At 68.7% G+C, this 56,123-nt stretch carries 50 protein-coding genes and 1 other RNA gene (2 of these 51 only partly in view); 21 read left to right on the top strand and 30 right to left on the bottom strand.

What is annotated here, in order from left to right; translation table 11 throughout:
• Positions 1-607, top strand: the 3' end of a protein-coding gene (locus FSV73_RS02835; RefSeq protein ID WP_145003520.1) for a PQQ-dependent sugar dehydrogenase. The gene continues 689 nt to the left of window position 1, outside the view; 607 of the gene's 1,296 nt are visible here — the last part of the coding sequence; its start codon lies beyond the left edge, outside the window; the stop codon is at positions 605-607.
• A 186-nt stretch (positions 608-793) separates the two neighbouring features.
• Here the strand turns inward: FSV73_RS02835 and FSV73_RS02830 are convergent, their stop codons facing one another.
• The 5 genes from FSV73_RS02830 to FSV73_RS02810 all read right to left on the bottom strand — a co-directional run bounded on the left by FSV73_RS02830 (position 794) and on the right by FSV73_RS02810 (position 5,716).
• A complete protein-coding gene (locus tag FSV73_RS02830) occupies positions 794-1,102 on the bottom strand; it encodes a cytochrome o ubiquinol oxidase subunit IV (RefSeq protein ID WP_145003517.1) in 309 nt (102 codons plus the stop codon).
• A complete protein-coding gene (locus FSV73_RS02825) occupies positions 1,099-1,728 on the bottom strand; it encodes a cytochrome (ubi)quinol oxidase subunit III (RefSeq protein WP_145003514.1) in 630 nt (209 codons plus the stop codon). The genes FSV73_RS02830 and FSV73_RS02825 overlap by 4 nt, the downstream gene beginning before the upstream one ends.
• The gene (locus FSV73_RS02820; RefSeq protein ID WP_437179257.1) at positions 1,725-3,758 is read right to left on the bottom strand and encodes a cbb3-type cytochrome c oxidase subunit I; all 2,034 of its coding nucleotides are present in this window, start codon (positions 3,756-3,758) and stop codon (positions 1,725-1,727) included. Before FSV73_RS02820 ends, FSV73_RS02825 begins: the two co-directional genes overlap by 4 nt.
• A gap of 22 nt (positions 3,759-3,780) precedes the next feature.
• Positions 3,781-4,698 (bottom strand): ubiquinol oxidase subunit II, encoded by a 918-nt coding sequence (locus FSV73_RS02815; protein WP_145003508.1) that lies wholly within the window; start codon positions 4,696-4,698, stop codon positions 3,781-3,783.
• A gap of 118 nt (positions 4,699-4,816) precedes the next feature.
• The gene (locus FSV73_RS02810; protein WP_145003506.1) at positions 4,817-5,716 is read right to left on the bottom strand and encodes a LysR family transcriptional regulator; all 900 of its coding nucleotides are present in this window, start codon (positions 5,714-5,716) and stop codon (positions 4,817-4,819) included.
• A 146-nt stretch (positions 5,717-5,862) separates the two neighbouring features.
• Between FSV73_RS02810 and FSV73_RS02805 the strand changes: the two genes are divergently transcribed.
• The 4 genes from FSV73_RS02805 (at position 5,863) to FSV73_RS02790 (ending at position 11,067) form a co-directional block, all read left to right on the top strand.
• Positions 5,863-6,942: a 4-oxalomesaconate tautomerase gene (locus tag FSV73_RS02805; protein ID WP_145003504.1), complete on the top strand. Its 1,080-nt coding sequence runs from the start codon at positions 5,863-5,865 to the stop codon at positions 6,940-6,942.
• A gap of 57 nt (positions 6,943-6,999) precedes the next feature.
• Positions 7,000-8,313 (top strand): C4-dicarboxylate transporter DctA, encoded by a 1,314-nt coding sequence (gene dctA / locus FSV73_RS02800; protein WP_145003501.1) that lies wholly within the window; start codon positions 7,000-7,002, stop codon positions 8,311-8,313.
• A 114-nt stretch (positions 8,314-8,427) separates the two neighbouring features.
• Positions 8,428-9,741, top strand: a complete 1,314-nt coding sequence (locus tag FSV73_RS02795) for a CitMHS family transporter (protein ID WP_145003498.1) — start codon at positions 8,428-8,430, stop codon at positions 9,739-9,741.
• Positions 9,742-9,813: 72 nt separating this feature from the next.
• Positions 9,814-11,067 (top strand): OprD family porin, encoded by a 1,254-nt coding sequence (locus FSV73_RS02790; protein WP_145003495.1) that lies wholly within the window; start codon positions 9,814-9,816, stop codon positions 11,065-11,067.
• A 46-nt stretch (positions 11,068-11,113) separates the two neighbouring features.
• On the opposite strand, the gene FSV73_RS02785 is transcribed toward FSV73_RS02790, so the two are convergent.
• Positions 11,114-11,899: a substrate-binding domain-containing protein gene (locus tag FSV73_RS02785; RefSeq protein ID WP_145003492.1), complete on the bottom strand. Its 786-nt coding sequence runs from the start codon at positions 11,897-11,899 to the stop codon at positions 11,114-11,116.
• A gap of 151 nt (positions 11,900-12,050) precedes the next feature.
• Between FSV73_RS02785 and FSV73_RS02780 the strand changes: the two genes are divergently transcribed.
• From FSV73_RS02780 to FSV73_RS02770, 3 genes are all read left to right on the top strand, one after another.
• Complete coding sequence (locus FSV73_RS02780) at positions 12,051-12,728, top strand: response regulator transcription factor (protein ID WP_145003489.1); 678 nt, start codon at positions 12,051-12,053, stop codon at positions 12,726-12,728.
• Positions 12,706-14,085, top strand: coding sequence for a sensor histidine kinase (locus FSV73_RS02775; protein ID WP_145003486.1), 1,380 nt, complete (start codon positions 12,706-12,708; stop codon positions 14,083-14,085). Before FSV73_RS02780 ends, FSV73_RS02775 begins: the two co-directional genes overlap by 23 nt.
• Before the next feature lie 111 nt (positions 14,086-14,196).
• Positions 14,197-15,366, top strand: a complete 1,170-nt coding sequence (locus tag FSV73_RS02770) for a D-alanyl-D-alanine carboxypeptidase family protein (protein ID WP_145003483.1) — start codon at positions 14,197-14,199, stop codon at positions 15,364-15,366.
• A 24-nt stretch (positions 15,367-15,390) separates the two neighbouring features.
• Here the strand turns inward: FSV73_RS02770 and FSV73_RS02765 are convergent, their stop codons facing one another.
• Complete coding sequence (locus tag FSV73_RS02765; RefSeq protein WP_145003480.1) at positions 15,391-16,356, bottom strand: alpha/beta hydrolase; 966 nt, start codon at positions 16,354-16,356, stop codon at positions 15,391-15,393.
• Positions 16,357-16,663: 307 nt separating this feature from the next.
• Here FSV73_RS02765 and FSV73_RS02760 point away from each other — a divergent pair, with 307 nt between their 5' ends.
• Positions 16,664-17,656, top strand: a complete 993-nt coding sequence (locus FSV73_RS02760) for a helix-turn-helix transcriptional regulator (RefSeq protein WP_145003478.1) — start codon at positions 16,664-16,666, stop codon at positions 17,654-17,656.
• Positions 17,657-17,751: 95 nt separating this feature from the next.
• Positions 17,752-18,684, top strand: a complete 933-nt coding sequence (locus tag FSV73_RS02755) for a SphA family protein (protein ID WP_186309141.1) — start codon at positions 17,752-17,754, stop codon at positions 18,682-18,684.
• Positions 18,685-18,692: 8 nt separating this feature from the next.
• On the opposite strand, the gene FSV73_RS02750 is transcribed toward FSV73_RS02755, so the two are convergent.
• A complete protein-coding gene (locus tag FSV73_RS02750) occupies positions 18,693-21,614 on the bottom strand; it encodes a PAS domain-containing hybrid sensor histidine kinase/response regulator (RefSeq protein WP_145003475.1) in 2,922 nt (973 codons plus the stop codon).
• A gap of 387 nt (positions 21,615-22,001) precedes the next feature.
• On the opposite strand from FSV73_RS02750, the gene FSV73_RS02745 reads away from it, so the two are divergent.
• Positions 22,002-23,318: an APC family permease gene (locus FSV73_RS02745; protein WP_145003472.1), complete on the top strand. Its 1,317-nt coding sequence runs from the start codon at positions 22,002-22,004 to the stop codon at positions 23,316-23,318.
• Between the two features lie 33 nt (positions 23,319-23,351).
• Here the strand turns inward: FSV73_RS02745 and FSV73_RS02740 are convergent, their stop codons facing one another.
• A complete protein-coding gene (locus FSV73_RS02740; protein ID WP_186309140.1) occupies positions 23,352-26,462 on the bottom strand; it encodes a response regulator in 3,111 nt (1,036 codons plus the stop codon).
• 199 nt (positions 26,463-26,661) lie between these two features.
• On the opposite strand from FSV73_RS02740, the gene FSV73_RS02735 reads away from it, so the two are divergent.
• From FSV73_RS02735 to FSV73_RS02720, 4 genes are all read left to right on the top strand, one after another.
• Positions 26,662-28,266 (top strand): methyl-accepting chemotaxis protein, encoded by a 1,605-nt coding sequence (locus tag FSV73_RS02735; RefSeq protein WP_145003470.1) that lies wholly within the window; start codon positions 26,662-26,664, stop codon positions 28,264-28,266.
• A 386-nt stretch (positions 28,267-28,652) separates the two neighbouring features.
• The gene (locus FSV73_RS02730) at positions 28,653-30,125 is read left to right on the top strand and encodes an iron-containing redox enzyme family protein (RefSeq protein WP_145003467.1); all 1,473 of its coding nucleotides are present in this window, start codon (positions 28,653-28,655) and stop codon (positions 30,123-30,125) included.
• A 69-nt stretch (positions 30,126-30,194) separates the two neighbouring features.
• A complete protein-coding gene (locus FSV73_RS02725) occupies positions 30,195-31,157 on the top strand; it encodes a methyltransferase (protein ID WP_145004195.1) in 963 nt (320 codons plus the stop codon).
• Positions 31,158-31,216: 59 nt separating this feature from the next.
• On the top strand, positions 31,217-31,795 hold the full coding sequence (locus FSV73_RS02720; protein WP_145003464.1) for a glutathione S-transferase family protein: 579 nt from the start codon (positions 31,217-31,219) through the stop codon (positions 31,793-31,795).
• 37 nt (positions 31,796-31,832) lie between these two features.
• Here the strand turns inward: FSV73_RS02720 and FSV73_RS02715 are convergent, their stop codons facing one another.
• From FSV73_RS02715 to FSV73_RS02695, 5 genes are read right to left on the bottom strand one after another with little or no spacing between them, the layout of a single operon-like run.
• Positions 31,833-32,897 carry a 2,3-butanediol dehydrogenase gene (locus FSV73_RS02715; protein ID WP_145003460.1) on the bottom strand — a complete coding sequence of 355 codons (1,065 nt, stop codon included), beginning with the start codon at positions 32,895-32,897 and terminating at the stop codon, positions 31,833-31,835.
• A 12-nt stretch (positions 32,898-32,909) separates the two neighbouring features.
• Entirely contained in the window at positions 32,910-34,031 is a 1,122-nt protein-coding gene (locus FSV73_RS02710) for an acetoin dehydrogenase dihydrolipoyllysine-residue acetyltransferase subunit (RefSeq protein ID WP_145003457.1), read from the bottom strand.
• The gene (locus FSV73_RS02705; protein ID WP_145003455.1) at positions 34,028-35,047 is read right to left on the bottom strand and encodes an alpha-ketoacid dehydrogenase subunit beta; all 1,020 of its coding nucleotides are present in this window, start codon (positions 35,045-35,047) and stop codon (positions 34,028-34,030) included. The genes FSV73_RS02710 and FSV73_RS02705 overlap by 4 nt, the downstream gene beginning before the upstream one ends.
• 26 nt (positions 35,048-35,073) lie before the next feature.
• Positions 35,074-36,051 carry a thiamine pyrophosphate-dependent dehydrogenase E1 component subunit alpha gene (locus FSV73_RS02700; RefSeq protein ID WP_145003452.1) on the bottom strand — a complete coding sequence of 326 codons (978 nt, stop codon included), beginning with the start codon at positions 36,049-36,051 and terminating at the stop codon, positions 35,074-35,076.
• A gap of 1 nt (position 36,052) precedes the next feature.
• Positions 36,053-37,102, bottom strand: coding sequence for an ATP-NAD kinase family protein (locus tag FSV73_RS02695; protein ID WP_145003450.1), 1,050 nt, complete (start codon positions 37,100-37,102; stop codon positions 36,053-36,055).
• 365 nt (positions 37,103-37,467) lie between these two features.
• On the opposite strand from FSV73_RS02695, the gene FSV73_RS02690 reads away from it, so the two are divergent.
• The 3 genes from FSV73_RS02690 to FSV73_RS02685 all read left to right on the top strand — a co-directional run bounded on the left by FSV73_RS02690 (position 37,468) and on the right by FSV73_RS02685 (position 40,407).
• Positions 37,468-39,351 carry a sigma-54-dependent Fis family transcriptional regulator gene (locus FSV73_RS02690; RefSeq protein ID WP_145003447.1) on the top strand — a complete coding sequence of 628 codons (1,884 nt, stop codon included), beginning with the start codon at positions 37,468-37,470 and terminating at the stop codon, positions 39,349-39,351.
• Positions 39,352-39,521: 170 nt separating this feature from the next.
• Positions 39,522-39,887: an SDR family NAD(P)-dependent oxidoreductase gene (locus FSV73_RS25730; protein WP_260856012.1), complete on the top strand. Its 366-nt coding sequence runs from the start codon at positions 39,522-39,524 to the stop codon at positions 39,885-39,887.
• Positions 39,802-40,407 carry an SDR family NAD(P)-dependent oxidoreductase gene (locus FSV73_RS02685; RefSeq protein ID WP_313955118.1) on the top strand — a complete coding sequence of 202 codons (606 nt, stop codon included), beginning with the start codon at positions 39,802-39,804 and terminating at the stop codon, positions 40,405-40,407. Before FSV73_RS25730 ends, FSV73_RS02685 begins: the two co-directional genes overlap by 86 nt.
• Before the next feature lie 24 nt (positions 40,408-40,431).
• Here FSV73_RS02685 and FSV73_RS02680 read toward each other — a convergent pair whose 3' ends face one another.
• A complete protein-coding gene (locus FSV73_RS02680) occupies positions 40,432-40,899 on the bottom strand; it encodes a hypothetical protein (RefSeq protein WP_145003444.1) in 468 nt (155 codons plus the stop codon).
• 213 nt (positions 40,900-41,112) lie between these two features.
• Between FSV73_RS02680 and FSV73_RS02675 the strand changes: the two genes are divergently transcribed.
• Complete coding sequence (locus FSV73_RS02675) at positions 41,113-41,394, top strand: hypothetical protein (RefSeq protein WP_145003441.1); 282 nt, start codon at positions 41,113-41,115, stop codon at positions 41,392-41,394.
• Between the two features lie 9 nt (positions 41,395-41,403).
• Here the strand turns inward: FSV73_RS02675 and FSV73_RS02670 are convergent, their stop codons facing one another.
• From FSV73_RS02670 to FSV73_RS02660, 3 genes are read right to left on the bottom strand one after another with little or no spacing between them, the layout of a single operon-like run.
• Positions 41,404-41,718, bottom strand: a complete 315-nt coding sequence (locus tag FSV73_RS02670) for an AtuA-related protein (RefSeq protein WP_145003438.1) — start codon at positions 41,716-41,718, stop codon at positions 41,404-41,406.
• Positions 41,715-43,067, bottom strand: coding sequence for an acyclic terpene utilization AtuA family protein (locus FSV73_RS02665; RefSeq protein ID WP_145003435.1), 1,353 nt, complete (start codon positions 43,065-43,067; stop codon positions 41,715-41,717). Before FSV73_RS02665 ends, FSV73_RS02670 begins: the two co-directional genes overlap by 4 nt.
• Positions 43,068-44,363 carry a CitMHS family transporter gene (locus tag FSV73_RS02660; RefSeq protein ID WP_145003433.1) on the bottom strand — a complete coding sequence of 432 codons (1,296 nt, stop codon included), beginning with the start codon at positions 44,361-44,363 and terminating at the stop codon, positions 43,068-43,070. It lies immediately after the preceding gene.
• A 128-nt stretch (positions 44,364-44,491) separates the two neighbouring features.
• Here FSV73_RS02660 and FSV73_RS02655 point away from each other — a divergent pair, with 128 nt between their 5' ends.
• Together FSV73_RS02655 and FSV73_RS02650 are read left to right on the top strand one after the other, a co-directional pair.
• Positions 44,492-45,376 carry a LysR family transcriptional regulator gene (locus FSV73_RS02655; protein WP_145003430.1) on the top strand — a complete coding sequence of 295 codons (885 nt, stop codon included), beginning with the start codon at positions 44,492-44,494 and terminating at the stop codon, positions 45,374-45,376.
• A 74-nt stretch (positions 45,377-45,450) separates the two neighbouring features.
• Positions 45,451-46,359, top strand: coding sequence for a LysR family transcriptional regulator (locus FSV73_RS02650; protein WP_145003427.1), 909 nt, complete (start codon positions 45,451-45,453; stop codon positions 46,357-46,359).
• 3 nt (positions 46,360-46,362) lie between these two features.
• Here the strand turns inward: FSV73_RS02650 and FSV73_RS02645 are convergent.
• From FSV73_RS02645 to gudD, 12 genes are all read right to left on the bottom strand, one after another.
• A non-coding RNA gene (locus FSV73_RS02645) (sX9 sRNA) lies at positions 46,363-46,454 on the bottom strand.
• Positions 46,455-46,515: 61 nt separating this feature from the next.
• Entirely contained in the window at positions 46,516-47,280 is a 765-nt protein-coding gene (gene madM / locus FSV73_RS02640) for a malonate transporter subunit MadM (RefSeq protein WP_145003424.1), read from the bottom strand.
• A gap of 1 nt (position 47,281) precedes the next feature.
• Positions 47,282-47,716 (bottom strand): malonate transporter subunit MadL, encoded by a 435-nt coding sequence (gene madL / locus FSV73_RS02635; protein WP_145003420.1) that lies wholly within the window; start codon positions 47,714-47,716, stop codon positions 47,282-47,284.
• Between the two features lie 330 nt (positions 47,717-48,046).
• Positions 48,047-48,982, bottom strand: a complete 936-nt coding sequence (gene mdcH, locus FSV73_RS02630) for a malonate decarboxylase subunit epsilon (protein WP_145003417.1) — start codon at positions 48,980-48,982, stop codon at positions 48,047-48,049.
• Positions 48,979-49,668, bottom strand: a complete 690-nt coding sequence (locus tag FSV73_RS02625; RefSeq protein WP_260856018.1) for a malonate decarboxylase holo-ACP synthase — start codon at positions 49,666-49,668, stop codon at positions 48,979-48,981. Before FSV73_RS02625 ends, mdcH begins: the two co-directional genes overlap by 4 nt.
• Positions 49,669-49,682: 14 nt before the next feature.
• Complete coding sequence (gene mdcE, locus FSV73_RS02620; protein ID WP_145003414.1) at positions 49,683-50,498, bottom strand: biotin-independent malonate decarboxylase subunit gamma; 816 nt, start codon at positions 50,496-50,498, stop codon at positions 49,683-49,685.
• Positions 50,495-51,361 carry a biotin-independent malonate decarboxylase subunit beta gene (locus FSV73_RS02615; protein WP_145003412.1) on the bottom strand — a complete coding sequence of 289 codons (867 nt, stop codon included), beginning with the start codon at positions 51,359-51,361 and terminating at the stop codon, positions 50,495-50,497. Before FSV73_RS02615 ends, mdcE begins: the two co-directional genes overlap by 4 nt.
• Entirely contained in the window at positions 51,354-51,668 is a 315-nt protein-coding gene (locus FSV73_RS02610; protein ID WP_145003410.1) for a malonate decarboxylase subunit delta, read from the bottom strand. Before FSV73_RS02610 ends, FSV73_RS02615 begins: the two co-directional genes overlap by 8 nt.
• The gene (locus FSV73_RS02605; RefSeq protein WP_145003408.1) at positions 51,668-52,525 is read right to left on the bottom strand and encodes a triphosphoribosyl-dephospho-CoA synthase; all 858 of its coding nucleotides are present in this window, start codon (positions 52,523-52,525) and stop codon (positions 51,668-51,670) included. The genes FSV73_RS02610 and FSV73_RS02605 overlap by 1 nt, the downstream gene beginning before the upstream one ends.
• Entirely contained in the window at positions 52,525-54,201 is a 1,677-nt protein-coding gene (mdcA, locus tag FSV73_RS02600) for a malonate decarboxylase subunit alpha (RefSeq protein ID WP_145003406.1), read from the bottom strand. Before mdcA ends, FSV73_RS02605 begins: the two co-directional genes overlap by 1 nt.
• A gap of 129 nt (positions 54,202-54,330) precedes the next feature.
• Positions 54,331-55,041 carry a YfdX family protein gene (locus FSV73_RS02595; RefSeq protein ID WP_145003404.1) on the bottom strand — a complete coding sequence of 237 codons (711 nt, stop codon included), beginning with the start codon at positions 55,039-55,041 and terminating at the stop codon, positions 54,331-54,333.
• 205 nt (positions 55,042-55,246) lie between these two features.
• Positions 55,247-56,123: the 3' portion of a glucarate dehydratase gene (gene gudD, locus FSV73_RS02590; RefSeq protein ID WP_145003402.1), read on the bottom strand. It continues 482 nt past the right edge of the window; 877 of the gene's 1,359 nt are visible here — the last part of the coding sequence; its start codon lies beyond the right edge, outside the window; it ends in the stop codon at positions 55,247-55,249.

Genomic DNA, 56,123 nt, shown 5'->3' with positions numbered 1-56,123 from the left:
GGTGGACCGGGCGGTGATCTGGCAGATCGATGCCCAGAGCGGCGCCCACAAGAACTACGCCACCGGGGTGCGCAATCCCACCGCCCTGGCCATGCAGCCCGACAGCGGCCAGCTCTGGGCGGTGGCCAACGAGCGCGACGAGATCGGCCCCGACCTGGTGCCGGACTACTTGACCTCCATCCGCGAGGGTGGCTTCTATGGCTGGCCCTACAGCTACTGGGGGCAGAACGTCGACACCCGCGCCCAGCCGCAGGATCCGGCCAAGGTGGCGGCGGCCATCAAGCCGGACTACAGCCTGGGTTCCCACGTCGCCGCCCTGGGCCTGAGCTTCTCCACCGCCGCGGTGGGCGGGCAGTTCGGCGATGGCGTCTTCGTCGGCGAGCACGGCAGCTGGAACCGTGACAAGCCGGTGGGCTACCGGGTGGTCTTCGTGCCCTTCCAGCAGGGCCGTCCGGCCGGCGAGCCCATCGACTTCGCTACCGGGTTCTACGGCGACGACGGCAAGACCCGCGGCCGACCGGTCGGGGTGGCGGTGGATCAGCGCGGTGGCGTCCTCATCGCCGACGACCTGGCCAATACCGTCTGGCGGGTGACGCGCACCCAGTAAGAACCTGTTCACGATCTGCTGCGCGTCGGCCAAACGGCGTTGAAAATGCCTTCGGAATGCTCATTTACCACTCGTAAACTCCGCTTCCTCAGGCATTTTCGCCTTGTTTGTCTCTAGCTCGCGAGATCGTGAGCAGGTTCTAAGGTGCAATAGATCGGCATGCCGTGCAGTCTGGCGGCAAGCCGATTAATGCATGCGGTGATGCAGATCCCCCAGCACCACCAGGCTACCTACCACCATCAGCACCAAAATCAGGCTGGTGAACAGCAGTAGATAGAGGTCGTGGCGGTGCGAGCGGCCCAGGCTGACGTGCAGGAAGCAACGGAGGTGCACCAGGATCTGCAGCAGGCCCAGGCCGAAGATGACGCCGAGCGTCGTTCCGCGTGGCCAGGTCGGAAACTGGACCAGGGCGATGGGGATCAGGCTCAGCGTCACGGCCAGTGCCAGGCCGATCACATAGCTCGCCAGGTCCCGACGATAGTCATCGCGCTTCATGGCAGCAGCCCCTGTAGGTAGACCACCGACAGGATGGCCACCCAGACGATATCGAGAAAATGCCAGAACAGGCCCAGGCGCATCAGCCGGGTCTTCACCGGCGTGTCCAGGCCGAATACCCGTAGCTGCACCAGCATCACCACCAGCCACAGGCAACCGCTGGCGACATGCACCCCGTGCATGCCCACCAGGGCGAAGAAGGCCGAGAGGAAGGCGCTGCGCTGGGGCAGGGCGCCCTTGTCCGCCATGCCGATGAAGTCGTGCAGCTCCAGGCCGAGAAAGACCAGGCCCAGCGCCAGGGTCACCAGCAGCCAGGTCACCAGGGGCCGCAGGCGGCCCTGGTGGTACTTCATCGCCAGCGAGGCCAGGCCATAGGTGAAGCTGCTCGCCAGCAGCACCAGGGTCTGGACGCTGACACTGCCGAGCTCGAAAACATCCCGGGCGAGCGGGCCCCCGGCGGTGGCGTGCTGCAGCGTCGCGTAGATCGCGAACAGCAGCGCGAACACCAGGGCGTCGCTCATCAGGAAGATCCAGAAGCCGAACAGCGAGTACTCGGCCTCGGCGTGGGTGGCGTGATCGGTGGCACCGACGTTGAGGCCGGCGTGGTTCAGATCGCGCGGACTCATGGCCCCATCTCCGCCAGGCCCCGATTGCCCGGGCGGGTCTCCTCGTCGCGATTGACCGCCCGCGTCGCGGCGACCCGCTCCAGCCAGGCCTCGTGTTCGCGGCGGATGTCCGCCGCCGAGATCAGCCGCTCGGTATCGCGCTGAAAGCTGCGGGCGATAACCGCGCCCCAGGCCACCCCCAGGCCGAGCACGGCCAGCCAGCCGATATGCCAGACCAGGCCGAAGGCGCAGGCGAAGCCCGCCGCGCCGACGAGGGCCGGCACGGCGCTGTTCTTCGGCAGGACGATGTCGGCATAGGTGCGCGGCCGGTCGTAGGCCAGGCCCTGTTCCTTGAGCCAGGTGAAGGGATCGCGGTCGTTGATCGGCAGCGGCACGGCGAAGTTGTACTCCGGCGGCGGCGCGGCCACGGCCCACTCCAGGGTACGGCCATTCCAGGGATCGCCCACCGGTACCCTAGCACTGTCGCGGCGGCGGATGCTCACCACCAGCTGGATCACCAGGCTGGCCAGGGCGGCGAGCAGGACCACCGCGCCCAGCTCGGCCACCCACAGCAGCGGGGCGAAGTCGGGATTGTGGATGGCCTGGCTGCGCCGTGGCAGGCTGGAAGCGCCCAGCACGTACAGCGGCATGAAGGCGAGGATGAAGCCCAGGCCGAAATTCAGCGCGGCGATGCGCCCCCAGCGCTCGTCGAGGCGGAAGCCGAAGGCTTTGGGAAACCAGAAGTGGTAGCCGGCCAGCATGCCGAACAGCATTCCCGGGATCAGCATGTTGTGGAAATGGGCGACCAGGTAGACGGTGTTGTGCACCTGGTAGTCCACCGGCGGGGTGGCCAGGGTGATGCCGGTGAGGCCGCCGATGACGAACAGCATGATGAACATCACCGCGTAGATCAGCGGCGTCGTCAGGCGGATGCGGCCACGGAACATGGTCGCCATCCAGTCGTAGATCTTCACCCCGGTGGGGATGCCGATGAGCATGGTGGCGATGCCGAACACGGCGTTGATCTTCGGCGACTGACCCATGGTAAAGAAGTGGTGCAGCCAGACGGTGAAGGACAGCACGGCGATCACGAGGGTGGCCCAGACCAGCGAGTGATAGCCGTAGAGTCGCTTGGTGGAAAAGGTCGAGAAGACCTCGGAGAACACCCCGAAGGCCGGCAGGATGAGGATGTACACCTCCGGGTGGCCGAACAGCCAGAACAGATTGATGTAGTTCATCAGGTTGCCGCCCTGGGTGTTGGTGAAGAAGTGGAAGTCCAGGTAGCGGTCCAGGGCCAGCAGCAGGGTGGCGACGGTCAGCGGCGGCATGGCGAAGATCATCAGGATGCTGGTGCACAGCGCCGTCCAGCTGAACAGCGACATCTGGAACAGGCGCATGCCCGGTGCGCGTTCCTTGTAGAGGGTGACGGCGAAGTTGAGGCCGGTGAGGGTGCTGCCGATAGAGCTCAGGGTCAGCGCCCAGATCCAGTAGTCCGGGCCGACGCCGGGCTGGTATTCAACGCCGGTATAGGGCGGATAGCCGCTCCAGCCACCGGTGGAGAAGCGGCCCAGCACCAGGGAGACCATCACCAGCGCGGCGCCCGCCACGGTCAGCCAGAGGCTGATGGCATTGAGCAGCGGAAAGCGCACGTCGCGGGCGCCGATCTGCAGTGGCATGGCGAAGTTGATCAGCCCGGTGAGGAAGGGCATGGCGACGAAGAACACCATGATGGTGCCGTGGGTGCTGAACAACTGGCCGAAGTGCTCCGGTGGCAGGTAGCCCGGCGCATCGATGGCCAGGGCCTGCTGGGTGCGCATCATCACCCCTTCCACCACGCCGCGGCTGAACATCACCAGGGCCAGCACCACATACATGATGCCGATACGCTTGTGGTCCAGGCTGGTGAACCATTCCTGCCAGAGGTAGCGCCACTTGCCGAGCCAGGTGATGGCACCAGCGGCGGCCAGCGCGCCGAGGATAACCACGCTGGCCCCGCAGGTGGCGACCAGGCTGTAGAAGGGCAGGGCGTCATAGCCCAGGCGGCCGAACAGCAGGTGCCAGAGGGCCGAGGAGTCAGTCATGGGCGGCTCCCAGGAAGGTGTCGCAGGCGGGCACCGGGTCCTGGCGATAGCGCGCCAGCACCCAGGCGAAGAGGGCGGGTTGGGTCAGGCGCAGCTCGGCGGCCTGCTCCAGGGTGCCGGGGCGGGCCAGCACCTGGTAATGGGCGCAGTCCAGGGCCTCGCGGGTCTGGCTGACGGCCTGGGTCCAGGTGTCGAAGTCTTTCGCATCCAGTACCCGGATCGGAAAATGCTGATCCTGGAAGCCCTCGCCGCTGTACTGGGCGTTACGGCCCTCGAACTGGCCGGGCGCCGGAATCTGCAGGAAGCGCTGGGTCTGCATGCCGGCCATGGCGTAGATCTGGCCACCCAGGCGTGGCAGCAGCAGCGACTGCATCACGGTGTCACTGGTAAGCCTGAGCTGCACCGGGCGCCCGGCGGGCAACACCAGCTCGTTGACGCTGGCAATGCCTAGCTCGGGGTAGAGAAACAGCCACTTCCAGTCCAGGCCGATCACCTGGACTTCCAGGGGTGCCTCGCTGGGTGTCGGCGAGCGATAGGGGTCGAGGCTGTGGGTGCGGGTCCAGACCAGCACCGCCAGGGCAACCACCACCAGCGCCGGTACACCCCAGGCGAAGAGGTCCAGCAGCCAGGAGAATTCCCAGCGCGGCCGGTAGGCGGCGCGGTCATTGCCGTGGCGGTAGCGCCAGACGATCAGTGGGGTGAGCAGGAGCACCGGCAGCACCACGATCAGCGCCAGGCCGACGATCCACAGCAGCAGGTCGCGTTCGCCCGCGGCAGCGAGGCCCGCCGGGGCGAGAAAGCCATGCTGTAGCGGCGAGCAACCGCTCAGCAGCAGGAGCAGCGGCGCCAGGCACCCCGAGCGGAAGGCGCGGCGGCTGCCGGGTAAGGGCGAGAGGCTCGCAAGGGACATGGCGATCGGACCGTAACCAGTTGTTGCAGCCAACAGACCGTCCGATCGGGCGTGGCGTTCACTGGATACTGGCGCTTGGCCGCCCGGGATCAGGGTACGGTGGCGGCAGGAGCCCAGCCTAGGGCTGTTCGGTCTGCCACTGGCCCAGCAACATAGCGACGAATTTTTCCGCGGCGGGCGATAGCGAGGCCCCCCGCCGGGACACCAGGCCCAGGGTGCGGGTCACCTCCGGCTCGGTGAGCGGCACACTGACCAGGGTGGGGTGATCGGCATCCGGCATGGCCAGGCTGGGCATCGCCGAGACCCCCAGGCCGGCTTCCACCATGCCCAGGGAGGTGGACAGGTGCTGCACCTCGTAGAACCACTTGGGGCGGATGCCGCGGGCGGAGAGGGCATGGTCGAGCAGCACCCGGTTACCGCTCAGGCGACCGACGCCGATCAGCCGATGCTCGACCAGCTCGGCCCAACTGACCGAGCCGCGCTCGGCCAGAGCGTGGTCACGACGGCAGGCCAGCACGAACTGCTCCTGCACCAGGGGCACGAACTCGATGTCCGGGTGCTGGCCGCTGAGCATGTTGATGCCGAAGTCGGCCTCGCCGCGCAGCACCGCTTCCAGGCCGTCGTTGGCGCTGAGGTCGAGCAGGCGGATGCGGATCTTGGGGTAGTGCTCGTTGTACTGGCGGATCACCGAGGGCAGGAAGTAGAAGGCGGCCGTAGGAATGCAGGCCAGAGTGACCTGGCCGGTCTGGCGCTCGGCCAGTTCGCGGATGCTGAGGATGGAGTCCTCGAAATCGTCCAACAGCCGGCGCGCCTTGGGCAGGAAATCCCGCCCCACGCTGGTGAGACCGACCCGACGAGTGGTGCGTTCGAGCAGCGGCGTGCCGAGGCCGTCTTCCAGTTTCTTGATGCGGCGACTGAGGGCGGGCTGGGACAGGTGCAGCGCATCGGCAGCCTCGTGGAAGCTGCCTAGTTCGGCGATTTTCACGAAAGATCGGATGTCTTGCAGCTCGTAATCCATGAAACGCCTCGGCGGGGATGGGTCGGGAATTGATTATCCAGATGGAATAATGGTGACGATATTTGCATTGGATAGATTTATTCAAGGCTGCCAATCTTGTTCCTAGAACATCAATAACCGCTATTGATCAACAAGAGTCAGCAGTCATGCAACGTATTCCGTGCGTTCTCATGCGGGGCGGCACCTCCAAGGGCCCCTTCTTCCATGCCAGCGACCTGCCCAGTGATCCCGTCCAGCGCGACGAGATGCTGATCGACCTGATGGGTGCCGGCCACGAGCTGGAAATCGACGGTATCGGCGGCGGCAGCCCCCAGACCAGCAAGGTCGCCATCATCAGCCCGTCCAGCCATCCCGCTGCCGACGTGGACTACCTGTTCGTCCAGGTGATGGTCGCCGAGCGTCGCGTCGACACCGCGCCCAACTGCGGCAACATGCTCTGCGCCGTCGGTCCTTTCGCGGTGGAGCAGGGGCTGGTCGAGGCGCGCGAGGGCAAGACCCTGGTGCGCATTCGCAACCTCAACACCAACAGCTTCGTCGACTCCCTGGTGCATACCCCCGGTGGCCAGGTGCGATACGAAGGCGACACCGCCATCGACGGTGTGCCCGGCACCGCCGCCCCGGTGCAGCTGACCTTTCTCGACGCCGTCGGCAGCAAGACCGGCCAGCTGTTTCCCACCGGCCAGGCCACCGATGTCTTCGACGGCGTGCCGGTGACCTGCATCGACATGGCCATGCCGATGATGATCGTCGACGCCCGCCACCTGGGCATGACCGGCAGCGAGCGGCCGGCCGACCTCGACGCCAACGCGGCCCTGCTGGCCCGGCTGGAACGGCTGCGCCTGCAGGCCGGTCGGGCCATGGGCCTGGGCGACGTCAGCGGCAAGGTGATTCCCAAGCCGGTGCTGGTCTCCCCGCCGCAGCAGGGCGGCACCCTGCAGGTGCGCTACTTCATGCCGCACAGTTGCCACCGCGCCCTGGCCATCACCGGCTCCATCGGCCTGGCCACCGCCTGCGTCACCCCGGGCACCGTGGTGATGGCCCTGCTGGGCGAGGCGGCGGGCGGCCTGACCGATGTCCGGCTGGAGCATCCCAGCGGCGGGATCGACGTCGTGCTGTCGCGCGGCGGCGCCGAGGGCACTACCATCCAGGCCTCGGTCGTCCGGACCGCACGCCGGCTATTCTCCGGTCATGTCTATGCGCCCACCGCGCGCAGGCTTGCCGGCTAACGCAATACCCCCCACCCACCAGCGCATCCGCACAACTTCAATAAACGGTGATGCCTCATGAAACTTGCCAAATCGCTGTACTTCCAGATCCTCTGCGCCGTGGTGCTCGGGGTGTTGGTCGGTCATTTCTGGGCACAACAGGCGGTGGCGCTCAAGCCGCTGGGTGACGCCTTCATCAAGCTGATCAAGATGATGATCGCCCCGGTGGTGTTCTGCACCATCGTCACCGGCATCGCCGGCATGACCGACAAGAGCAGCCTGGGTCGGCTGATGGGCAAGACGCTGCTGCTGTTCCTGGTGCTCACCGTGCTCAGCCTGTTCATCGGCCTCGGCGCGGTCTGCCTGTTCCAGCCCGGCGCGGGCATGAACATCGATCCTGCGACCCTGAGCACCGCCGGCATCGCCCAGTACACTGCCTCGGCGGCCAAGCTCAGCGTGGTCGACTTCTTCCTGCACATCATCCCGGACACCTTCATGGGGGCGTTCAACAAGGGCGAGGTGCTGCCGGTACTGTTCATCGCCGTGCTCTGCGGCTTCGCCCTGTCCGCCATGGGCGAGCGTGGCCAGCCGGTACTGAACGTGCTGGAGTCGGCGTCGCAGATGGTCTTCCGCATCTTCGGCTACCTGATGCGCTTCGCCCCGGTCGGTGCCTTCGGCGCCCTGGCCTTCACCGTGGGCCAGTACGGCATCACCTCGCTGGGCTCGCTGGCCAAGCTGATCATGACGCTGTACATCGCCTGCGCCTTCTTCGTCTTCGTGGTGCTGGGCGCCCTGTGCCGCGCGCGGGGCTTCAGCCTGTGGCAGCTGTTGCGCTACTTCCGCGAGGAATTCCTGGTGGTGCTGGGCACCTCGTCCACCGAGCCCGTGCTGCCACGCATGCTGCAGAAGCTCGAGGCCCTGGGTTGCAAGAAGGGCGTGGTCGGACTGGTGCTGCCCACCGGCTACTCCTTCAACCTGGACGGCACCGCCATCTACCTGTCGCTGGCGGCCATCTTCATCGCCCAGGCCTGCAACATCGACCTCTCCGTGGGCCAGACCCTGACCATGCTGGCGATCATGCTGCTGTCCTCCAAGGGTGCGGCGGGCGTCACCGGCAGCGGCTTCGTCGCCCTGGCCTCGACCCTCACCGTGATCCACGACATCCCCCTGGCGGGCCTTGCGCTACTCATCGGCATCGATCGCTTCATGTCCGAAGCCCGCGCCCTGACCAGCCTGGCCAGCAACGCCGTGGCCACCGTGGTGATCTCGCTGTCCGAAGGTGCCTGCGACCGGGAGCAGCTGCTGCGCACCCTGGCCAGCGGCAAGGCCGAACCCTTGCCGGTCCCGGATGCCGCCCACTGGACCACGCCGGACGTGCGTCCCCACGCCTGATCGCTTCACCCTGATCACCCCTTACCACCCACCTCCGCGCCGTCAGCTGGCCGGAGGAGGGGATCGGCTGGTCCGTGGTTGGCCAGGCACACAACAAGAACAAGGGATATGCCCATGCTCGCACTCCTCGGTTTGATCATGGTGGTGACCTTCACCTACCTGATCATGAGCAAACGCCTGTCGCCCATCGTGGCGCTCACCGTGGTACCCATCGTCTTCGCCCTCATCGGGGGCTTCGCGCCGACCACCGGCAAGATGATGCTCGACGGCCTGAAGATGGTGGCGCCCTCGGCAGCCCTGCTGCTGTTCGCCATCCTGTTCTTCGGGCTGATGATCGACGCCGGCCTGTTCGATCCGCTGATCCGCAAGATCCTCAAGCGGGTCAACGGCGATCCGGTGAAGATCGCCATCGGCACGGCGCTGCTCTCGCTGCTGGTCGCTCTGGACGGCGACGGCACCACCACCTACATGATCACCTGCGCCGCCATGCTGCCGCTGTACAAGCGCATCGGCATGAATCCCATGGTGCTGGCGACCGTCTCCATGCTCTCGCTGAGCATCATGAGCGGCATGAGCCCCTGGGGCGGCCCGGCCACCCGGGCCATCGCCGCCCTTGGCCTGGACGCCACCGCCTACTTCATCCCCATGCTGCCCACGGTGATCGGCGGAGGCGCCTGGGTGGTGTTCACCGCCTTCCTGCTCGGCCGCCGCGAGCGCGCCCGCATCGGCAACGTCAGCCTGGAAAGTGGCGGGGCCGGCGGTGGCAAGTGCTACATCGAGGAGATCCTCGGCAATTCGCCGACCAAGCGGCCGCGCCTGGCCTACGTCAACCTGGTGCTGGTCATCGCCGTGATGACCGCCCTGGTCATGGGTGTGATGCACGCCGCCATCCTGTTCATGATCGGCTTCGTGCTGGCGCTGATGATCAACTACCCGCAGCTGGAGCTGCAGAAGGAGCGCATCCTGGCGCATTCCGGCAACGCCATGACGGTGGTGCTGCTGGTGTTCGCCGCCGGCATCTTCGCCGGCATCTTCTCCGGCACCAAGATGGTCGATGCCCTGGCGCAGACCCTGGTCGACTGGATCCCGCCGTCCTGGGGGCACTGGTTCCCGCTGGTGGTGGCCATCACCAGCATGCCGCTGACCTTCGTGCTGTCCAACGATGCCTACTACTTCGGCGTGGTGCCGATCCTGGCCAACGCCGCGGCGGCCTATGGCATCGACCCGGTGGAGATCGCCCGTGCCTCGGTGCTCGGCCAGCCGGTGCACCTGATGAGTCCGCTGGTGGCGTCCACGCTGCTGCTGGTGGGCATGGTCGACCGCGACATCGGTGACTTCCAGAAGGCCACCGTCAAATGGGCCGTCCTAACCTCCCTGGTCATCACCGCCATCGCCCTGCTGACCGGCGCCATCTCCTTCTTCGTCTGACGCAACGGACGGGTACGCCGGGGCGTGCCCGTCCGCCGGTCCTGCCTTCCTACAACAACAAGAGACGCCTACATGTCCCGACTCTTCACCAGAGGCGCGGGTTGCGCCGCCCTGTGCGCCTGCCTGCCCGGCGCCGATGCCGCCGGCTTCCTCGAAGACAGCAGGCTCAAGCTGCAACTGCGCAACGTCTACTTCAACGAGAACTTCCGCGACGAGCAGGGCCTCAGCGCGCGTGCCGCCGCCACGGCCAAGAGCGAGCGCACCGAATGGGCCCAGGGCTTCCTGCTGGATTACCGCTCGGGCTTCACCCAGGGCACCGTCGGTTTCGGCCTGGACGCCCTCGGGTTGCTCGGGCTGCGCCTGGATTCCGGGCCCGGCCGCAGCGGCACCGGCCTGCTCCCGGTGCATGGCGATGGCCGGGCAGCGGAAGAGGCCAGTTCCCTCGGCGCCACGGCCAAGGTACGCCTGGGCAAGACGGTGGTCCGGCACGGCACCTTGCTGCCGAAGATGCCGGTGCTGGTCTACAACGACGCCCGCCTGCTGCCCCAGACCTACCAGGGCACCCAGTTCACCAGCACGGACATCGAGGGCCTGAGCCTGACCCTGGGGCGGCTGCACAGCTTCAAGTTGCGCGATTCCACCGACAGCAGGGGCCTGTTCGCCGACGGTTACAACGGCGGTCGGTCAGGCGACTTCAGCTACGCCGGGGCGGACTACCAGGCCAGCCAGACCCTGCGCCTCAGCTACTTCCATGGCGAATTGAACGACTTCTATCGCCAGGACTTCGCCGGCATCCAGCACGACCTGCCGCTGGCGGGTGGCGTGCTGACCAGCGACCTCCGCTATTTCAAGAGTCGCGACACGGGAGCGGCTCATTCCGGAACGATCGACAACGACATGCTCAGCGGCCAGCTGACCTACGCCCATAGCGGCCACACGCTCGGTGCGGGGCTGCAACGGCTGAACGGCGAGGCCGGCTTGCCCTACATCAGCGGCGCCACCGTCTATTCCTTCAGCAACGTCGGCATCGGCAAATTCATCGAGGAAGACGAGCAGAGCTGGCTGGTCAGCTACGCCTACGACTTCAAGGCGGTGGGGCTGCCCGGCCTGACCTTCATGACGCGCTACATCAGTGGCGACAACGGCCGCTCCGGCAATGAAGGAGTGCACGAGTGGGAGCGGGACGTGGAGCTGGCCTACGTGGTGCCCAAGGGCCCGCTCAAGGGCTTCGGGGCCAAGCTGCGCAACTATGTCTATCGAGCGGACTTCGCCCGCGGGCGGGACAGCAACCGGCTGTATCTGACCTACGACCTGGCGCTGTGGTAGCGCCAGGCGAGGCGGGGCGTCGCCGCGGTGGCGACCCCCGTTCGACTCACTGCGCGGGGATGGGCTTGAGGCCGCTGTCCTCGATGGCCTTGGCCGCGTCCTTGGAGGCCAGGTACTTGAGCAGCGCGCGGGCCGCATCGGGATGCTGGCTGTGGGTGACCACGGCACCGGAGTAGAGGGTCATCTTCTGCGCCTGGTCGGGGATCAGGCCGACGATGTCGATGCCCTGCACCGGCTTGAGTTCGCTCAGTTGCTGGAAGCCCAGCTGGGCATCGCCGCGGGCGACCACGCCGCCGACCGGCTCGGCCGGGATCATGCGGGCCTTGGCGGTGAAGGCATCACCCAATTGCATGCGCGGAAAGAGCACGCGCGACAGGTAGACGCCGCTGGCGCTGTCGGAGTAGGCGACCGACTGGGCATTCTCCAGGGTCTTCTTGAAGGCGTCCATGGTGGAAATATCCGGCTTGGGCGCGCCCTGGCGTACCGCCATGGCGATGAAGGATTGCCCTAGGTCGACGCGACTGTCCTTCAGCGCCTGGCCATCGGCGACCAGCTTGTCCAGCGCCGAGCCCACCATCAGCACCACGTCGGCCGGCTCCTTGCGCGCCAGGCGATTGGGAATGGCCTGGGGCGTATCGCCCATCGAAGGCGCGGCGGCGATCTCCAGCTTGACGCCGGTGGCTTTCTCGTAGCCCGGCGCGACTTCGCGGATGGCACCCATGATACCGCCCGAACTCAGGATGGTGAGGGTGGTGGGTTGCGCGGCCAGCAGCGGGGTACTGGAGGCCAGCAGCAGGGCGCCCAGGGCGAGGGAGGGCAGACGTTGGAACATGGCAGCTACTCTTGGTGGAAAAGACCGATGATAGACCTCGCACGCGCAGCCGATGCGTGAGGGCGGATGAAAAATAATTTAGTTTACCGGCCCCGTCGATTTCCCTAGGGTGTGCGGTCCGCCAGACCGGGGTGGCCAGAGGGAGGCAACCATGACCCAGGCTTTGGTCATCGAAGACGACGAGGTGACCGCCCATGCCATCGCCAGTGAATTGCAGGCGCAGCACTACCAGGTCCGCTGGGAGCGTACCGGGCGCGAAGGCCTGGCCGCCGCCATCGCCGGCGGCCACGACATCATCACCCTCGACCGGATGCTGCCGGATTTCGATGGCCTGACCATCGTCAGCACCCTGCGCGGCCTCGGCATCGCTACCCCGGTGCTCATGCTCAGCGCCCTGTCCGACGTGGACGAGCGGGTGAGGGGCCTCAGATGCGGCGGGGACGACTACCTGACCAAGCCGTTCTCCCTGGTGGAGATGGTGGCGCGCCTGGAGGCCCTGCTGCGCCGCCCGTTGGCCCAGGCCGCCAGCCACCAGCTGCGGGTCGGCGAGCTGACCCTGGACCTGATCGAGAACACCCTGACCCGTGCCGGGGAGGCCATCGCCCTGCTGCCCACCGAGTTCAAGATCCTCACCTACCTGATGCGCAACGCCGGTCAGCTGGTGACCCGCACCATGCTGTTCGAGCAGGTCTGGGGCTATCACTTCGATCCGGGGACCAACATCATCGACGTGCACATGGGGCGGCTGAGACGCAAGATCGAAAGGGTCGGGCGGCCGCTGGTGCATACCGTGCGTGGGGCCGGCTATGTCCTCGTCGTCCCGGCCTAGGACCCGGCACTGGCGCTCGGGCAGCAGCCGCCTGCTGGCCCTCTATGCGCTGTTCTTCGTCGCCTGGGGCGCGGTCTTGACCGGGGTGCTCTACTGGCAGATCTCCGGCTACCTGGGCGCGGTGGCGGAGCGCACCCTGCTGCAGCGCGCCCACTATTATCGCAAGGTCGCCGATGCCGACCTGTCGGCCGAACTGCAGGCCAGCGAGAGCTATTCCATTCCCGGTATCGACGCCTACGGCCTGTTCGAGGCCGATGGCCGCTACTTGGCCGGCAACCTGGTCAAGCTCTTGCGCAGCCTGCCCGAGGATGGCCAGGTGCATTACCTGCGCCGCGGCCTCAAGACCGCCGACGCCCTGGAAGAGACCCGCAGCAGCCATGCCATCCTGCAGCGCCGGCCGGACGGACGCCTGCTGGTGCTGGCGCGGGACGGCGGCTCCATCTCGGCGGTGGGCGGCATCATCGGCCAGGCACTGTTCTGGGGGCTGTCGCTGACCCTGATCCCGGGGCTGATCGGCTGGCATCTGCTGCGGCGGCGGCCGCTGCGCCGGGTGGAGCGGTTGCAGGACAGCCTGGAACTCATCGTCGCCGGTCATCTGGAAGAGCGGTTGCCGCTGTCGCCGCGCCATGACGAGGTGGACATGCTCGCCGATGCGGTCAACACCACCCTGGACCAGCTGGAGCGCTCGATGCACGAGGTGAAGGGCGTCTGCGATGGCATCGCCCACGACCTGCGCACCCCCCTGACCCGCTTGCGCGCGCGCCTGCACCAGCTCGCGCAGCGGCCGCTGGCGGCGCCCCAGGCCGAGCACCTCGACGAGGCCCTGGCCGAGACCGAGGCCATCATGTCGCGCTTCCAGGGGCTGCTGCGCCTCTCCGAGCTGGAGGACACCCGTCGACGTATGGCCTTCGCGCCGCTGGATCTCGTCGCGCTGCTGCGTCAGGCCCATGAATTCTACGAACCCATGGCCCAGGAGAAGGGCCAGACCCTCGAGCTGGATCTGGACACCGACCTGCCGGCCGTACAAGGCGACGCGTCTTTGCTGTTCGAGGCGCTGGTCAACCTGCTGGACAACGCCGTCAAGTTCGCCCCGCGGGGTGGCCGGGTCCGGTTGGTGGCAAGGTGCGTTGGCGCCGGCGTGCGCATCGAGGTGAGCGACGATGGCCCCGGCATTCCCGAGGCCGAGCGGGAGAGCGTGCTGCGCCGCCTCTATCGCGGCGATGCCAGTCGCCAGCAGCCCGGCTATGGCCTGGGGCTGTCGCTGGTGGCCGCCATCGTGCGCTTGCACGGCTTCAGCCTGGGCATCACCGCGGCCGAACCGACTGGGGCGCGTGTGGTGATCAGCTGCGTGGATTGATCCTGCGCCCCGCGCCGGCTTCCTAAATTTTTCTTCATTTTCCTTCATTTGCGCGGCCTGCGGGCCTTGCCTAGGGTGGCGGCCCCTGCTGCTGAACCGGACCCGCCGCTCGTGAAACGCCTCTCGCTATGCCAGGGCCTCGCCGCCCTTTGCCTCGCCTGGCTCGGCCAGGTGGACGCCGCGCCCACGGCGGACGCCCTGATTCCCTCGCCACCGCAGCTGTCCGCCAAGGCCTGGGTGGTGATGGATGCCAGCACCGGTCAGGTGATCGCCGAGCAGGATTCCCATGCGCACCTGCCGCCGGCCAGCCTGACCAAGCTGATGACCGTCTACGTGGCGACCCGGGACATCCAGGCCGGTCGCCTCAAGGCGGACGATCAGGTCACCGTCAGCGAGCATGCCTGGCGCACCGAAGGCTCGCGGATGTTCCTCGATCCGCGCAGCCACGTCGCGATCCACGACCTGCTGCAGGGCATCGTCATCGACTCGGGCAACGATGCCAGCGTGGCCCTGGCCGAGCACATCGCCGGCAGCGAGGAAAGCTTCGCCAGCCTGATGAACGCCACGGCCCAGCGCCTGGGGCTCAACGACAGTCACTTCATGAATCCCACCGGACTGCCCGATCCCGCGCACTTTTCCTCGCCCTACGACATGGCGCTGCTGGCCCGCGCCATCATCCAGGACGAATCGGCCTACTACGAGCTCTATGCCAAGCAGTACTTCACCTGGAACGGCATCCGCCAGCCCAATCGCAACCTGCTGCTCTGGCGCGACCACACCGTGGATGGGCTGAAGACCGGCCATACCGACGCAGCCGGCTACTGCATGGTGACCTCGGCGCAGCGCGACGGGCGCCGGCTGATCACCGCGGTATTCGGTTCCAATTCAATGAACAACCGCGCCGCCGATACCCAGAAGTTGCTGACCTACGGCTTTCGCTTCTTCGAGAACCTGACCTTCGACCAAGCCGGTGTCGCCCTGAGCACCCCGCCGCTCTGGGAAGGTCAGGCGGCGACCCTGCCGGTGGGGGTGAGCCAGGACGTGGTCCTGACCCGACCCAAGGGCCAGCACCAACCGCAACAGCGCCTGGTGCTCGACGCGCCGCTGGTGGCGCCCATCGCCAAGGGCGCCACGGTAGGGCGCCTGGACATCGTCGACGGCGACCGGGTGCTGCAGACCCGGCCGCTGGTGGCCCTGGCCGACGCCGAGCAGGGCGGCTGGTGGTCACGCTGGCCGCAGCACCTCTACCGGCTGGTGCTGCACTGGCTGGGGCGCCTCTAGCCAGGTCCGCAGGCGCCCGCAGGGTCAGGCGCCGGGGCTGAGGTGCGCGCGCAGGAAGGCGTTGGTGCGCTCCAGGGTCCAGCGGACGACGGGCAGCACGCCGAGCATCTCGATGAAGCCATGGATCATGCCCGGCAGCTCGTGGAACTCCACCGCGTTGCCGGCCTTGATCAGCGCCTGGGCGTAGAGGCGGGCGTCGTCGCGCAGGGCATCGCATTCGGCGCCGAAGATCAGCGCCGGCGGCAGGTCGGCGTGAGAGGGCGCATGCAGCGGTGATACCCGCGGGTCCCGGGTATCCGCGTCCTTGAGGTACATGCCGGAGAAGTAGTCCATCAGTGGCCGGGTCAGTGGCGGGACCCCGGCATTCTCGACCCGCGACGGGTGGTTCCAGGCCTCGGGGGTGTTGTCGACCCCGGGGTAGATCAGCACCTGGGCCTTGAGCCCGAGCCGACCGCCGCGCAGGTGCAGCGCGGCCATGGCCGCGAGGCCACCCCCGGCGCTGTCGCCGGCCACGGCGACCCTCTGGGTGTCCAGGTTGAAGGTCGCGCCGGCCTCGGCCAGCCAGTGCAGGGCAGCCAGCACGTCGTCGGGGCTGGCCGGTGCCGGGTGCTCGGGGGCCAGGGCGTAGTGTACGGCGAGCACCGCGCAACCGGTGCCGAGGGCGATCTGGCGGCACAGCGAGTCGTGGCTGTCGAGGTCGCCGATCACCCAGCCACCGCCATGCAGATAGACCACCACCGGGGTCGCCGTGCCGTCCTCGGCCTGGGAGCGGTACAGGCGCAGGGGAATGGGGCCCAGCGGGCCGGGCGCCGCGAGCTCCTGGATACGGGCCATGGGGGCGGGTGGCAGGCCGAGGGCGCGGGTCATCTGTACATAGGCGGCCCGCGCCTGTTGCGGCGTCAGGCTTTCGATCGGCGGTTGGGGTTGCGCGGCCAAGTGCGCCAACAGACCGGCGACCTGGGGGTCGAGGCGCGCGAAGACATCGTGCATGGGAGTTTCTCCTGGGGATTCGGGACGGCGTTATGGACGCCGGTTCGCCGCCAGCCTCGCCGGAGGCCAGCCGGGCGGTCTATCGGTCAGATGAACGATGGCGCTCCGGGCTTGGACCTCGGGCCGCCCTGCGCGGTTGCGCCCGGAGAATGCCGCAGCAGAGCGCGGTGGGCCCTGGGGGCGGGTGAGTCACTATCCTGCATCTGAACGATAGCCGCGTGGCGCCGCTGCGGTAGACTCGGACCCTAGCCAGGCCCCGGTCGGGGGTCGGCACCCTACCCAAGACAATCAAAACAATGGGGGTAGCATGGCCCAGCCAGTCGCCGTTTCCAGCGCTGTACCCGCCGAGGTGGTCGCCCGCTTCAGCGAGGTCGTCCTGGCCTTGCAGTCCCGGCTGCGGGGCGGGGCCATCACCGAATTCCATGCCCAGGCCCTGGCGCAGCTGCAGCGCCTGGTCGCCTTCGACAAGGCCTGGTGGGGCAACTCCACCTGGCGCGATGGCCTGCCGGTGGCGCACAGCGCCTTCCTGCTGGGGCTACCCAGCAGCTACCCCCAGGAGTGGGATGCGCTCAAGGCCGATGACCACGAGCTCGGTGAGCTGCACCAGGTGCCGGGCCGCTGCCAGGTGTTCGCCTGTCATGCGCAGCAGGCCGCGCCTAAGCTGGCGGCCCTGGGTCGACGGCATCGGCTGGCGCAGGGCCTGCGCATCGTCCTGACCGACGACCAGACCCGCCTCGGCGTCCATCTGACGCTGTTCCGGCAAGACCCCGCCACCCCCTTCACCGCGCTCGAATGCCAGCTGGTCGAATGGCTGATGCCGCACCTGCTGCACGCCGAGCGCGAGAGTTGCCTGCGCACCCTGGCGACCTTGCGGGATAGCCAGGGCAGCTTCGACGAACTGGCCCTGGCGGTCTGCGACCGTTACGGCGTGCTGCTGTCCATGGAGCCGGGCTTCGCCGCCTTGCTGGCGGGAGAGTGGCAAGGCTGGGAGGGTCACCGGCTGCCCGCCGGCTGTGACCCCCAGGCCACCTACCAGGGCCGTACCCTGCAGCTCGACGCCCAGCCATTGGGCGATCTGCTGCTGCTCAAGGCGCGCCGGCGCAGCTCGGCGGACCGCCTCAGTGCCCGCGAGCTGGAGGTGGCCCAGTGTTTCGCCCTGGGCCAGACCTACAAGGAGGTCGCCCGCAACCTGGGCATGGCGCCTGCCACGGTGCGTCATCACCTGAGGCGCATCTACGAGAAGCTCGGCGTCAATCGCAAGGCGCAGATCGCGCAACGGGTCGCGGCCACGCCCGACTGATTCCACCCCCTATCTGACCCTCTCGCCAAGACCGGGCGCTCCGTGCGCCCGGTGAGGCCTCGCACGCTCGCTCGAAAGCTCCAAGGAGTCTGACCATGTCGCGTTCGCCTGCCATTCCGCTCCTCGCCACCCTGCTGTCGCTGGCGGCCCTGGGCACCACCGCCCAGGCCACCGAGAACGGCATGCCGACCACCGCCGCCGGGGTGCAGGACTTCGGTGCGGGCTTCATGCCGCCGTCGACTCCGTTCGGCACGGTCGGCATGCGCTTCAGCGACTACCAGGCGCGGGTGATCAAGGACAGCCACGGGCGCGACGACGGCAACGACTTCAACATCAACGTCCTGGCCATCGGCCTGGCCTATCTGCGGATGACCGACCAGCAGCTGTTCGGTGCGCGCTATGGCTTCGGCGCCGTGTCGGTGTTCTTTCGCATGGATGCCGACCTGGGCATCAATGCCGGCGGGCAGCGGGTGTTCAGTGACAGCGCCCAGCTGTTCCGCCCGGCGGACCTGCAGCTGATCCCGCTGATCCTCGACTGGCGCCCGGCGCCCGGGGTGGGCATCAACACCCAGCTGTCGATCCAGGCGCCCACCGGCGACTACGACAAGAACCGTCTGGTCAGCCCCGGGACCAACCATTGGACGGTCTCGCCGATCCTCAACGCCAGCTACATCAGCCCGAGCGGGCTGGAGCTGTCGTCCAGCATCCAGGTCGACATCAATGCGCGCAACCCGGCGACCGACTACCGCAGCGGCGTGGAGTATCGCCACGAGTTCGCCGTCGGCCAGCATGTCGGCCCCTGGACGGCAGGCCTGGGCGGCTACTACTACCGCCAGCTCAGCGACGACGACGCGCCCGGCCTGACCCGCGGCAACCGCGCCCGGACCCTGGCGCTGGGCCCGGCGATCAGCTACTTCGAGCCCAGCTCGGGGTTGCCGGCCATCTGGCTGCACGCCTACAAGGAAGTGGAGACGCGCAACCGGGCGGAAGGCTATACCGTGGCGCTGAAGATCGGCGTCAGCTTCTAGGGGGCGGCCTAGGCGCCCATCAGCTCGCGCACGCGACTCGCCAGGTGGTCGACGGCGAAGGGCTTGGTCAGGATCGCCATGCCCGGATCCAGGTGGCCATTGCCGATGGCGGCGTTTTCCGCATAGCCCGTGATGAACAGCGTCCTGAGCTCCGGTCGCGACTGGCGCGCCGCATCGGCCAGCTGCCGGCCGTTCATGCCACCGGGCAGGCCGACATCGGTGATCAGCAGATCGATGTCCACGTCGGATTGCAGAATCTTCAGGCCGCTCAGGCTGTCGCTGGCTTCGATGACGGCGTAGCCGAGATCGCCGAGGATGTCCATGACCAGCATCCGCACCGTGGGCTCGTCGTCGACGACGAGCACTGTCTCGCCCTGAGCGGCGCCGGCCACGGCTTCGCGCTGGCCGAGACCCTCGTCTCCCGGCGCTTCACCCAGGTAGCGCGGCAGGTAGATGCACAGGGTGGTGCCCTGGCCCAGCTCGGAGTAGAGGCGGACCTGTCCGCCCGACTGGCGGGCGAAGCCGTAGATCATCGACAGGCCCAGCCCGGTGCCCTGGCCGATGGGCTTGGTGGTGAAGAAGGGCTCGAACACCCGGGCGGCGACCTCGGGCGGGATGCCGACCCCGGTATCGGTCACGCACAGCGACAGGTACTGACCCTCCGGCAGCTCCTGGGCCCGGGCGGTCTCGCGGTCCATCCAGCGGTTGGCGGTCTCGATGGTGATACGGCCACCGTCGGGCATGGCGTCGCGGGCATTGATGCAGAGGTTGAGCAGGGCGTTCTCCAGCTGGCTGGGGTCCACCAGAGCCGGCCAGAGGCCGGCGGCGCCCACCGTCTCGACCTGGATGCCCGGGCCCACGGTCCGCTGGATGAGTTCGGTGAGCCCATCGATCAACTGGTTGACGTCGACCGGGCGCGGCGCCAGGGTCTGGCGCCGGGAGAAGGCCAGCAACCGGTGGGTGAGGGCGGCGGCGCGCTTGGCCGCGCCCTGGGCGGCCACCAGGTAGCGGTCGAGATCGCGCAGGCGGCCCTGGGCGATGCGCGTCTCCATCAGTTCGAGAGCGCCCGAGATCCCGGCCAGCAGGTTGTTGAAGTCGTGGGCGAGGCCGCCGGTCAACTGGCCGACGGCTTCCATCTTCTGCGACTGGCGCAGCTTTTCCTCGGCCTGCATCAACTCGGCCGAGCGTTCGGCCACCCGGCTTTCCAGGGTGTCGTTGAGGGCGCGCAGGGCGGCCAGCGCCTTGTCACGTTCCGCTTCCACGGCACGGCGCTCCTCGACGTCGATGAGCACGCCGGGAAAGCGCAGGGGTGTGCCATCGGCGGCGTGGTCGACGCGACCATTGGCCTCGATCCAGTAGTAGCGACCGTCCGCCCGGCGGACCCGGTACTGATGGGCGAAGGGACCGCCCTGGGCGACCACGGTCTTGAGGGCATGGGCCAGTCCGTCCTGGTCGTCCGGATGGACGTTGGCGACCACTTGGGCCAGGCTCAGGCCCTCGTGGCCCAGCTGCGGATCGAGGCCGAACACCGTGGCGAAGGCGTCGTCGACGGTGAATCGGTCGGTGGGCAGGTCCCAGTGCCAGGTGCCGATGATGGCCCCGGCGGAGAGGGCCAGCTGGACCCGCTCGATGTTCTCCCGGGCCAGGGCCTCGCTGACGCGCAGGCGTTCCTGGGCATTGCGGCGCTCGGTCACGTCGCTGAAGAGGATGGCGATCTGGCGTTCGTCCGGATCGCCCACCCGCACCGCACGCACGTCGAACCAGCGCTCGAAGGTGTTGGCGTAGTTCTCGAAGGTGGCCGGCTCGCCGGTCTTGGCCACATGACCGTAGGTATCGAACCAGAACTGCTCCAGGTTGGGGGCGAATTCGGTCACCCACTTGCCACGCAGATTGACCCCGGCTTGGCGTTCGAAAGCCGGGTTGGCTTCCAGGAAGCGGTAGTCGACGGGCCTGTCGTCGGCATCGAACTTGACCTGGACGATGGCGAAGGCCGAGCCGATGGTCTCGATGATGGCGCGGAAGCGCTCTTCGCTCTTGCGCAGCGCGGTCTCGGCGGTTTGCAGCTGGCTCATGTCGAGCAGGGCGCCGATCATGCGCAGGGGGCGGCCGTAGGCATCGCGAATCACCCGGCCGCGGTCGAACACCAGGGCATAGGAGCCATCGGCGCGGCGGAAGCGGTACTCATCGGTCCAGACCTGCGCATCGCCGTGGATCACCGCATGGATGGAGGTATCGACGCGCAGGCGGTCATCCGGATGGATCTGCGCGAGCCACCAGGCGCCCGTGGGCTCCACGGTCTCCAGCGGATGGCCATAGGCGGTGGTCAGGGCTTCGTTCCAGAGGATCTGTCCGCTGGTGAAATCCCAGTCCCAGATGGCGTCGTTGGTGGCCTCGGCGACCAGCCGGTAGCGCTCCTGGCTTTCTTTCAGCGCCAGACCCGCCAGGTGTTCGACGGTCCGGTCGCGCAGAATCTTGACGAAGCCCAGGGGTTCGCCGTCGTCATCGGTGAGGGACATCATTTCGCCCGAGGCCCAGAAGCGCTGGCCGTCCTCGCGCAGATGCCAGCGTTCGTCCAGGGCGCTGCCGTCACGCAGCGCCTTGGCCATCTCGTATTCGCCGCGCCGATTGGCACTGTCTTCGGGGGTGAGCAGGCGGGACGCATCCTGGCCGATCATTTGTTCGGCGCTCCAGCCGGTGACCTGCTCGGCGCCCGGATTCCAGTCGGTGATGCGACCCTGGCGGTCACTCACCACGATGGCGAACTGGGTGGTGCTCTCCAGGACGGCGCGGCTCCGCGCCTTGGCGCGCAGACCAGAGGCGTCGGCACCGGTGGCCGGCTGGACGGCGAGATCCTGCACAGCGGCGCGCAAGCGCAGGACTTCGGCCTCGAGTTCCTCGCGCGTCAGCGCGGCCAGGGGTACCTCACTCATCGGACTGGGAATCCTCGGGGCAATGGGTATGAACGTCGTTCGACCGCAAAAACGCCCGAGTGTGGCGGCACGGCGCAACGCGGGAAAGGCCTTGCCGCTGATCGGCAAGCGGCGGAAACGGCTGCGCTGCGAAGCCGCCTGGCTGACCGACGAACACCAGCGAAACGGTGGCCCGGCGCGACGTCTAGGCTAGAGCAGGGCAGGCGAAGCGGCGGCTGGCGACCCAGGCTGCAGGGCCAGCGGTGGGTTGCAGCGTGGGGGCGGTCCGCGCCCAGGGGACGAACGGTCGGTGGCTGGAACCCCGTCGCCGGAACCGGCCTCTACGAAGGCACGAGGCGGTCGTCATGAACGCCAGCCCCCGAACGAACCGCACAGAGGCATCCGCGCATGGCCACGGCATCTTCCTCCTCCCCAGCGGCGCTCAGACGCGCCATCTCCCTGCCCATGCTGCTGTTCTTCATCCTCGGCGATGTGCTGGGCGCCGGGGTCTATGCGCTGGCGGGCACCATCGCCGGGCGGGTCGGCGGCGCCATCTGGGCACCGTTGCTGATCGCCCTGCTGTTCGCGCTGCTCACCGCCGCCTCCTATGCCGAGCTGGTCACCAAGTATCCCAAGGCGGGCGGCGCCGCGGTCTTCGCCGAACGCGCCTTCGGCCGGCCCTGGCTGTCGTTCCTGGTGGGCTTTTCGATGCTGGCCGCCGGTGTCACCAGCGCCGCGGGCCTGGCGGTGGCTTTCGCCGGCGGCTACCTGCACGCCCTGGTGCCCTGGCCGAGTGCCTGGGTGTGCCTGGGATTCCTGCTGGTGGTAGGGCTGCTCAATGCGCGCGGCATCAAGGAATCCCTCGCGGTCAACTTGGTCATGACGCTGATCGAGCTATCGGGCCTGGTGATCGTCATCGTCGCCGCTGCCTGGTTCGTCGCCCAGGGGCAGGGCGATCCGGCGCGGTTGCTGGAGGTCGATGCGCCCTCGGCTGGCGTGGCCATCCTCGGCGCCTCGCTGCTGGCCTTCTATTCCTTCGTCGGCTTCGAGACCTCCGCCAACCTCGCCGAGGAGGTGCGGGACGTCAGCCGGGTCTATCCGCGCGCGCTGTTCGGCGCGCTGGTGATCGCCGGGATCGTCTACCTGCTGGTCGGCGCGGGTGCGGCCCTGGTGCTGCCGGTCGAGCAACTCAAGCGCTCGGGCGCGCCCCTGATGGATGTCCTGGGCGCGTCGGGCCTGGGCGTGCCGACGCGGCTGTTCGCCGTCATCGCCCTGATCGCCGTGGCCAACGGCACGCTGCTGACCCTGATCATGGCCAGCCGCCTGGCCTATGGCATGGCACGCCAGGGGCTGCTCCCTTCGATCCTCGGCCGGGTGCTGCCACGGCGCCGCACGCCCGGGGTCGCCATTCTCGTCACCACCGCGGTGGCCATCGCCCTGACCTTCACCAGCACCCTGGATGTGCTGGCGGAAACCGTCGTGCTGCTCCTGCTGGTGGTGTTCATCAGTACCAACCTGGCGGTGCTGGTGCTCAAGCGCGAGCGGGTGGACCGCCCGCACTTTCGGGTGCCCTGGATCTTTCCGCTGCTGGCGCTCGCGTCCTGCGCGTTGCTGATCGCCCAGCAGGGCGCCGCCACCTGGCTGAGGGCGGGGCTGATGCTGCTGGTGGGCGGGGTGCTCTATGGCCTGACCCGGCTGGCCGGCGCGCGGGCGGCCGCGGCCTGAGGCCTGGATCGGCCGCTGGGCGCCGCCCGGGCGTCAGGGGGCGACCAGCTCGTACAGGGTCTTCATGTCCGCCGGCTTGGTCAGGTGATGGTCGAAACCGGCGGCCAGGGCCTCGGCTTTGTCGTCCGCCTGGCCCCAGCCGGTCATGGCGATCAGCGTGACCGCCTGGCCCGCCGGGGTCTGGCGGATGGCGCGCGCCAGCTGATGGCCGGTCAGGCCCGGCATGCCGATGTCGGAGATGACGATGTCGGCGCCGTGCTGCTGGAAGGCCTCCAGGGCCGCCTGGCCATCGTAGGCGATGCGTACCTCGTGGCCGTCCAGCTCCAGCAGTTCGGCGATGGTGTCGGCGATGTCGGGGTTATCGTCGGCGACGAGGATCCGCCGCGTGGCGGACGCCGCGGGGGCCGTGGCGGCTGCCGGCAGGGCGGTGGGCGGGGCGACGGTGAGCGGCAGGGTCACGGTGAAGCGGCTGCCCAGGCCGAGTCCGGCGCTCGCGGCCGTGATGTCGCCGCCCTGCAGGCGCGCCAGCTCGCGGGAGAGGGCGAGGCCGATGCCCAGGCCGGGGGAACGCTCCGCCAGGCGCGGATCGATCTGGCCGAACATCTTGAACAGGGCAGCCAGCTGGTCGGCCGCGATGCCGATACCGGTGTCGGCGATCTCCACCCGGACCTCGTCGTCTTCCTCCCGCACCGTCAGGGTGATCCGCCCGCCCACCGGGGTGTAGCGCGCGGCATTGCCCAGCAGGTTGAGGAAGATCTGCTCGAGGCGCAGCGGGTCCGCGTACAGCCAGACCGGTGCCTCGGGCAGGTGCAGCTCGAAGGCCTGGCCCTTGTCCTGCATCACCGTCAGCGCCGCGTCGGCGACCGAGTCGAGCACGGCCTGGAGGCTGACGAAGTCGTTGTGCAGGGTGATCCGGCCAAAGGTGATGCGCGAGATATCCAGGAGGTCATTGAGCAGGGCGCTCATGCGCTCCACCTGGCGATCGATGGTTTGGCAACTGCGCCGCTGCTGCTCGAGGGTGGCCGTCGGTGCGGCGATCAGGGCCGCCGCGTGGCGAATGGGCGCCAGCGGATTGCGCAATTCATGGGCCAGGACGGCGAGAAATTCGTCCTTTTGTCGGTCGGCGTCGCGCAGCAGCTGTTCCTGGCGCTTGCGCTCGCTGATATCCAGGAACCAGACCGCCACGTTGCCATCGAAGGGCGTCCCGCTGACCTGCAGCCACTGCGGGATGTCGGCGATTTCGGGGCCCTGCAGCTCCAGGGACCAGGTCGCCTCGCCGCTGTGGTCCTGGCAAAGCTGGAGGATGCGGGCACTGGCCCAGGCGTACCCGGGTGCCGCCGGGGTCTCGTCCAGCCCCAGGGTGCGCGCGCCGATCGGATTGAGATAGTCCCAGGCGAAGACCCGCTCGGCCGTGGGGATGGCGATGCCGAAGCAGATCAGCGAGCTTTCCAGGGCCACGTGCAGGCGCCGTTGCGAGCGCAGCGCGGCGTCCTGGATGCGCGCGCGGTCAATCACCAGCACCGCCTTGGAGGCGCACAGATCGGCCAGGCGCTGCTCCCGTGGCGTGGGCTCGCGCGGCTCCAGCAGGTGGATCGTCAGGGCGCCGAGGGTGCCGTGCAGGGCGCTGTGCAGCGGCACGGCATGCAGGGCAGCGAAGCCTTCGCCGCGACCGATGGCGGCCAGCGCGGCGAACTCCTGAGTGGTGTCGAGATCGCCAACCACGACCCGGCGCTGGGTCCGGATGGCCGCGTCGCAGGCGCTTTCCGCGGGCATCAGGGCGACCAGCCGTTCCCGGGTCTGGGTGGAAAAGCCCGCGGCGAAATACAGCTGCGGCTTTTGGTCGTCGTCCAGCAGCGACACGCAGCCGAAGGGCGTCTGGTGGAAGCGACACAGCACCGCCAGGATCTCCTGCAGTTGCTGCGGCAGCGAGGGGAGTTGCAGCAACCGATGGTTCAGCCGCTGCAGGATTTCCAGATCGGCCACCTGGAGCTGTAGCTCCTCCTGGCTCTGCTGCAGTTCCCGCAGGTAGTCGTCGCGCTGCTCCTCGATGAGGTGGCGCGCTTCCGCCGCGGCCAGCAGCGCCTGGCCCACCTGCTGGATCTCCAGCACGTCGCTGGGCGGCAAGACCGGCGGCAGCCGTTGGCCGAAGGCCTCGGCGGCGTCCTGCAGGGCCTGCACCGGACGGCTGATGCGCCGTGACAGCAGCAGGGCGACCGCCCAGGCGAGGATGACCGACAGCAGCAGTCCGCCGCCATAGAGCGCGAAGGAGCGGGTGGCCGCCGCCGCGACCTCCTGGGTGGGGATGGCCGTGGTCACCGTCCAGCCCGAGTCGGGCAGACGGACGAAGGCCGTGTAGACCTCATGGCCTTCACGGGTCCGGGCGATGCCGACGCCTTCTTCGCCGGGTTGCGCCAGGATCCGGGCCAGTCCCGGCAGCGCCGGCTGGCCCACGCTCTCGCTGTGCAACGCGGTGCGCGCTATGCGCAGGCCATTGCGATCGAACACCGAGCCGATCCAGTCCTTCGGCAAGGTGCGGGTCACTCGCGCATCCCGGATGCTTTCCGGGGTCATCACGGCCGTCAGCACGAAATTCAGTTGGTCGTCACCCAGCACCGGCACGCGCACCGGAAAGGCGAGCAAGCCAGACGGACCCCGGCCCAGTTGCCCGATCACCGGCCGGCGGCGGGCGACCACCTCGGCGAAGCTGGCCGGCTCGGCCAGCGGCCCCCCCGGCGTGCGGTTGTGGGTGGAGATCCGCCGGACGATCTGGCCATCGGGGGAGGCCACCAGCACCGCCCGCCAGCCCGGTACCAGGGGCAATACCCGCTCGACGAGCGTGGCGAAGCCATCGAGGTTGCCTGCCAGCAACAGGGGCGACTCAGCCAGCGCCTGGAGGATGGTCACCGAGCGGCGTAATTCGATCTCGATGATGGTGGCCGCCTGACGGCTGGATTCCAGCGCACGCTGTTCGGCTTCGCGCTGTTGCTGCTGCACCAGCAGCCAGAGACCGAGGCCGGCGACCAGCGCCAGCGGCACTATGCCGGCGAAGGCGATCGCCAGCAGGCGGTTGCGGAGGGGGACCAGACGAGCAGGGGGATTCATCGACGGCGACATGTCGGCTTCAAGGGGCGGAGAGGCGCTCATTCTAGCCTCAATCCCCCTGGCGTTTTGCCAGCCGCGACGCCCTGTTACAGAACCGTTTCAGCTACCGCGAAGCCGCGTCAGCTCTGGGCTGCGGCTTGAAACGGAGCGGCCGTTCATCGGCGATGAATGGGCATTCAGCCCCTGCGGCGGGTGCCGAACAAAGAATCGAACACGTTGCTCACTGCCCCGGAGTTGCTCCATGCGTACCCTGAAGTTGTCGGCCCGCTCGGCCCTTTGTTTCGCCACCATCACCCTGCTGCTACTGGTGCTCGCCGTCACCTCCGCCGTAGGCCTCAACTCGCTTTACAAAGCCGAACAGGATGTCGAGACCAACTGGATGGCCAGCATCGCGCAAACCGCGAAGATGGATACCCGGGTGCTCAGGTTGCGCCTGGAGACCTTTCGCATCGTGGCGACGGACGACCAGCAGCTGAAGCAGACCACGGCCACCGCCATTGCGCAGGTTCGCAGTGAGCTGCGCAAGGACGTCGCCGACTACAAGGCCTTGATCGCTTCGCCGGAAGAGCAGCGGCTGGCCGATGCCGTCGATACTGGCGTCAAGGCCTACGATGAGCGCCTGGACGAGATCCTGACCATCGCCCGGACCCGTCCCAATAACGAAGGCATAGCCTACGTCAACACGCACATCCGTCCGCTCACCAATGCCTTGCAAGAAAAAATCGTGGCCCTGGCCGAGTACAACGAGCGGGGTGCCAAGCAGGCCGGCCAGCTCGCGGGACAGACCTATAGCAGGAGCCTCTGGCTGCTCGGGGTGATCTCGGTGCTGACCGTGGTGCTCGCCGTGCTCTACACCCGTAGCATCCTCCAGCCGCTGCGCCAGGTGCTGGGGATCAACCAGCGCATCGCCGCGGGCGACCTGCGGGTCGCCGCCGAGGCCAGCGGTCGTGACGAGATGGCCGAGCTGATGAAGGCCACGGTGCAGATGCAGCAGACCCTGCGCGAGACCGTCAGCCACATTGGCGAGGCCTCCACCCAACTGGCCTCCGCCGCCGAGGAGATGAATGCCGTCACCGAGGAAGCCAGCCGTGGCCTGCAGCGGCAGAACGGCGAGGTGGAACAGGCGGCGACCGCGGTCAACGAGATGACCGCGGCCGTCGAGGAGGTGGCGCGCAACGCCGCCTCGGCGTCGGCCTCGGCGCAACAATCGGAACAGTCCACCGGCGTCGGCACGGCCCGGGTCACCGAAACCGTCAAGGCCATCCATGGCCTGACCACTACCGTCTCTCGTACCAGCGAGCAGATCGTCGAGCTGGCGCAGCAGGCCCAGGGCATCGCGACGGTGGTCGACGTGATCCGCGGCATCGCCGAGCAGACCAACCTGCTGGCCCTGAACGCGGCCATCGAGGCGGCGCGCGCCGGTGAGCAGGGCCGCGGCTTCGCCGTGGTCGCCGACGAGGTGCGGGCGCTGGCCCATCGCACCCAGGAATCCACCCGGGAGATCGAGCAGATGATCGGTGGCATCCAGAACGGATCGGAAGGCGCCGTGCAGGCCAAGCGCAGCCGCGACGAGGCCACCGCCACCCTGAAGATCGCCAACGAAGCCGGCGCCGCCCTGGCGGAGATCGGCCGTTCCATCACCGCGATCAACGAGCGTAATTTCCTCATCGCCACGGCGTCGGAGGAGCAAGCCCAGGTCGCCCGGTCGGTGGACCAGAATCTGGTCAGCATCCGCGACCTGTCGATCCAGACGTCGGCCGGCGCTCACCAGACCGCCGCGGCCGCCCATGAGGTATCCCGCCTGGCGGTGGATATGCATCGCCTGGTCGGTCGCTTCTCGGTCTGATCGAGCATCGCTGCGGGTACTTTGCTAATGCCCCAACAGCGACTCAGCTCCAGCGCTGGGCAAGGGAAGCCCTCTGTACCTGGGTCGCTCAGCGCGGTGGCGCGAGGTGCCACTATTGGGCAAGGAGTAACTTGGCAGGCGGCTTCCAGAGCAGGGAAGTAAGCGAGGGGATGCTTCAGGACCATGGCGAAGGCGTCGTCGCCCGTTAGATCCACCGCACCGGAGCAACACGTCGCTCCGGTGTGGCCGACGAATGGCATTCCCGGCAGGCGTCGGCGCTTGACGCCTGCAAGCGAGACGAGGGTGGCCGGAGCCCGCCGGCACTGGAACCAAGCCACTCACGGCCAGCCGAAAGCTAAGATCATAAGCTGCCAGATGTGCCTCCCATGCAGACAACTACAAGAGTCCTCACCGGCCAACTGACAGGTTCTAAGCCCGTGGTCTTCGAACCTGCCCAGTCCCTGTACGCGGAGTTGCTGGTACCCAACCCTGACGCTGCCGCGCGTCAGCGCGCCCGACTCTTTCTCGACGACCAACTGCAGGCGGTAGTCGGCATGACCGCCGACCTGCCGGAAGACCCCGAGGGCCTGGAAGCCTGGGTGCTGGAGAACAACACCCGGGTCGGCGCCCAGTACCGCGACTACCTGGCCGCACGCAAGGCCGGGGCGCCGCGCCGCTATTTCGGCAGCAAGGCCCATGCGCTGTACTTCTTGCGCGGCGTGGCGCCGACCAAGCTGGTGGATGGCGCCTGGCTCTATGGCACCCTGGCCCACTGGGACGACCTGCGCTATCGCGCCGCCATCCAGATCTACCTGGAAGAACTGGGCGACGGCCAGCCGGACAAGAATCACGTGGTGCTCTATCGCAAGCTGCTGGCCAGCCACGGCTGCGAGGACTTCGCCGACCTGAGCGACGACCACTATGTGCAGGGCGCCATTCAGCTGGCCCTGGCCCATCACGCCGATCACTACCTGCCCGAGGTGCTGGGCTTCAACCTTGGCTACGAGCAACTGCCGCTGCACCTGTTGATCACCTCTTACGAGCTCAACGAACTGGGCATCGATCCCTATTACTTCACCCTGCACGTGACCGTCGACAATGCCGGCACCGGCCATGCGCGCAAGGCCTTGCAGGCGGTGCACGACGCCCTGCCGGCCGAAGGCCGCGCGGCCTTCTACCAGCGCGTGATCCAGGGCTATCTGCTCAACGAACTGGGCGCCAGCACCACCTCGGTGATCGCGAGCTTCGACCTGGAGCAGGCGGTGATCGAGGTGCTGGCGGAAAAGAGCAGCGTTGGCCGCTATGTGCATTCCGACTATTGCCGCATCGGCGGGCGCAGCGTCAGCGACTGGCTCTACGATCCGTCGCAGATTCCGGACTTCCTCCAGGTGATGCAGGAACAGGGCTGGATCAAGCGCCACGAGGACCCGACCAACAGCCGCTTCTGGCGACTGATCCAAGGCGAACGCGCGGAGATGTTCGGCGTCTTCACCGCCTACGAGCAGCAACTGATCCACGACTGGATCGCCGGCGATTTCGTGCACGACGGTGCCCGCAAGCAGGCCACTGGCGAGCGGGTGGCCGTACTGCCGCGCCGCGAAGTGAGCTTTCGCGCCCGCCAGCGCCAGCAGGAACGCCTGTGCCCGGCGCTGGAAGCGGAACAGGGCGGGGCGGCTAATGCGAGCAGGGCCCAGGCCAGCGACTTCGACAGTGAGGAGGCCGCACTGGAGCAACGGCTGGCGAGTCAACCCAGTCGCGCCGCCGCCATGACGCTGCTGGTCGAGCAGCTGTCGCCCGCGCGCCATCACAGCCGCGCCGGCCTGCTGGCGACGCGGTTGTTCGTCTCGCTGTTGGGCTGACGCCCAGGCCAGGACCCGCGCGGGTCCTTTTCATTTCGATTGCCATTCAAGGACCTGCCCGTGACGGCCATGGAACACCCCGAACACCCCGCGACGACCCCGGACCCGGCCAAGGCGCTGGAGCTGCTGGTCGAGACGCTGCGTGCAGCCGACTATCACTTCATCACCCCGACCCCGGCCTCTCACGCTCGGGTCAATGCCCGACCCGGCAATGCCTGGGCGCGGGATCTGCAAGGCATCTTCGGCTGGAGCCGGCCGTTTTCCCGCGAGCTGCTGCCGGAGTCCCTCATCGACGCCCTGGCCGCGGCCGAGCTGCTGACCCCCGTGCCGGGCGGCTGGCGCAGCCGGGTACGAGTATCCAGCCTGGGCGATCAGCTATTCGTGCATTCCGCCTATCCCACCGAGGAGGCCGATGCGGTGTTCTTCGGCCCCGACACCTACCGCTATGCCAATGCCCTGGAAGCCCAGTTGCGCTTCGAGACCGGCGCCATCCGCCGCGCGGTGGACATCGGCAGTGGCGCCGGCCCCGGCGCCATCCTGGTGGCCCTGGCGCGGCCCGATGCCGAGGTGCTGGCGGTGGACATCAACCAGCGGGCCCTGGCGCTGACCCGGGTCAATGCCACGCTCGCCGGGGCCGACAATCTGCAGGCGTGCTACAGCAACCTGCTCAAGGACGTGGACGGTGACTTCGACTTCATCCTGTCCAATCCGCCCTATCTGGTCGACCCGGGCGAGCGCGCCTATCGCCATGGCGGCGGCCCGCTGGGCGCCGGCCTGTCGCTGGCCATCCTCGACACGGCGCTGCAGCGCCTGGCCCCGGGTGGCACCCTGCTGCTCTATACCGGCGTGGCCATGGTCGAGGGGCGCGATCCCTTCCTGGAAGAGGTTCAACTGCGCCTGGCCGGCGGTAGCTTCGCCTGGCGCTATCGCGAACTGGACCCGGATGTCTTCGGCGAAGAGTTGGAGGCGGGAGTCTATGCCCATACCGACCGCATCGCCGCGGTCGTGTTGACGGTGACGCGACCGGGCTGACCGCAGGCTACACTGGCGGGCGGAAAACGACCGCCCCGTCCCCTGCCCAGGAGCCCGCCATGCAACTGCTGCTGAACCAGACCTCGCCGTACGCCCGCGCCGCGCGCGTCACCGCTCTCGAAGCCGGCCTCGGTGAGCGCCTGGAGCTGGTATGGAGCGATCCCTGGAAGGAGGATGCGCGGCTGCTGGCCGCCAATCCGGCCAACAAGGTGCCGGTGCTGATCACCGATGACGGCACCGCGCTCAGCGAAACCCTGCTGATCTGCGTCCATCTGCATCAGCTGGCCGGCGGTAGCCCGCTGTCGTCCGAGCGCCTGCAACTGGCCGGCCTCGGCCAGGGCCTGATCGACGCCGCCTTCGCCACGGTGATTGGCCGCAAGCAGGGCGGCGCGGCCCAGGATGACAGCCTGCTCGGCGCACGCCGCCTGGCGGCCATCGACCGGTTGCTGGCGCGCCTGGAAGAAACCGCCGCGATGGATGCCGAAGCCCTCGATTTCGGCCATTACCTGACGGCCGTCGGCCTGGACTACCTGAGCTTCCGCCTGCCAGAAATCGACTGGTCCGGGCAGCGGCGACTGGTGGCCTTCCACCAGCGCCTCATGGCGCGCCCCAGCTTCAGCGCGACGACCTTCCAATAGGGCAGGAAACCCACGCGGCTCGCCGTGTGGGAGCGTCCTACAACTCGATCAGGATCTTCAGGTGGGTCCCGGCCTTGTCCAGCAGCGCCTCGAAGCCCTGTTCCACCACGTCGTCCAGGGCGATATGGCGGGTGACGATCTTCTCGGCCGGCAACTGGCCGCTGGCGATGAGGGCCGCCACCTGGGGCCACATCAGGGTGGAGTAGGCCCAGGAGCCGCGCAGGTCGACGTCCTTGTAGGTCAGGGTGAAGCCATCCAGCGCCGGTGGCTTGCCCTGCATGCCCACCTGGACCACCACGCCCTGGCGGCGCACCGCTTCCAGGCACAGCCCCAGCGGCGCCTCGGCGCCGACGCATTCGAAGGCCACGTCCACGCCGACCCCACCGGCGGTGTGGGCGCGCACCTCGCGCAACACGTCGGTGCTGCCGGGATTCAGGGTGATCAGGCCGTCCACCAGGCGGCGGGCCATTTCCAGGCGGTTGTCGTTGAGATCGACCAGGAAGATGCGGGTGGCGCCTGCGGCACGGGCGGCCAGGATCTGCAGCTGGCCGATGGGCCCGGCGCCGGCCACCAGCACGGTGTCACCGGGTTTCACCCCGCCGCGGTGGACGGCATAGACGGCCACCGCGGCGGGCTCGATCAGCGCCGCGTGCTCGGTGCTGAGGTCGTCCGGCATGGGCACGGCATTGTAGTCCTCCACCAGCGAGTACTCGGCCATGCCGCCCCAGGGATGCGACAGGCCAATGATGGCCAGTTGTTCGCTGAGCTGGTACTGGCCACGGCGACCGTAGTGGTCGTCCCGCGGCGAGACCATGGGCTGGATGGACACCCGGTCGCCGACCTTCACCGCCGTCACCTGGCTGCCCACCGCCTCCACCACCCCCGAATACTCGTGGCCGAGGATCTGCGGCACCCTGCCGCCGGTATAGCTATGGGGTTCCGTGGGGATGAAGATGGGGCCGCCGACATATTCGTGCAGGTCGGTGCCGCAGATGCCGCAGAACTGGTTCTTCACCAGCACCTGGGTCGGGCCCGGCGCGCCGGGCGACGGGATGTCTTCCACCCGGATATCGCGGGCGGCATGGAAACGGGCTGCTTTCATGATTCGACTCCTCTAGCGTTGGCAGTGGGGTAGGAAGGCCTGGATCAGGGCGTTGACCCGGTCGGCGGCTTCCATCTGCACCATGTGGCCCTGGCCCTTCAGGATCTCGACCTGTACAGCTGCGGGCAGGCCATCGGCATGCTGGACTGGAATGATGGCGTCGGCCTTGCCCCAGATCAGCAGCGCGGGCATCTCGCCGTCCAGTACCTGGCGCAGCACCTGGGCCTGCTGGCCGTTGGGGAAGAGATTGCCCGCCAGCTGGTGCAGCGCCTGGTCCACGCCTTCCAGGCGCTTGTACTTGAGCAGGTCTTCCAGCAGTGGCCGGGTGACCAGGCCGGGATCGCTGAACAGCAGGCTGACCGGGCCCTTGAGCTGGTTGCGGCTGGTGGCGGCGACGAAGCCTTGCAGATAGTCACCGTTGATCTCCTTACCCAGCCCGGCACTGCCGATCAGCACCAGGCCGGCGACCCGTTGCGGCGCCACCTGCGTAAGGTGCAGGGCGACGGCGCCGCCCATGGAGTGGCCGACCAGCACGGCGCGGGGGATGTCCAGGTGATCGAGCAGCGCCAGCACCGCGGCGCCCAGCTCGGCAAGGTCGCCCGTGGCTAGCGTCTTGCCGGACTGGCCATGGCCGGGCAGGTCCAGGGCGATCACCCGGCGCTCGGCGGCCAGGGCCTCGTGGTTGAACAGCCAGTTGTCCAGATCGCCGGAGAAGCCGTGGATCAGCACCAGCGGCAGGCCGCCTTCGCCTCGTTCCAGATAGCGCAGCGGCCGACCGTCGAGTTCGACGCGCTGGGCCTGGGGACCGGCCTCGGCGGCGTCTTCGCCACCGGGCACGAAGTCTTCCTGGAAGCGCGCGATCACCGCGTCGATCTCTTCATCACTGGCTTCGCCTTCCACCACGATGGCCAGCAGGGCGCCCACCGCCAGGGTCTCGTCCTCGCGGGCCAGGCAGCGGCGCAGGGTGCCGGAGAAGGGCGCCTCGACGCTGCTGCTGATCTTGTCGGTCTCGACGTCGAGTACCTCGTCGCCCTTGGTGATGGGGTCGCCTTCGGCCTTGAGCCAGGCATTGACCCGTCCCTCGCTCATGGACAGCCCCCACTTGGGCATGGTCAGGGTATGGATCTGGCTCATGCGGCCTGCCTCCCCTGGGTGATCTTCACTACGGCGCGCTCGATCTTGGCCGCGTCGGGGATGTAGAGGTCTTCCAGGGCGTCGGAGAAGGGCACCGGGGTATGCGGGGCGGTCACCAACTGCACCGGAGCGCGCAGGTCATCGAAGGCCTGTTCGGCGAGCAGGGCGGCGATGTCGGTGGCCACCGAACAGCGCGGATTGGCTTCGTCGATGACCACCGCGCGGCCGGTCTTTTCCACGCTTTCCAGGATGCTGTCGCGATCCAGCGGGCTGGTGGTGCGCAGGTCCAACACTTCGCAGGAGATACCCTGGCGCGCCAGGTTGACGGCGGCCTCCATGGCCAGGTGCACCATGCGGCCATAGGTGATGAGGCTGACGTCGTCACCCTCGCGCAGAAAGCTGGCCTCGCCGAAGGGGATGGCATAGGACTCCTCCGGCACCTCGCCCTGCATCCCGTAGAGCAGCTTGTGCTCGCAGAAGATCACCGGGTCGTTGTCGCGGATGGCCTGGATCAGCAGCCCCTTGGCGTCGTAAGGGGTGGCCGGGCAGACCACCTTGAGCCCGGGGATGTGGGTCCACCAGGAAGTGAGCATCTGCGAATGCTGGGCCGCGGCCCGGAGGCCGGCGCCGACCATGGTGCGCAGGACCAGCGGGGTGACGGCCTTGCCGCCGAACATGTAGCGGAATTTGGCCGCCTGGTTGAGGATCTGGTCCAGGCAGCAGCCGGCGAAGTCGACGAACATCAGTTCGCATACCGGGCGGGTGCCGCGGGCGGCAGCGCCCACCGCCGCGCCGACGTAGCCGAGCTCCGACAGCGGGGTGTCCAGCACCCGGCCGGGAAACTTGTGGTAGAGCCCCTTGGTGACCCCCAGTACGCCGCCCCAGGCGTCCTGCTCGCCGGGCGCCCCGGCGCCGCCGGCGTTGTCCTCGCCCATGAGGAAGACGGTGGGATCGCGGCGCATCTCCTGTTCCAGGGCTTCGTTGATGGCTTGCTGGTAGCTGATCTTTCTGGCCATGGTTGGCGCTCCTTGTTGTTTTCCGATCAGGCGTAGGTGACGTAGACGTCGGTGAGCAGGTCTTCCGGGCCGGGCTTGGGATCGGCCTTGGCCTTGCGCACGGCGTCCTCGATGAGCTGCTCCACCTCCTGGTCGATGCTGTCGAGCAGGGCGGGTTGCAGCTGGCCGGCGCGCGTCACCCGCTCGCGGAATTGCATGAGGCAGTCGCGCTGCTCGCGGGCCTGCTTGATCTCGTTGGGGTCGCGATAGGTCTGGGCGTCGCCCTCGAAGTGGCCGAAGTAGCGGGTGAACTTCACCTCGATCAGCGAGGGGCCTTCGCCAGCCCGGGCGCGCGCCACGGCGGCCGCGGCGGCTTCATGGACGGCGAAGAAGTCGAAGCCGTCCACCGTCACCCCGGGCATGCCGAAGCCGGCGGCGCGGTCGGCGATGTGGTCGCAGGCCACCGACCAGTTGGAGGCGGTGGCCTCGGCATAGCCGTTGTTCTCGGCGACGAAGAGGCACGGCAGATTCCACACCGAGGCCAGGTTCATGGCCTCGAACACCGCGCCCTCGTTGGAGCCGCCGTCACCGAAGAAGGCCACGGCCACGGCGTCGCTGCCCTTGAGCTTGGCCGCCAGGGCGGCACCGGCAGCCAAGGGCGCTCCGGCGCCGACGATGCCGTTGGCGCCGAGCATGCCCTTTTCCAAGTCGGCGATGTGCATGGAGCCGCCCTTGCCCTGGCAGACCCCGGTCTTCTTGCCGTAGATCTCGGCCATCATGCCGTAGACGTCCACGCCCTTGGCGATGCAATGGCCGTGGCCGCGGTGGGTGGAGGCGATGCTGTCCTCGTGACCCAGGTGGGCCATGACGCCGGCAGCCGAGGCTTCCTCGCCGGCATAGAGGTGGACGAAGCCGGGAATCTCGCCGGTGGCGAATTCCACGTGCAGCCGCTCCTCGAAGGAACGGATGGTGCGCATCACCCGGTAGGCATGGCTCAGTTGGTCGACGCTTGGGGTCTCGCTCATCTTATTGTTCTCCAGGATTGCCGAGGGCCGACGCGGGCCGGTGGCGGACCAGCAGGCGCTGCTGCGCCGCCAGTTCCAGCACCCGCTCCACGTCGATGCTCAGGGGGCCGTCGAGGTCCAGCGTCACCTGCGGACGCGCCTCGGGGCCGAATTCGATTTCCCGCTCGCCATCCAGCGCCAGGGTGCCGGCGGCCAGCGACAGCGTCCGCGGTTCGCCCGGCAAGAGCAGGCCGCTGGCGGCGATCCCGGCCTGGGCCAGCACGCCGGGGGCGAGGGGCACGGTCAGTTGCGCCGGGGCCTCGGGCTCCAGCCGCACCCAGCCACCATGGGGAGCGCTGCGCGCGACCGGATGCCAGAGGCCGCACAGTGCGGAGAGGCCGATGGCCCAAGGCTCGGCGAAGGTGGTGAAGACCTCGGCCAGGTCCTCCACCCGGGTCACTGCCCGGGCGCCGAGATAGGCCTGGCGACAGACCGCCACATCCACCAGCGCCCAGTCGCGGATGCCGCACTCCGGCACCTCCACCCGCAGTCGCTTGTTGCGCCTGAGTGCCAGCGCCGGATCGACCCGACCGCTCGCCACCAGACCGCCCGCCAGGCCGGCGCTGGTGGCCTCGCGCAATTCGGGAAAGGCATTGTTGGTGCCGGTGGACAGGGTCAGGAGCGGCAGGTCGCCCACCTCGGCGGCCACCGCCTTGTGGGTGCTGTCGCCACCGAGCACGGCGATTACCGCCGCGCCCTGGGCCAGCAACAGCCGCGCGGCGCGGCGGGTGTCGTCCACCGTCTGAGTCAGCGGCAGGTCGAGAAAGGTGAGTTCCGGCCAGCGCTGCTCCCGGGCCTGGCGACTGCCGCTGGCCTTGAGCACGGCGGCGGCGATGCCGGTCATGTCCGGCGGCAACAGTACCCGTTCCACCCCGGTGGCGCCAAAGGCCGCCAGCAGGCGCATCACCACCCCGGCCTTGTCGGTACTGGAGGTGAGGGCGGCGTTGCCGGTCAGGCGGCGCAGGTCGCGCCCCGAGGCCGGGTTGGGCAGAATGCCGACGGTTATTGGCATGGCTGACCCCTCAGGGCCTCGCCTCCGGTCGCTGGGACCGGGCCGCTGTGCCGGATTGCGCTCATGGGTCGGGCCCTCTTGTCGTTGTCTTGGGAGCGTCGCAAAGCCCTGAGCAAGGCCGGTGCCAGGTTGCTCCTGTTGCCCCGTATCCCAGTCGCGGCGCGGGTTACCGGGGCGGAGGGCGGTCGCCCTCGGCGGGGCTGGGCGAGCCAGGGCGTCTCAGGGGCGCAGCGGGGCCGTGAGACCTTGAGACGACTCGTCTCAAGGGGCGGCGGACTTGAAGGCAGCGGCTCAAGGGCGCTAAATGGACGGCAGAACAATGACCGGCCTTCCTCGCCATGACCGGAATTCAGGGAGAGACACCCATGCTGTCTGCCCAGGCGCACCACCATGCCCGTGCCATTGACCAGGCCCTGCGCGCGCCGCTGCGCAACCCCAGCCCGCCCGGCCGCATCCTCGACTCCTGGCGCCGTTCCTTCGAGCAGCACCACCTCGATCCCGGCTGCCTGCAGGGTCCGCGTATCCTGTCGCGCTACGAACTGCGTCAGCACCAGCAGGCGGCGGAAGATTTCCTGCGCGTCGCCGATGGCGAGCTGGGCGCCCTGCATGCACGGGTCGCGGCCGCCGACTACTGCGTGCTGCTGGCCGATGCCCAGGGCCGGACCCTGGACTACCGGGTGAACGATCGCCTCGGCGAAGAATGCCGCCGCGCTGGGCTCTACCTGGGTACCTGCTGGTCGGAGCAGGAGGAGGGCACCTGCGGGGTGGCCGCGGTGCTGACCGACCGGGCGCCGGTCACGGTGCACAAGGCCGATCACTTCCGCGCGGCCTTCACCGGCCTCACCTGCACCGCCGCCCCGGTGTTCGCGCCGAATGGCGAACTGCTCGGGGTGCTCGACGTCTCGGCGCCGCGTTCGCCGGACGACCGCCGCAGCCAGCTGCTGATCCAGCAATTCACCCGCGACAGTGCCCAGCGCATCGAGAATGCCTATTTCATGCACCGCGCCCAGGGTGACTGGGTGCTCTGCGGTCATGCCCAGGCCACCTACCTGGAGACCCAGCCGGAATGGCTGCTGGCCTGGGACGCCAGCGGCCACCTGACCGGCTTCAATCGCCCGGCGCGGCAACTCTGCCTCGAGCAACTCGGCTACCTGCCGCAGCGGCTGGAGGAAGTGTTCGGCCGCGATGCCGTAGCGCGACTGCGCGAAGAGGATCGCGAACCCCTGCGCCTGGGCGCGGCGCACCTCCACGCCCGGGTGCGGGCGCCGCGGCGGCGGGTAGGAACGGTCATCCCGCTGGCGCGGGCCCCGCTCGACATCGAGCCCGAGCAGGAGCCGCGGGTCACCCAGGCCCTGGCGACTGCCCAGCGGCTCTATCGCCATGGGCTGCCGATCCTCATCACCGGGGAGACCGGCACTGGCAAGGAGGTCTTCGCCCGCGCCCTGCACCAGGGTGGCGACCGGGCAACGCGGCCCTTCGTCGCCCTCAACTGCGCGGCGCTGCCGGAAAGCCTGATCGAGAGCGAATTGTTCGGCCATGCTCCCGGCGCCTTTACCGGGGCCCAGCGCCAGGGGCGCGACGGGCTGATCGTCGCGGCCGATGGCGGCACCCTGTTTCTCGACGAGATCGGCGACATGCCGCTGCTGCTACAGACCAGGTTATTGCGGGTGCTGGCCGAGGGGGAGGTGCTGCCGGTGGGCAGCGCCCAGCCACGGCGGGTGGATGTGCGGCTGGTCTGCGCCACCCACCGGGATCTGGCCGAGCGAGTCGCCGCCGGGTTGTTTCGTGAAGACCTGCTCTATCGCCTCAATGGCGCCGTCTTCCAGCTGCCGCCGTTGCGCGAGCGCGCCGACCGCCTGGCCCTGGCACGACGTCTGCTCGACGAGGAATGCGGCGAGCGGCCCGCGCCGGAGCTGGCGCCCCAGGTGCAGGAAGCCGTCCTGGCCCATGACTGGCCGGGCAATGTGCGTGAGCTGCGCAATGCGTTGCGCTACGCCTGCGCGCTCTGTGAGGGCACTTTCATCACTCTCGATCACCTGCCGGCCAGTCTGCGACCTGGCGATACGGTGGTCACCGAGACTCAGCCCGAGGTCGACAGCCCCGAGCGGCGGGCGATCCTCGCCGCCCTGGTACGGCATCGCTGGAAGGCCATCCCGACCGCCCAGGCGCTGGGGATGTCCCGGGCCACCTTCTATCGGCGCCTCAAGCTGCACGGCATTGCCATGCCGCATCGCCAGCCCGAGGCCTGAGGTCTTCCGCCGAACGGTCATGGCCTGCCTTGGCTGCCCTGGCGCAGGGCTCCTGGCGTTCAACCGAAACGGCGGTGGGCGAGCGGTCTGCCACCGCTCGGCGCTGCACGCAGGTCAGCGCCGCCGCCCAGGAGTCACACCTCAGACACAGACCCTGAGGAAGACCCCCGATGCGTACCCTGCCGTTGTTGCTCGCCGTCCCCGCCGCCCTGGCCCTGCTGAATCGCACCGCACGGCGGCGCCCCGGGCGCCCGGCTCGCGAGCAACTGGCCGGGCGGACCCTGGTCGTCACCGGCGCTTCCAGTGGCGTCGGCCGCGGCGTGGCCCTGGCGCTGGCCCAGCGCGGCGCCAACCTGGTGCTGGCCGCCCGGCGCAGCGAGGCGCTGGAGGCCCTGGCGGTGGAGGTGCAGATGGCTGGATCAACATGGCTGGATCAACAATGCCGGGGTAGTGGCGGTCGGGCGCTTCGAGGAGGTGCCACTAAAGGATCATTTGCGCCTGCTGGATACCAATGTGAAAGGCGTGGTGATCGGTAGCCACCTGGCCTTGCAGCGCTTGCGTCGCCAGGGCTACGGCCGGCTGGTCAACGTGGCCTCGGTGGACGGCGCGATTCCCCATGCCTACCAGGCCTCCTACTCGGCGTCCAAGGCCGCGGTGCTCAGTCTCGGCCGGGTGCTGCAGCAGGAATTGCGGCGCGGCCGCCAGCCGAACATCCAGCTGTCGACGGTGCTGCCCTGGGCGCTGGACACCCCGATCTGGGGCCACGCCGCCACCTACACTGGCCACCGCGCCGATCTGCCCACCAAGGATTCGCCGGACAAGGCGGTGCAGGCCATCGTCGGCGCGCTGCTGCAGCCGGAGCAGGAGATCACCGTGGGCTACAAGGCCACGCTCGCCTCCTGGGCCCATCGCCTGGCGCCCGAGCCTACCGAGCGCTTCACCGCGGCCGCCGTGCAGCGCGCCGAGATCGACTGGAATCCGCGCAAGGCCGCTAGCTCGGGCAACCTCCAGCGGCCCGATCCAGCCGGGCAGGGCGTCAGGGGGGCGAATGTCTGAGAAGTGGCAGAAGCGGCCGCTGGCTCAATGCGTCGTACCCCGCCGTCCGCGCGCGGGCGTTCCCGGACCCGAGAGGGTCAGCTGGGCGAGACCCGGGTGGCGGCGCACCGCGGCTTCCAGGCCAGGGACGAGCGCATCCTGGGTGCACAGCAAGGCGGTCGGCGCCACTTCCGCCAGCAGGCTGGCCAGCTCCGGCCAGACCGCCTCGCCGACCTGGCCCACTTCCAGCCGCGGCAACAGTGGCAAGCCTGCCCACAGCATGACCTGGCAGTGGCCGTACATCTCGGCCTGGGTGAGCGCCTCCGCTCGGGCCGACGCCGAGACCAGCATGATGCGGCTATGACCGAGCGTCACCAGTTGGCGGGTGGCCCGCTCGATACGCTGGCGACAGCCGCGGGCGGAGAGGCCGCGAAGGGCCGCTGCGCTTGGGCAGAGGGGCTGGGCGGAGGTGGTGAGCGTGCTGAACAGGTGGATGGCGGGACGGGTATCCATCGGGCGGCCTCTGCCATGGCTGAGAGGGCAAGAGATCCAGGGTGCCGGGCGTGGATGGCAGCTTCATGACAGCTGCTGGCAGGAAACTGCCTGAATCCGGGCTGCCGTCCGGAGGCAGTCGCCACTCTCCTGAAAGGCCCGGTGCAGATGCCTTGCGTTCTCCAGCGCGGCGACTAGCCTGAAGGTTGACGTTCCTTCGCCAGGAGCCTGCGTATGGACAGGTTGCAAGAACGCTTGGCCAAACTCGATCCGCCGCTGGGCCATCAACTGGAGTGGCGGGACGACGGGCTGCTGATCACGCTCATCGATCCCGATCACCATGCCCGGGTATCGCGACTGATAAAAGCCAACGAGATGCACGACATCGAACGGGTCAACCTGATCCTGTTGCACGCCATCAATGAGTTGCGCCGCAAGGGCGCCCAGGTGCCGCTCGACAAGGACACCATCCTGCTGACGAGGCTGCCGAGTGAAAAGGTCGGCAGCCCCGGCTGAGCGCCGGACTCAGGCGTCCAGCTCCAGATCCAGCAGCGCCGCGCCCAGGCCCTTGCCGTGGGCGTCCAGCGCCAGCGAACGGGTGACGCCGCCGCGCAGGGCGCCGGGCAGTACGAAGTTCAGCGCGCCCAGGGCGGGTAATTCGTAGCGGCGCACGGGGCCGGCGTCGGCCGGGCGGCTATCGGCGAACCAGGCGGCGACGCGCTCCGCGGTGAGCGCCTGGCGCAGGCGCTCGAAGTCTTCGCGGCGATAGGCGATCACCGCCATGTTGGAAATGTCCCCCTTGTCGCCGGTACGGACGTGGGCGATTTCGCGCAGTTTCATGGCAGCGTCTCCAGCTCCAGGGTGGGGGTGACGGCCGCACGCGGCCACAGCAGCGAGGCCACGGCGATGACCTCGCGGACCGCCTTGGTGGCGCCGCCACCGCCGGCCGGGCCATTGGTGTAGAGGGTTTCCACCTCGTTGCCGATCTGCACCGCCGCCGCCCGGCTGGCGCAGCGGCCGACCACCCGCAGCCGCACCTCCCAGGGTTCGCCTGAGGCCCTGGCCGCCAGCGTTTCGCCATGCAGGGCATCGCAGCCGATCAATTCGCAGCGCAGTTCTTCCACAGCTACGCCACAGAGCTGCAGACGCTCCCGCACGACTTCAGCGGCCAGTCTTGCTCGGCCGACAGCGCCAGGACCGGCGTAGGAGAGCTGGCCTTCGCCATGCCAGCCGTCGCGATAACCCACCGAGACCTTGAGCTGTTCCGGGCGCGGCTTGCCCCGGGCCCCGCTGACCGCGACCCGGTCGGGTGCGGACTGCTGCAGGGCGACGTCGGAAAAGTCGGCGGTGACGTCCGGCGTCAGATAGGCCGCCGGGTCGTGGACTTCATAGAGCAGTTGTTCGGTGCAGGTCGCCGGGGTCACGCAGCCGCCGGAGCCGGCAACCTTGGTGAGGGTCGCCTGGCAGTCGGCGTTCACCTCGGCCAGGGGAAAGCCCAGGCGCGCGAGGTCGGGGACGTCCTTGTAGCCGGGATCGGCGAAGTAGCCGCCGGTGACCTGGCCGGCGCATTCCAGCAGGTGGCCGACCAGGGTGCCGCGTCCGCGCCGTTCCCAATCGTCCGCCGCCCAGCCGAATTCATGGACCAACGGCGCCAGGAACAGCGAGGGATCGGCCACCCGCCCGGTGACGATGACATCGGCGTCCGCTTGCAGCGCCTGGACGATGCCTTCCACCCCCAGGTAGGCGTTGGCCGAGATCAGTCGGTCGCCCAGCTCGGCCAGGGTCTGGCCGTTGTCCAGCCGGGCGTCGGCCGGCAACTGGGACAGCACATCGTCGCCGGCCACGGCGGCGATCTTCAGACCACCTATGCCCAGCTCTCGCGCCAGGGCCGCAACCTTGCGCGCCGCGGCGGAAGGATTCGCCGCGCCCATGTTGGTGATCACTCGCAGCCGTGGTTGCCCGGCCTGGCGCAGCAGCGGCAGGATGCGGCGCATCCTGGCCTCCAGCAGCGGATCGAAACCGGCCTCGGGATCGGCCAGCCGCGCCTGTTGCGCCAGGGCGATGGTGCGTTCGGCCAGGCATTCGAAGACCAGGTAGTCGAGCCGGCCGTGCTCGGCCAGCTCCACGGCGGGTTCGATGCGATCGCCGGAATAGCCGGCGCCGCAGCCGAGGCGAAGAAGACGGCTCATCTAGAAGACTCCCAGGAGCAGGGCGGTCAGGGTCATCAGCACCGAGGCCGCGAACAGGAAGGGGATGGTGAAGCGCTGGTGATCGGCCAGGTCCAGCTTGCACAGGCCCACCAGCAGGAAGGTCGCCGGGGTCAGGGGGCTGACCGGGAAGCCGGTGGTGTGCACCCCGAGCAGCGAGGCCTGGGCCACCTGCACCGGATCGACCCCCAGGTTGCGGCCGACCTCGGCGATCACCGGCATGACGCCGAAGTAGAAGGAATCCGGATCGAACAGCAGGCTCAGCGGCATGGACAAAAAGCCCACCACCGCCGGGATCAGCTGGCCATGCCCGGCCGGGATGCCGGCCACCGCCACCTGGGCCATGGCCTTGAGCATGCCGCTGCCCTGCATGATGCCGGTGAAGACGCCGGCGGCGAAGAGGATGCTGGCCATGGTCAGGGCGGTCTTGGCGTGGGCGTCGATGCGCGCCTTCTGGGCGTCCACCGAGGGGTAGTTCAGGCACAGCGCGGCCACGGTGCCGAGCATGAACATCACCACCGGATCGACCCAGCCGGCGATCATCACGCCCATCACCACCAGGGTCAGCAGCAGGTTGATCCAGAAGCGCCCTGGGCGACGCAGGGCACGCTCGGCCTCGCTGAGCACCCGCTCCGGCGCGGCGCCGGCGCCACCGCCGGCCAGCCAGGGCGCCTGGCCGGCCAGGGTCAGGCGCTTCTCCTCGCGCCGCCCGAGCCACCAGGCGCTGGCGAAGACGAAGGCCAGCGGGATCAGCGGCTGGAACAGATCGGCCACGGGTACGTGCAGGGCGGCGGAGGAGCGCAGCACCGGCCCGGTCCAGGGCAGGAAGTTGACCCCGGCGGCCATGGCGGCCACGCAGGCGAGGATGCGCCGGTCGAGCCCGAGGCGGGTATAGAGCGGCAGCATGGCGGGGATGGTCACCAGGAAGGTCACCGCACCGGAGCCGTCCAGGTGCACCAGCAGGGCGAGCAGGGCGCTGCCGCAGATGATGCGCGTCGGCCGGGTGCCGACGGTGCGCAGGATGCGGTCGATGATGGGATCGAGCATCCCGGCGTCGGTCATGATGCCGAAGAACAGGATGGCGAAGACGAACATGCCGATCACCGGGGCGACGCCCTTGATGCCGGCGATGATGAAGGCGCTGGTGCCCAGGCCGAAGCCACCGATCAGCGCCGCGGCGATGGGGATGACGATCAGGGCGACCAGGGGCGAGACACGTTTGCTCATGACGGCGACGAGCAACGCGAGAATGGTGACGACACCGAGCAGGGCGAGCATGGCGGACTCCTTGGACCGTGGCGCGGCAGGCGGGCGCACGGGAGGTTTTGTTGTTGTAGGTCCAGTATTCGAAGACGTCCTATGTCCTGTAAATTGGAATCTTCCGAAGCAGCGTTCAGAAAAACAAAATGAAGAATCTGCTCCAGCACGTGCAGGCCTTTCTCGCCGTGGCCCGCCAGGGCTCCTTCGCCCGCGCTGCGGAGGAATTGCATCTGTCACCCCCGGCGCTCACCGTGCAGATCCAGCAACTCGAAGCCTGGCTGGAGGTGCAACTGCTGGAGCGCACCCCGCGGCGGGTCCAGCTGACCACCGCCGGGGAAGAACTGCGCGGACCCCTGGAGCGCATCCTGGTGGACCTGGGCGATGTCCAGACCCACGCCCGGGACCTGGCCGGCCTGCGCCGCGGGCGGATCACCCTGGCGGCCTTGCCGTCGTTTTTCATGGGGCCCTTTCCCGGATTGCTGAAGACCTTCCAGGTCCGTCATCCGGCAATCGAGGTCCGTCTGCAGGACGTAGTGGCCGGCCGGGTCGAGGCGCTGGTCAGGGAAGGGCAGGTGGACCTGGGTATCGGCGTCCGCCCGCGCGCCGTGGGCCTGGACTTCCAGCCGCTGTATGTCGACCGCCTGCAGCTGTTCGTGCCCCGTGACCATCCCTGGGCAGGCCGCAGCGAAATCACCCTGGGCGAACTCGACGCCGTGCCCTTGCTGCTGACCGGTCGCGACAGCAGCGTGCGCGAGTGCCTGGACTTCGCCTTCGCCGCCGCCGGCCTGCGCCTGGTGGCGGCGCTGGAAGCCAACTACATGAGCACCCTGTTGGCCCTGGTGGCAGCTGGGCAGGGCCTGGCCCTGCTGCCGGAATCGGCGGGTGGTGAGGCCCCGGTGGTGGCCCTGCCGGTCCGCGGCGAGAGCCTGGCCCGGCCGCTCGGCATCCTGACGCCCACCGGTCGCAGCCTCACGCCGGCGGCCCAGGCCTTCGTCGCCTTGCTTACGGAGCGCCTGAGCAGGACGGACTGACGGGCCGCAGCGCTCGACGACGCCCGCCCATCCGGGCAAGGTGGGCAGCTGTCTTCCACCGTCCGCTGGCCGCCATGTCCGATACCGATGAGCTCACCCTGCGCAAGCTGGAGATCTTCCTGGCCTTCATGCGCAGCCGCAACCTGGCGCGGGCCGCCGCCGAGCTGGGCACCAGCCATGTCAGCGTGCACCGCGCCATCCATTCGCTGGAGAACGCTCTGCGTTGTCCGCTGTTCAAGCACGAGGGGCGCACCCTGACGCCGCTGGACGGCGCCTTCGTGCTGGAGGCGCGGGCCGAGCGACTGCTGCAGGACCTGGCGGAGACAGTACGCCTGACTCGGCAGGCGGCGGGCTTTTCCGCCGATCGCTTTCGCCTGGGGGCGCTCTATTCGCTGACGGTCAAGACCGTGCCCCAGCTGATCATGGGACTCAAGCTCAGGCGCAGCGAACTCAATATCGACCTGGTGCTGGGTTCCAACGCCGACCTCGCCGAGCAGCTGCACGACTTCAAGCTGGACGCCATGCTGGTGGCCCTCGACGACGCCGTGGTGGACGCCGACTGCGAGAGCGTGGAGCTGTTCAGCGACGACATCTTCCTGGCCGCGCCCAGCGATTCGCCCTTTGCCGACCAGGCCGAGGTGGACCTGCGCGACCTGGCCGGAGTGCCGTTCGTTACGCTCACCCAGGGCTTCGCCACCTTTCGCGACGGCCGCCAGGTGTTCGCCCAGGCCGGCTTCGAGCCGGAGGTGATCATGCAGGTCAACGACATCTTCTCGCTGATGAGCATGGTCAGCTCCGGGGTGGGCTACGCGCTGCTGCCGGGGCGGGTCGAGGCGGTCTACCAGAACCGCCTCAGGCTGCTGCCCCTGGCCGCGCGCTACCGGCTGCAGCAGCGCATCGGCGCGGTCTTTCTGCGCAGCCGCGAGCGCGACCCCAACCTGCTGGCCTTCGTTGCCGAATGCCGGATGTACGCGCGTGCTTAGAGCAGCTAGTAAAACGTAGCGAGCGGCTGTCAGGCGGGTGCGCGCGGCGCGCAGGAAGCGGACCGGGCTCGCGCACGAGTGTACGAGCGGTACATGAGGATTCCGAGCACTGCACGCGCCCGTCTGGCGGACGCGCAGTAGATTTGCTAGTTGCTCTTAGCCCACCAGCGCCCGCACGCAGAAGTACAGCAGCGACGGCCCCAGCAGGCAGCCCAGGCCGGTGTGGAAGGTGGCGGTGAGGGCGCCATAGGGCACCAGTCGCCGGTCAGTGGCGGCAAGGCCCGCGGTGACGCCGCTGACGGTGCCGGCCAGGCCACCGAAGACCATCGCCGAGCGCGGGTTGTCCAGCGCCAACAGCCGCGCCGACGCGGGCGTCGCCACCATGACGATGATGGCCTTGATCAGGCCGGTGGCGATGGACAGCGCCATGACGTCGGAGCTGGCGCCCAGCGCGGCGCCGGTCACCGGGCCGACGATGTAGGTCACCGCCCCGGCGCCTATGGTGGTCATGCTCACCGCGTCGCGATAGCCGAAGGCCCAGGCCACGGCGGCGCCGACGATGAAGGGCAGCACGGTACCGAGCAGCAGGGCCAAGGCGCCGATCATTCCGGCCTTGCGTGCCTCGGTGGCCTGCACCTCGAAGGCGGTGGCCACGATGGCGAAGTCGCGCAGCATGGCGCCGCCCATCAGGCCGATACCAGAGAATAGTGCGAGGTCGGCCAGGCCCTTCTGACCCCCGGTGACGGTCCCCCCGACCCAGGCCAGCACCAGGCCGATGACGATGGCGATGGCCGAGCCGTGCACCCGGCCCAAGGTCAGCCGGCGCGAGAGGACCACCGAGACCCACATGATCAGGCCGATCAGGGCAAAGGCCGCCACCAGGCCGTTGTGTTGCAGGGCTTTCATGACGATATCGTTCATCTCAGCGACCTCCCGCCGGCGCGGCCTGGGCGACTGCCGGCGCAGGGGCTACCGGCTCGTCCGGCAATGGCGGCAAGGGTTCGCCCCGATGGCTGCGGCTGATCAGGGCGATGGTCGCCCCGCACACCGCCACGGCCCCCACGGCTGCCAAGAGTGCTACCGGGCCACCGTGCAGGGCAGTGACCACGTTCTGCTGGGCGGCCATGGCCACCACCACCGGGATGTACAGCGCGCCCCAGAAGCCGACGCCGAATTCGCATTCCTTGCTCATGCCGCCATGGCGCTCCATGTAGAGCCGCGCGCAGATCAGCAGGAGCATGGCGATGCCCACCCCGCCGACATTGGACTTGACCCCGAGCAGGACGCCCAGGAAGTCGCCGATGATGACGCCTGCAAGCATGCAGACGGCCAGGAGCGCTACACCGTAGATGATCATTGTTATTGTCCTCGGTTGGGCTTGGATGGGGTAAAGCCTGGCACCGCCCTGGCTGTTACTCCCTCTCCCTAAGAGAGAGGGTTGGGGTGAGGGCAGCCGCCGTGTTTGAAGGTCTCCTTGGGTCCTATATGGGTTGGGTGAAAGCCTGGCACCGCGCTCGCTTCTACCCCCTCTCCCTTTGGGAGAAGGTTGGGCTGAGGGCAGCCGCCGTTTTTCAAGGTCTCTTTTGATCCTGTGTGGGTTGAGTTGAAGCCTGGCACCGCACTCGCTTTAACCCCCTCTCCCTCAGGGAGAGGGCCGGGGTGAGGGCAGCCGCCTCGTGCGAAAGGCTCAATCCAGTCGCGCCGCCTCCTCGCGCCGCAGCGCGTCCAGGGTGTCGGGGTGGGTATCCTGCCAGGCCAGCACGCCGCTGGCGGGCAGCACGCGCCTGGCCAGTTGGGTGAGCACGCTGCCCGGCGCCAACTCGATGGCCAGGCGCACGCCGCGCTCGCGCGCGGCCTCCAGGGTGGCGTGCCATTCGATGGGCCGCGCCATGTTGAAGGCCAGGTCGTCGCGCAACTGCTCGGCGCGCACCAGCCGCCGCGCCGAGGTGCCGCTCAGATAGGCCAGGCGTGGCGCCCGCAGCTCGACGCCGGCGAAGGCCTGCTCCAGGGTCGCGGCGGCCTCCGCCAGCAGCGGGCAATGGGAGGGCACGCTCATGGCCAGGCGCTTGGCCGCCGCCGCGCCCTGGGCGCGCGCCACCTCGGCCAGCGTGGCCAGGCCCGCGTCGCTCCCCGCCACCACGTATTGCTGCTCGGCATTGGCATTGGCCAGATAAAGGGGCGCGTCAGGACGCTGGTGGTCAGTGACCAGCTTCTCGACCGCGCCACGCCCCAGGCCAAGGATCGCCAGCATGCCGTAGCCAGACGGATAGGCCGCCTGCATCAACTCGCCGCGGCGGGCCACCAGGCGCAGGGCATCGGCGAAGTCCAGGGCCTCGGCCACCACCGCGGCGGCATAGGCGCCGATGGACAGCCCGGCCACCAGCTGCGGCGCCGGTCCGCGATTCAAGAGCAGGCGCGCGGTGGCGACGCCGGCGATCAGCAGGCAGAGCTGCACGGCGCGGGTGTGTTCCAGCGCCTGGGCGGAGTCCAGGCTGAGGGGATCAATGTCCAGCACCGCGGCGGCTTCCGCCAGCGTCCGCCGGACCTCGGCGGCGTCGGGCAGAGCGTGCAGCATGCCGGGCCGCTGGGCGCCCTGGCCGGGAAACTGGAAGAGGGTGCTCATGCGGCGTGCGCCTCCGGCCAGGGATCGCCTACCAGCCGGGGACCGGCAGCGGTCTTGAGCAGCACCTGCCGGGCGCTCCCGGCCCAGTCGGCCAGGGCCACCCCGCCGAGCGGAGTCTCCAGCAGGACGTCCAGGCGGCACAGCGCCCGCGCCTGCAGGGACGCCAGCAAGGCCCCCGCCTGGTCGCGCGACAGCGGGGCGGTGCAGCGGATCAGCAGATCCAGATCGCTCCCGGCATGCAGCGCCGGCCAGCCGCTGGCCAGCTCGTAGCCTGCGGCACCGGTGGGACCCCAGGGCAGGCCCAGCTCATCCAATAGCGGTTCGATAGCGACCAGGGTCGAGAAGACTGGCAGGTCACGGCTATCGCTCGAGGTTCTCAGGGCATCAGGTGAGAGCTGGCGCCTCACGGCAGCAGGCTCCAGCCAGGCCGCCAGGCGCTCGGCGCGGGTGGTGCCGCGCAGGCCGACCGGAATGAGGTCTGTCTCGGGCACCGCGCGGCGGACCACCACGGGGAGGTTGGCTTGGGCGACCTGGTGGGCCCAGGCGGGGGCCTCTGCGGGTAGGGCGTCCGGGGTCAGGCCCCAGAGGAGGTCGTGGGGTCTGTGTTGGGCTTCGCGTTGCTCAACCCAACCTACGAAAGTGTCCCGTAGGTTGGGTTGAGCGCCAGCGAAGCCCAACGATCCCACCATGCGCCCGCTCATCACGCGTTCCATCCCGCTCTCAGGCGTTCGCGCACCGCGCGAGAGGCCGCGCGATTGGCGCCGTCCAGTCGCAGCCTGAGATCGGTGGTACCGCTGGCCAGCACATCCGCCTGGGCGTCGGCCAGGGCCTGGCGCACCTGCTGGAGATCTTCGGCCGAGGGCTGGTCGGGCTGGGCCACTTCCAGCTGGCGCCAGAGCAGGCCCAGGGAGGCATAGCTGTCCAGGTCATAAGCCATGGGCGGGATATCCGCCGCCAGGCGTTCCAGTTCCTCGACGCTGCGCAGGGTGACCCGCGCCGCCGAGGCCTTGCCCATGGCATGCACCTGCACCTGGGGATCGCGCAGGGCCAGCAGGCGATTGGCCTGGTAGCCATGGGCGAGAAAGCCGCCGGACATGGCCTTGCCCACCAGCAGCCCCAGCACCGGATGCCCGGCCAGGCGCGCCTCGGCGTAGGCGCCGGCGGCCCCGCCCAGGGCCTGATGGATGCCATAGGCTTCCTCGCGGCGCCCATAGGCCTGGCTGGGCACGTCCACCAGGGCGACCAGGGTGCGTTTCAGGGCAGCGTCGCGATCTTCGGCTATGGCCTGCTGGATGGCCCGGGCCAGGCCCCAGCCCTCCAGCAGGCCCACCTCGCCCTGGCGGGCGCGGGGAAAGGGATTCTCGGCATCCGCCACCACCGCCAGCCAGCGCGCGGGGCGTCCGGCCAGTTCGAGGTCGGCGACGCGCAGGGAGGCGGGCAGGCCGCTGACGGTCTCGCCCTGGCCGGCCAGCGCCTGGAACCAGGTCAGGCCGCGTTGCGAGGGCTGGGTGCTCATGGCTGGTCTCCGGCATAGAGGTGGCGAACCGCGGCGGCGTCCGCCTGGGGTTCGGTATCGAGATCGGCAAGGCGTGCCAGATAACGGTCGGCTTGCTGACTGCGCAGGGGCGTGGTGACGCCAGTGGCGAACGCCTTGCGGATGACGTTGGCCACGGCGGCGCTGTCGTCGGCGACGAAGACATCGGCCAGGCCCGTGGCGACCCGCTGCTCGCCGCCGGTCAGGCTCCAGATAAAGGGGCGGTCGCGGGAGTCGTATTCCTCGATGCCGGCTTCCTGCTCGATCACCTGGGGTCCGTTGAGGCCCAGCCGCGCCTCGCGGGTGACGATCAACTGACTGCACAGCCCCGCGGCGATGGACATGCCGCCAAAGCAGCCGACGCTGCCGGCGATGACGCCGATGACCGGCTGGTAGGCGCGCAGGGCGACGATGGCCGCCTGGATCTCGGCGATGGCGGCCAGTCCCAGGTTGGCTTCCTGCAGGCGCACGCCGCCGGTTTCCAGCAGCAGCACGGCGCGGGTCGGGGTGCCGGCGAGGTTGTCTTCCAGGGCCAGCTCCAGCGCCCCGGCGATCTTGGCGCCGCCCACTTCGCCCAGGCTGCCGCCCTGGAAGGCGCCTTCGATGGCGCAGACCACCGCCGGCTGGCCGTCGATCAGCCCCTTGGCCACCACCACGCCGTCATCGGCCTGGCAGACGATGCCCTGCCTGGGCAGCCAGGGCGACATCAGCCGCTCGAAGGGCCCGACCAGCTCGCGAAAGCTGCCGGCATCGAGCACCGTACGCGCCCGTTCGCGGGCACCGAGTTCGACGAAGCTGCGGCTGTGCAGCAATGCCTGCACATCGGGAAGGGTGGCTTCAGCCATGGGTGCTGTCCTCCAGGTCGAGGGTTTCCAGACCCTGCTCCAGGCGCAGGCGCACCACGCCCGGGGTGGCGCCGAAGTCATGGATGTCCAGGGTCAGGGCCGGCAGGTCCTCGCGCGCGGCGAACAGCCGGTCGAAGAGGGCGCGCCAGCGCGGTTCGCTGCCATTGACCGAGGTGGTCACCTTGAGGGTGAAGTCGGCGCTGGCGGGTTCGAGCAGGACCTCTAGGTCCCCCGAGCCGACGCAGCCCACCAGGGCACGGCCCTGGCGGCGCTGGCTGGCCGGATAGCGGCAGGTGAAGTGTTCCATCAGAGGTCTCCAGGGAGCCGGGGCTCCAGGCGATCGACGAGAAGGGTAGCGGCCAGCAGATCGGCGGCGCCACCGGGAGAGGCGTTGGCGGCCAGCAACTGGCGATCCAGCCGCAGCAGCTGGCGGCGGCCGGCGAGACTGGCGCTGCCACCGGCGTCCAGCACCGCCTGGGCGCCCTGTTGCATGGTCGCCAGGGCGGCGGGACCGCCGCGGTGCAGCACGCAGGTGTCGTCCAGTCGGGTCATGATCGCCAGCAGGGCATCCAGGCGGGCGTTCTGCTCGCCGGCACCCGCCTGGCGGCTGGCGCGCAGTTGCGGCAGGCCGCGCTGGTGAATCGCGGGAAAGCCCGCGGCCGCCTCGGCCCGCGCACCGCCGACGCCATAGCGCTGGGCGACCCGCTGGCCATGGCTGGGGGCGGTGCGGGGTGCGTCCGGATCGGGCAGGCTGGCCAGGTGTCCGGCGGCCAGGCACAGCGCCCGAGCTGACGCCGGCCGCGCCTGCACCGCCGCCGTCAGCAGCAGTCCCAGCGCCCAGATGGCGCCGCGGTGGGTATTGATCCCGCCGGTGACCTGCAGCATGGCGGCTTCGCCGTCCCGCCCCAGGCGACCGATCAGGAGGCGCAATTCGGCGGCGGGCAGCTCCAGTTCGGCGGCTTCGGCCATGGCCTGGAAGCAGGGGCGCAGGGCCTGGGCGGAGGTCAGCATCAGGCCGAGGCTGAGATCCTGGTGGGCACCCTGGCCGCGGCGATCCACCAGGGCCGGCTTGGGCGAGAGTTCGGCTTCGTCGACCAGGGCGATCACTGCCAGGTCGGCCAGGCGTTCTGCGGGAGAGGGGGCAAGACGGGCGAGGGCGCGCATCACCAGCTCCTGAACTTGGCCGGGGGTTGATAGAGGCCGCCGGACCACTCCACCAGTTCACCGATGCTCTTGGCGGCAAGCAATTCGCGACTGGCGTCGGTGCGGCGGATACCGAGGTCCTCGGGCAGGGCCACCAGGCCTTCCTGGCGCAGGCGGCGGGCCTCGGTTGGGTCGCTGCGCAGGCCGATGGTGGTGACCCCGGCCACGGCGGCGATCATCGCCCGGCGCTCTTCCAGGGAGCGGGCGCGGTAGAGATAGGCGATGCCTTCTTCGGTGAGCAGGTGGGTGACGTCGTCGCCGTAGACCATGATGGGCGCCAGCGGCATGCCGCTCTTGCGCGCCACCTCCACCGCATCCAGGGTGTCGACGAAGGTGGGTTTGCCGCCTTCCTGAAAGGTCTCGACCATCTGCACCACCAGCTTCTTGCCACGCTCCAGCAGCGCCGGGGCGCTGTCGCCCGTCTGCTGGCGCATGTCCAGCCAGGCCGGGGTGGGATGGCGGCGACCGTGGGGGTCATGGCCCATGTTGGGCGCGCCGCCGAAGCCGGCCAGGCGCCCGCGGGTCACGGTGGAGGAATGGCCGTCGCCATCCACCTGCAGGGTGGCCCCGATGAAGAGGTCGACGGCGTACTGGCCAGCCAATTGGCAGAGGAGGCGGTTGGATCTCAGCGAACCGTCGCGTCCCGTGAAGAAGACGTCCGGGCGCTGGGCGATGTAGCCCTCCATGCCCAGCTCGGTGCCGAAGCAGTGCACGCTCTCCACCCAGCCGCTCTCGATGGCCGGGATCAGCGTGGGGTGCGGATTGAGCGTCCAGTGGCGGCAGATCTTGCCCTTGAGGCCCAGGCGCTCGCCGTAGGTGGGCAGGATCAGTTCGATGGCCGCGGTGTTGAAACCGATGCCGTGGTTGAGCGACTGCACCTGGTGGCGTTCGTAAATGCCGCGGATGGCCATCATCGCCATGAGCACGTGCACCGGCTTGATATGGCGCGGATCGCGGGTGAACAGGGGTTCGATATAGAAGGGCCGGTCGGCCACCACCACGAAATCCACCCAGTCCGCCGGGATGTCGACCCGCGGCAATTCGGACACGTCGTCCACCAGCTGGTTGACCTGGACGATGACGATGCCGTCGCTGAAGGCGGCCGGCTCGATCAGCGCCGGGCTGTCCTCGGTGCTTGGGCCGGTATAGATGTTGCCCGCGCGGTCGGCCATGAAGCCGGCGCTGAGCACCACCTTGGGGATCAGGTCCACCAGCAGCCGGGCATAGAGTTCGATGTAGGTGTGGATGGCGCCGACTTCGAGCAGGCCGTCTTCCAGCAGCTGGCTGATCCTCAGGCTCTGGGTGCCGGCGAAGGAGAAGTCCAGCTTGCGGGCGATGCCACGTTCGAAGAGATCCAGGTGCTCGGCGCGGCCGACGCTGGGCATGATCATATGCAGGTCGTGCAGCCGGGTCGGATCGACCTGGGCGAGACTGCGGGAGAGGAAGTCGGCCTGCTTCTGGTTGTTGCCTTCCAGCACCACCCGGTCGCCGGGGGCGAGCAGCTGTTCCAGGGCCGCGACGATGGACGCGGTGGGCAGCACCTTGCCATCGGCCAGCGCGGCCACCCGGTCCAGGCGCTGCTGCTTGTCGCTGCGGCGCCTGGCGATCCGAGCCGGTGGGTGGGATATCGTTGTCATTGGAGTCTCCACGAATCACCTGTCGTGGAGTCACCCTAGACCTCGCCTCCCGGGCGTTCAATCAACCTGAGGGCGGAATCGTTACGCTGAAGTTAACGATTCCGTTGATCTCAGGTGCCTGTGACCGACTCAGGTCTTGTCGACCGGAGTGAAGATCGAGGTGGTCCTGGAGAACCAGCTGGTGGGGGTCACGTCGACATTGGCGTTGTCGTATTTCAGGCTGTTTTGCACCTGCTTGAGCGTAAGGTTCGCCTGCCAGTATTGCTCGTGGCCCAGCTCCTGGTTGGCCCGGTGCACCAGGTCCAGGGTTTCCTGGGCCGGTAGCACGGCGGTGGCGTAGTCGACGTCGACGCCGGCTACCTTGAGGATCTCGCCGGCGCCCTTGGTGTCGCCCCGCTGGATCTCCTCGTTGGCCTGGGCCACGGCCTGGTTCTTGGCCGGGGTGGCGACATAGTCGTCACGCAGCGCCATGCCGCTCCAGATCGGCAGCCAGGCCGTGGCCTCGGCGTCCTGCACGGAGACCTGCATGAGTTTGCCGTCCTGACCGCGCAGGTCCCCGGCCGACTTGAGGTAGGCGGTCTTGTCGGTCTGGGCGGTCTGCAGCGCGCTTTCGGCGGCGGCCAGTTGCTGCTTGGCCTGATCGACATGGGCTTCGAAGAGGTCCTGGCGGGCGGCGACCACGTCCATGAAGGCCTGCTGGCCCTGCTGGGAGATCGCCGGCACTGTGGCGACCTGCTGGGTGGCGATGTCGGGTCGGCCGTCGGCCAGGGCGGCGGTGGAAAACACCGAGGCGATGGTCAGGACAAGGAGGCTCTTGGTGATACGACGATTGAGGTTCATGTGCTTCTCCCGGATACGAAAGTAACTGGAACCGCGGGGGTATCGGGCAGGGTTGCGCGATACCTTGGGGTCAGTGTCCATCCGGTGAGCTTAACGAACGCTTAGCAGGCTATCGGTAGGTGTAAACCGATGTTTCGGACGCTGAAACGGAAACAGCGCCCGCCCCGGAGAGGCCGGAGCGGTCGCTGTTGGCGGGCCGAGGGGCTCAGCGCACCAGGCAGGGCTTCTTGTTATCGAAGGTCCAGTTGGGCGAGAGGAATTGCATGGCCATGGCGTCATCGCGCGCGCCGAGGCCCTTGGCCTTGTACAGCTCGTGGGCCCGGGCCAGGGCGTCCAGGTCCAGCTCCACGCCCAGGCCACCCTGCTGCGGCACTGCCACCAGGCCGCCCTTGATCTCCAGCGGTTGCCGGGTCAGGCGCTGGCCGTCCTGCCAGATCCAGTGGGTGTCGATGGCGGTGATGGTGCCCGGCGCCGCGGCGGCGACGTGGGTGAACATGGCGAGGGAGATGTCGAAGTGGTTGTTGGAGTGCGAACCCCAGGTCAGGCCCCAGTCGTTGCACATCTGCGCCACCCGCACCGAGCCCTGCATCGTCCAGAAGTGCGGATCGGCCAGGGGGATGTCCACCGATTGCAGCTGGATGGCGTGACCCATCTGGCGCCAGTCGGTGGCGATCATGTTGGTGGCGGTGGGCAGGCCGGCGGCGCGGCGGAATTCGGCCATCACCTCGCGACCGGAATAGCCGTTCTCGGCGCCACAGGGGTCCTCGGCATAGGCCAGCACCTGGTGCTGGTCGCGGCACAGGCGGATGGCTTCCTTGAGCGACCAGGCGCCGTTGGGGTCCAGGGTCACGCGCGCCTCGGGGAAGCGCTCGGCCAGGGCGGTGACCGCCTCGATCTCGGCATCGCCACTGAGCACGCCGCCCTTGAGCTTGAAGTCCTTGAAGCCGTAGCGGTCGTAGGCCGCCTCGGCCAGGCGCACCACGGTCTCGGGGGTCAGGGCTTCCTCGTTGCGCACGCGGAACCAGGCGTCGTCGCTCTCGGCTTCGCTGCGGTAGTCCAGGGTGGTCTTGTTGCGGTCGCCG

Origin of the sequence: Pseudomonas oryzihabitans (assembly GCF_007665395.1) — a bacterium.
GTDB classification, from domain to species: Bacteria; Pseudomonadota; Gammaproteobacteria; order Pseudomonadales; family Pseudomonadaceae; genus Chryseomonas; species Chryseomonas psychrotolerans_C.
The sequence above is the reverse complement of the archived record's forward strand: the minus strand, read 5'-3'. Positions and strand labels throughout refer to the sequence as shown.

Coding starts and splice junctions, on each gene's coding strand:
- FSV73_RS02670 (WP_145003438.1), bottom strand. CDS start 41,718: ATGAAACTGCGCGAAATCGCCCACGTCCGTACCGGCGACAAGGGGGAC.
- FSV73_RS02790 (WP_145003495.1), top strand. CDS start 9,814: ATGTCCCGACTCTTCACCAGAGGCGCGGGTTGCGCCGCCCTGTGCGCC.
- mdcH (WP_145003417.1), bottom strand. CDS start 48,982: ATGAGCACCCTCTTCCAGTTTCCCGGCCAGGGCGCCCAGCGGCCCGGC.
- FSV73_RS02710 (WP_145003457.1), bottom strand. CDS start 34,031: ATGAGCCAGATCCATACCCTGACCATGCCCAAGTGGGGGCTGTCCATG.
- FSV73_RS02615 (WP_145003412.1), bottom strand. CDS start 51,361: ATGGCTGAAGCCACCCTTCCCGATGTGCAGGCATTGCTGCACAGCCGC.
- FSV73_RS02825 (WP_145003514.1), bottom strand. CDS start 1,728: ATGAGTCCGCGCGATCTGAACCACGCCGGCCTCAACGTCGGTGCCACC.
- FSV73_RS02595 (WP_145003404.1), bottom strand. CDS start 55,041: ATGAACCTCAATCGTCGTATCACCAAGAGCCTCCTTGTCCTGACCATC.
- FSV73_RS02765 (WP_145003480.1), bottom strand. CDS start 16,356: ATGCACGATGTCTTCGCGCGCCTCGACCCCCAGGTCGCCGGTCTGTTG.
- FSV73_RS02780 (WP_145003489.1), top strand. CDS start 12,051: ATGACCCAGGCTTTGGTCATCGAAGACGACGAGGTGACCGCCCATGCC.
- mdcE (WP_145003414.1), bottom strand. CDS start 50,498: ATGAGCACCCAGCCCTCGCAACGCGGCCTGACCTGGTTCCAGGCGCTG.
- FSV73_RS02675 (WP_145003441.1), top strand. CDS start 41,113: ATGGACAGGTTGCAAGAACGCTTGGCCAAACTCGATCCGCCGCTGGGC.
- FSV73_RS02740 (WP_186309140.1), bottom strand. CDS start 26,462: ATGAGCGCCTCTCCGCCCCTTGAAGCCGACATGTCGCCGTCGATGAAT.
- mdcA (WP_145003406.1), bottom strand. CDS start 54,201: ATGACAACGATATCCCACCCACCGGCTCGGATCGCCAGGCGCCGCAGC.
- FSV73_RS02805 (WP_145003504.1), top strand. CDS start 5,863: ATGCAACGTATTCCGTGCGTTCTCATGCGGGGCGGCACCTCCAAGGGC.
- FSV73_RS02810 (WP_145003506.1), bottom strand. CDS start 5,716: ATGGATTACGAGCTGCAAGACATCCGATCTTTCGTGAAAATCGCCGAA.
- FSV73_RS02605 (WP_145003408.1), bottom strand. CDS start 52,525: ATGCGCGCCCTCGCCCGTCTTGCCCCCTCTCCCGCAGAACGCCTGGCC.
- FSV73_RS02610 (WP_145003410.1), bottom strand. CDS start 51,668: ATGGAACACTTCACCTGCCGCTATCCGGCCAGCCAGCGCCGCCAGGGC.
- FSV73_RS02655 (WP_145003430.1), top strand. CDS start 44,492: ATGAAGAATCTGCTCCAGCACGTGCAGGCCTTTCTCGCCGTGGCCCGC.
- FSV73_RS02720 (WP_145003464.1), top strand. CDS start 31,217: ATGCAACTGCTGCTGAACCAGACCTCGCCGTACGCCCGCGCCGCGCGC.
- FSV73_RS02815 (WP_145003508.1), bottom strand. CDS start 4,698: ATGTCCCTTGCGAGCCTCTCGCCCTTACCCGGCAGCCGCCGCGCCTTC.
- FSV73_RS02705 (WP_145003455.1), bottom strand. CDS start 35,047: ATGGCCAGAAAGATCAGCTACCAGCAAGCCATCAACGAAGCCCTGGAA.
- FSV73_RS02745 (WP_145003472.1), top strand. CDS start 22,002: ATGGCCACGGCATCTTCCTCCTCCCCAGCGGCGCTCAGACGCGCCATC.
- FSV73_RS02700 (WP_145003452.1), bottom strand. CDS start 36,051: ATGAGCGAGACCCCAAGCGTCGACCAACTGAGCCATGCCTACCGGGTG.
- FSV73_RS02755 (WP_186309141.1), top strand. CDS start 17,752: ATGTCGCGTTCGCCTGCCATTCCGCTCCTCGCCACCCTGCTGTCGCTG.
- FSV73_RS02795 (WP_145003498.1), top strand. CDS start 8,428: ATGCTCGCACTCCTCGGTTTGATCATGGTGGTGACCTTCACCTACCTG.
- FSV73_RS02785 (WP_145003492.1), bottom strand. CDS start 11,899: ATGTTCCAACGTCTGCCCTCCCTCGCCCTGGGCGCCCTGCTGCTGGCC.
- FSV73_RS02660 (WP_145003433.1), bottom strand. CDS start 44,363: ATGCTCGCCCTGCTCGGTGTCGTCACCATTCTCGCGTTGCTCGTCGCC.
- FSV73_RS02760 (WP_145003478.1), top strand. CDS start 16,664: ATGGCCCAGCCAGTCGCCGTTTCCAGCGCTGTACCCGCCGAGGTGGTC.
- FSV73_RS25730 (WP_260856012.1), top strand. CDS start 39,522: ATGCGTACCCTGCCGTTGTTGCTCGCCGTCCCCGCCGCCCTGGCCCTG.
- FSV73_RS02715 (WP_145003460.1), bottom strand. CDS start 32,897: ATGAAAGCAGCCCGTTTCCATGCCGCCCGCGATATCCGGGTGGAAGAC.
- madM (WP_145003424.1), bottom strand. CDS start 47,280: ATGAACGATATCGTCATGAAAGCCCTGCAACACAACGGCCTGGTGGCG.
- FSV73_RS02695 (WP_145003450.1), bottom strand. CDS start 37,102: ATGCCAATAACCGTCGGCATTCTGCCCAACCCGGCCTCGGGGCGCGAC.
- FSV73_RS02750 (WP_145003475.1), bottom strand. CDS start 21,614: ATGAGTGAGGTACCCCTGGCCGCGCTGACGCGCGAGGAACTCGAGGCC.
- dctA (WP_145003501.1), top strand. CDS start 7,000: ATGAAACTTGCCAAATCGCTGTACTTCCAGATCCTCTGCGCCGTGGTG.
- FSV73_RS02735 (WP_145003470.1), top strand. CDS start 26,662: ATGCGTACCCTGAAGTTGTCGGCCCGCTCGGCCCTTTGTTTCGCCACC.
- FSV73_RS02725 (WP_145004195.1), top strand. CDS start 30,195: ATGGAACACCCCGAACACCCCGCGACGACCCCGGACCCGGCCAAGGCG.
- FSV73_RS02775 (WP_145003486.1), top strand. CDS start 12,706: ATGTCCTCGTCGTCCCGGCCTAGGACCCGGCACTGGCGCTCGGGCAGC.
- FSV73_RS02830 (WP_145003517.1), bottom strand. CDS start 1,102: ATGAAGCGCGATGACTATCGTCGGGACCTGGCGAGCTATGTGATCGGC.
- FSV73_RS02690 (WP_145003447.1), top strand. CDS start 37,468: ATGCTGTCTGCCCAGGCGCACCACCATGCCCGTGCCATTGACCAGGCC.
- madL (WP_145003420.1), bottom strand. CDS start 47,716: ATGATCATCTACGGTGTAGCGCTCCTGGCCGTCTGCATGCTTGCAGGC.
- FSV73_RS02730 (WP_145003467.1), top strand. CDS start 28,653: ATGCAGACAACTACAAGAGTCCTCACCGGCCAACTGACAGGTTCTAAG.
- FSV73_RS02680 (WP_145003444.1), bottom strand. CDS start 40,899: ATGGATACCCGTCCCGCCATCCACCTGTTCAGCACGCTCACCACCTCC.
- FSV73_RS02650 (WP_145003427.1), top strand. CDS start 45,451: ATGTCCGATACCGATGAGCTCACCCTGCGCAAGCTGGAGATCTTCCTG.
- FSV73_RS02665 (WP_145003435.1), bottom strand. CDS start 43,067: ATGAGCCGTCTTCTTCGCCTCGGCTGCGGCGCCGGCTATTCCGGCGAT.